At 37.6% G+C, this 57671-nt stretch carries 52 protein-coding genes, 1 tRNA gene and 1 pseudogene (1 of these 54 running past the window's edge); 24 read left to right on the forward strand and 30 right to left on the reverse strand.

Annotated elements, in window-relative coordinates; genetic code table 11:
* Window positions 1–1156 (reverse strand): BapA/Bap/LapF family prefix-like domain-containing protein (locus ACG94X_RS14765; RefSeq protein ID WP_419384468.1); only part of this gene is annotated, 1156 nt, incomplete at its 3' end.
* Between the two features lie 152 nt (window positions 1157–1308).
* Here ACG94X_RS14765 and ACG94X_RS14770 point away from each other — a divergent pair.
* From ACG94X_RS14770 to ACG94X_RS14785, 4 genes are all read left to right on the forward strand, one after another.
* On the forward strand, window positions 1309–1728 hold the full coding sequence (locus ACG94X_RS14770) for a hypothetical protein (RefSeq protein WP_419384469.1): 420 nt from the start codon (window positions 1309–1311) through the stop codon (window positions 1726–1728).
* Window positions 1729–2036: 308 nt separating this feature from the next.
* Complete coding sequence (locus tag ACG94X_RS14775; RefSeq protein WP_419384470.1) at window positions 2037–2630, forward strand: 5-formyltetrahydrofolate cyclo-ligase; 594 nt, start codon at window positions 2037–2039, stop codon at window positions 2628–2630.
* Between the two features lie 979 nt (window positions 2631–3609).
* Window positions 3610–6039: an endopeptidase La gene (gene lon, locus ACG94X_RS14780; RefSeq protein WP_419384471.1), complete on the forward strand. Its 2430-nt coding sequence runs from the start codon at window positions 3610–3612 to the stop codon at window positions 6037–6039.
* 179 nt (window positions 6040–6218) lie between these two features.
* Window positions 6219–6596, forward strand: a complete 378-nt coding sequence (locus tag ACG94X_RS14785; protein ID WP_419384472.1) for a VOC family protein — start codon at window positions 6219–6221, stop codon at window positions 6594–6596.
* A 314-nt stretch (window positions 6597–6910) separates the two neighbouring features.
* Here the strand turns inward: ACG94X_RS14785 and ACG94X_RS14790 are convergent, their stop codons facing one another.
* Window positions 6911–7054 carry a hypothetical protein gene (locus tag ACG94X_RS14790; RefSeq protein ID WP_419384473.1) on the reverse strand — a complete coding sequence of 48 codons (144 nt, stop codon included), beginning with the start codon at window positions 7052–7054 and terminating at the stop codon, window positions 6911–6913.
* A 92-nt stretch (window positions 7055–7146) separates the two neighbouring features.
* Between ACG94X_RS14790 and rlmH the strand changes: the two genes are divergently transcribed.
* From rlmH to ACG94X_RS14810, 4 genes are all read left to right on the forward strand, one after another.
* Window positions 7147–7629, forward strand: coding sequence for a 23S rRNA (pseudouridine(1915)-N(3))-methyltransferase RlmH (gene rlmH, locus ACG94X_RS14795; RefSeq protein WP_419384474.1), 483 nt, complete (start codon window positions 7147–7149; stop codon window positions 7627–7629).
* Window positions 7630–7820: 191 nt separating this feature from the next.
* The gene (locus tag ACG94X_RS14800) at window positions 7821–8597 is read left to right on the forward strand and encodes a dioxygenase family protein (RefSeq protein ID WP_419384475.1); all 777 of its coding nucleotides are present in this window, start codon (window positions 7821–7823) and stop codon (window positions 8595–8597) included.
* Window positions 8598–8763: 166 nt separating this feature from the next.
* On the forward strand, window positions 8764–9534 hold the full coding sequence (locus tag ACG94X_RS14805) for a DUF4377 domain-containing protein (protein ID WP_419384476.1): 771 nt from the start codon (window positions 8764–8766) through the stop codon (window positions 9532–9534).
* Window positions 9535–9812: 278 nt separating this feature from the next.
* Window positions 9813–10232, forward strand: a complete 420-nt coding sequence (locus ACG94X_RS14810) for a DUF4377 domain-containing protein (protein ID WP_105713596.1) — start codon at window positions 9813–9815, stop codon at window positions 10230–10232.
* A 75-nt stretch (window positions 10233–10307) separates the two neighbouring features.
* Here the strand turns inward: ACG94X_RS14810 and gdhA are convergent, their stop codons facing one another.
* Window positions 10308–11654, reverse strand: a complete 1347-nt coding sequence (gene gdhA / locus ACG94X_RS14815) for an NADP-specific glutamate dehydrogenase (protein WP_419384477.1) — start codon at window positions 11652–11654, stop codon at window positions 10308–10310.
* A 333-nt stretch (window positions 11655–11987) separates the two neighbouring features.
* Between gdhA and ACG94X_RS14820 the strand changes: the two genes are divergently transcribed.
* Both ACG94X_RS14820 and nth read left to right on the forward strand, forming a co-directional pair.
* Window positions 11988–12785, forward strand: a complete 798-nt coding sequence (locus ACG94X_RS14820) for an RnfABCDGE type electron transport complex subunit B (protein WP_419384478.1) — start codon at window positions 11988–11990, stop codon at window positions 12783–12785.
* 25 nt (window positions 12786–12810) lie between these two features.
* Window positions 12811–13479 carry an endonuclease III gene (gene nth / locus ACG94X_RS14825; RefSeq protein ID WP_419384520.1) on the forward strand — a complete coding sequence of 223 codons (669 nt, stop codon included), beginning with the start codon at window positions 12811–12813 and terminating at the stop codon, window positions 13477–13479.
* 256 nt (window positions 13480–13735) lie between these two features.
* Here nth and ACG94X_RS14830 read toward each other — a convergent pair whose 3' ends face one another.
* From ACG94X_RS14830 to ACG94X_RS14845, 4 genes are all read right to left on the reverse strand, one after another.
* Complete coding sequence (locus ACG94X_RS14830) at window positions 13736–13963, reverse strand: hypothetical protein (RefSeq protein ID WP_419384479.1); 228 nt, start codon at window positions 13961–13963, stop codon at window positions 13736–13738.
* Window positions 13964–14055: 92 nt separating this feature from the next.
* Window positions 14056–14709 carry an adenylate kinase gene (adk, locus tag ACG94X_RS14835; RefSeq protein ID WP_419384480.1) on the reverse strand — a complete coding sequence of 218 codons (654 nt, stop codon included), beginning with the start codon at window positions 14707–14709 and terminating at the stop codon, window positions 14056–14058.
* A gap of 93 nt (window positions 14710–14802) precedes the next feature.
* On the reverse strand, window positions 14803–16119 hold the full coding sequence (locus tag ACG94X_RS14840) for a DUF445 domain-containing protein (RefSeq protein WP_419384481.1): 1317 nt from the start codon (window positions 16117–16119) through the stop codon (window positions 14803–14805).
* Between the two features lie 63 nt (window positions 16120–16182).
* A complete protein-coding gene (locus ACG94X_RS14845; RefSeq protein WP_419384482.1) occupies window positions 16183–16722 on the reverse strand; it encodes a hypothetical protein in 540 nt (179 codons plus the stop codon).
* Between the two features lie 239 nt (window positions 16723–16961).
* On the opposite strand from ACG94X_RS14845, the gene mrdA reads away from it, so the two are divergent.
* Entirely contained in the window at window positions 16962–19028 is a 2067-nt protein-coding gene (gene mrdA / locus ACG94X_RS14850; RefSeq protein ID WP_419384521.1) for a penicillin-binding protein 2, read from the forward strand.
* Window positions 19021–19581: a 16S rRNA (guanine(966)-N(2))-methyltransferase RsmD gene (gene rsmD, locus ACG94X_RS14855; RefSeq protein ID WP_419384483.1), complete on the forward strand. Its 561-nt coding sequence runs from the start codon at window positions 19021–19023 to the stop codon at window positions 19579–19581. Before mrdA ends, rsmD begins: the two co-directional genes overlap by 8 nt.
* 109 nt (window positions 19582–19690) lie before the next feature.
* Here rsmD and ACG94X_RS14860 read toward each other — a convergent pair whose 3' ends face one another.
* Complete coding sequence (locus tag ACG94X_RS14860) at window positions 19691–19918, reverse strand: hypothetical protein (RefSeq protein WP_419384484.1); 228 nt, start codon at window positions 19916–19918, stop codon at window positions 19691–19693.
* Window positions 19919–20051: 133 nt separating this feature from the next.
* A complete protein-coding gene (locus ACG94X_RS14865; RefSeq protein ID WP_419384485.1) occupies window positions 20052–20621 on the reverse strand; it encodes a hypothetical protein in 570 nt (189 codons plus the stop codon).
* 283 nt (window positions 20622–20904) lie between these two features.
* Between ACG94X_RS14865 and ACG94X_RS14870 the strand changes: the two genes are divergently transcribed.
* Entirely contained in the window at window positions 20905–21666 is a 762-nt protein-coding gene (locus ACG94X_RS14870) for a 3-oxoacyl-ACP reductase (protein ID WP_419384486.1), read from the forward strand.
* A gap of 82 nt (window positions 21667–21748) precedes the next feature.
* On the opposite strand, the gene sucD is transcribed toward ACG94X_RS14870, so the two are convergent.
* From sucD to sdhC, 9 genes are all read right to left on the reverse strand, one after another.
* Window positions 21749–22639: a succinate--CoA ligase subunit alpha gene (sucD, locus tag ACG94X_RS14875; RefSeq protein ID WP_419384487.1), complete on the reverse strand. Its 891-nt coding sequence runs from the start codon at window positions 22637–22639 to the stop codon at window positions 21749–21751.
* Window positions 22640–22651: 12 nt separating this feature from the next.
* Window positions 22652–23818: an ADP-forming succinate--CoA ligase subunit beta gene (gene sucC / locus ACG94X_RS14880; RefSeq protein ID WP_419384488.1), complete on the reverse strand. Its 1167-nt coding sequence runs from the start codon at window positions 23816–23818 to the stop codon at window positions 22652–22654.
* Window positions 23819–23987: 169 nt separating this feature from the next.
* Entirely contained in the window at window positions 23988–25421 is a 1434-nt protein-coding gene (lpdA, locus tag ACG94X_RS14885; RefSeq protein WP_419384489.1) for a dihydrolipoyl dehydrogenase, read from the reverse strand.
* 100 nt (window positions 25422–25521) lie between these two features.
* Entirely contained in the window at window positions 25522–26727 is a 1206-nt protein-coding gene (gene odhB, locus ACG94X_RS14890; protein WP_419384490.1) for a 2-oxoglutarate dehydrogenase complex dihydrolipoyllysine-residue succinyltransferase, read from the reverse strand.
* Window positions 26727–29564, reverse strand: a complete 2838-nt coding sequence (locus ACG94X_RS14895) for a 2-oxoglutarate dehydrogenase E1 component (protein WP_419384491.1) — start codon at window positions 29562–29564, stop codon at window positions 26727–26729. Before ACG94X_RS14895 ends, odhB begins: the two co-directional genes overlap by 1 nt.
* 576 nt (window positions 29565–30140) lie before the next feature.
* Window positions 30141–30851 (reverse strand): succinate dehydrogenase iron-sulfur subunit, encoded by a 711-nt coding sequence (locus ACG94X_RS14900; protein ID WP_419384492.1) that lies wholly within the window; start codon window positions 30849–30851, stop codon window positions 30141–30143.
* Window positions 30852–30865: 14 nt separating this feature from the next.
* Window positions 30866–32764 carry an FAD-binding protein gene (locus ACG94X_RS14905; protein ID WP_419384493.1) on the reverse strand — a complete coding sequence of 633 codons (1899 nt, stop codon included), beginning with the start codon at window positions 32762–32764 and terminating at the stop codon, window positions 30866–30868.
* 12 nt (window positions 32765–32776) lie between these two features.
* Entirely contained in the window at window positions 32777–33142 is a 366-nt protein-coding gene (gene sdhD / locus ACG94X_RS14910) for a succinate dehydrogenase, hydrophobic membrane anchor protein (protein ID WP_419384494.1), read from the reverse strand.
* Window positions 33142–33540 (reverse strand): succinate dehydrogenase, cytochrome b556 subunit, encoded by a 399-nt coding sequence (gene sdhC / locus ACG94X_RS14915; RefSeq protein ID WP_419384495.1) that lies wholly within the window; start codon window positions 33538–33540, stop codon window positions 33142–33144. The genes sdhD and sdhC overlap by 1 nt, the downstream gene beginning before the upstream one ends.
* Before the next feature lie 1066 nt (window positions 33541–34606).
* Here sdhC and gltA point away from each other — a divergent pair.
* Window positions 34607–35884 carry a citrate synthase gene (gltA, locus tag ACG94X_RS14920; RefSeq protein ID WP_419384496.1) on the forward strand — a complete coding sequence of 426 codons (1278 nt, stop codon included), beginning with the start codon at window positions 34607–34609 and terminating at the stop codon, window positions 35882–35884.
* Between the two features lie 223 nt (window positions 35885–36107).
* On the opposite strand, the gene ACG94X_RS14925 is transcribed toward gltA, so the two are convergent.
* Window positions 36108–36776 (reverse strand): YARHG domain-containing protein, encoded by a 669-nt coding sequence (locus ACG94X_RS14925; protein WP_419384497.1) that lies wholly within the window; start codon window positions 36774–36776, stop codon window positions 36108–36110.
* A gap of 353 nt (window positions 36777–37129) precedes the next feature.
* Here ACG94X_RS14925 and ACG94X_RS14930 point away from each other — a divergent pair, with 353 nt between their 5' ends.
* Window positions 37130–37723, forward strand: coding sequence for a DUF2306 domain-containing protein (locus ACG94X_RS14930; protein ID WP_419384498.1), 594 nt, complete (start codon window positions 37130–37132; stop codon window positions 37721–37723).
* A gap of 49 nt (window positions 37724–37772) precedes the next feature.
* Here ACG94X_RS14930 and ACG94X_RS14935 read toward each other — a convergent pair whose 3' ends face one another.
* Genes ACG94X_RS14935 through ACG94X_RS14945 form a run of 3 tightly spaced genes read right to left on the reverse strand, consistent with a single transcriptional unit; the run spans window position 37773 to window position 41318 of the window.
* Complete coding sequence (locus tag ACG94X_RS14935; RefSeq protein WP_419384499.1) at window positions 37773–39476, reverse strand: flavin-containing monooxygenase; 1704 nt, start codon at window positions 39474–39476, stop codon at window positions 37773–37775.
* 14 nt (window positions 39477–39490) lie between these two features.
* Window positions 39491–40333, reverse strand: a complete 843-nt coding sequence (locus ACG94X_RS14940) for an SDR family NAD(P)-dependent oxidoreductase (protein WP_419384500.1) — start codon at window positions 40331–40333, stop codon at window positions 39491–39493.
* 28 nt (window positions 40334–40361) lie between these two features.
* Window positions 40362–41318, reverse strand: coding sequence for a metal-dependent hydrolase (locus ACG94X_RS14945; protein ID WP_419384501.1), 957 nt, complete (start codon window positions 41316–41318; stop codon window positions 40362–40364).
* A 489-nt stretch (window positions 41319–41807) separates the two neighbouring features.
* Here ACG94X_RS14945 and ACG94X_RS14950 point away from each other — a divergent pair.
* Window positions 41808–42137 (forward strand): annotated as a pseudogene (locus ACG94X_RS14950) (alpha/beta fold hydrolase); the annotation flags it as partial.
* Between the two features lie 159 nt (window positions 42138–42296).
* A complete protein-coding gene (locus ACG94X_RS14955) occupies window positions 42297–42446 on the forward strand; it encodes a hypothetical protein (protein WP_419384502.1) in 150 nt (49 codons plus the stop codon).
* A gap of 102 nt (window positions 42447–42548) precedes the next feature.
* Here the strand turns inward: ACG94X_RS14955 and ACG94X_RS14960 are convergent, their stop codons facing one another.
* Window positions 42549–43508, reverse strand: coding sequence for a metal-dependent hydrolase (locus tag ACG94X_RS14960; RefSeq protein WP_419384503.1), 960 nt, complete (start codon window positions 43506–43508; stop codon window positions 42549–42551).
* Between the two features lie 503 nt (window positions 43509–44011).
* Here ACG94X_RS14960 and ACG94X_RS14965 point away from each other — a divergent pair.
* The 3 genes from ACG94X_RS14965 to ACG94X_RS14975 all read left to right on the forward strand — a co-directional run bounded on the left by ACG94X_RS14965 (window position 44012) and on the right by ACG94X_RS14975 (window position 47634).
* Window positions 44012–44518, forward strand: a complete 507-nt coding sequence (locus tag ACG94X_RS14965) for a hypothetical protein (protein WP_419384504.1) — start codon at window positions 44012–44014, stop codon at window positions 44516–44518.
* 435 nt (window positions 44519–44953) lie between these two features.
* A complete protein-coding gene (locus tag ACG94X_RS14970) occupies window positions 44954–46579 on the forward strand; it encodes an NAD+ synthase (protein ID WP_419384505.1) in 1626 nt (541 codons plus the stop codon).
* Window positions 46580–46584: 5 nt separating this feature from the next.
* A complete protein-coding gene (locus ACG94X_RS14975; protein WP_419384506.1) occupies window positions 46585–47634 on the forward strand; it encodes a hypothetical protein in 1050 nt (349 codons plus the stop codon).
* A gap of 108 nt (window positions 47635–47742) precedes the next feature.
* Here ACG94X_RS14975 and ACG94X_RS14980 read toward each other — a convergent pair.
* A tRNA-Met gene (locus ACG94X_RS14980) sits at window positions 47743–47819 on the reverse strand.
* A 161-nt stretch (window positions 47820–47980) separates the two neighbouring features.
* On the opposite strand from ACG94X_RS14980, the gene ACG94X_RS14985 reads away from it, so the two are divergent.
* A complete protein-coding gene (locus ACG94X_RS14985) occupies window positions 47981–48385 on the forward strand; it encodes a hypothetical protein (protein ID WP_419384507.1) in 405 nt (134 codons plus the stop codon).
* Window positions 48386–48467: 82 nt separating this feature from the next.
* Here the strand turns inward: ACG94X_RS14985 and ACG94X_RS14990 are convergent, their stop codons facing one another.
* The 5 genes from ACG94X_RS14990 to rlmE form a co-directional block, all read right to left on the reverse strand.
* Window positions 48468–48782, reverse strand: a complete 315-nt coding sequence (locus tag ACG94X_RS14990) for a DUF5713 family protein (protein ID WP_419384508.1) — start codon at window positions 48780–48782, stop codon at window positions 48468–48470.
* Window positions 48783–48876: 94 nt separating this feature from the next.
* On the reverse strand, window positions 48877–50475 hold the full coding sequence (locus tag ACG94X_RS14995; RefSeq protein WP_419384522.1) for a vWA domain-containing protein: 1599 nt from the start codon (window positions 50473–50475) through the stop codon (window positions 48877–48879).
* 626 nt (window positions 50476–51101) lie between these two features.
* A complete protein-coding gene (gene folP / locus ACG94X_RS15000) occupies window positions 51102–51956 on the reverse strand; it encodes a dihydropteroate synthase (RefSeq protein WP_419384509.1) in 855 nt (284 codons plus the stop codon).
* 161 nt (window positions 51957–52117) lie between these two features.
* Window positions 52118–54007 carry an ATP-dependent zinc metalloprotease FtsH gene (gene ftsH / locus ACG94X_RS15005; protein WP_419384510.1) on the reverse strand — a complete coding sequence of 630 codons (1890 nt, stop codon included), beginning with the start codon at window positions 54005–54007 and terminating at the stop codon, window positions 52118–52120.
* A 179-nt stretch (window positions 54008–54186) separates the two neighbouring features.
* The gene (gene rlmE, locus ACG94X_RS15010; RefSeq protein ID WP_419384511.1) at window positions 54187–54837 is read right to left on the reverse strand and encodes a 23S rRNA (uridine(2552)-2'-O)-methyltransferase RlmE; all 651 of its coding nucleotides are present in this window, start codon (window positions 54835–54837) and stop codon (window positions 54187–54189) included.
* A gap of 198 nt (window positions 54838–55035) precedes the next feature.
* Here rlmE and ACG94X_RS15015 point away from each other — a divergent pair, with 198 nt between their 5' ends.
* On the forward strand, window positions 55036–55359 hold the full coding sequence (locus ACG94X_RS15015) for a YhbY family RNA-binding protein (RefSeq protein ID WP_419384512.1): 324 nt from the start codon (window positions 55036–55038) through the stop codon (window positions 55357–55359).
* A gap of 11 nt (window positions 55360–55370) precedes the next feature.
* Window positions 55371–55910, forward strand: coding sequence for a DOMON-like domain-containing protein (locus ACG94X_RS15020; protein WP_419384513.1), 540 nt, complete (start codon window positions 55371–55373; stop codon window positions 55908–55910).
* Window positions 55911–55990: 80 nt separating this feature from the next.
* Here the strand turns inward: ACG94X_RS15020 and ACG94X_RS15025 are convergent, their stop codons facing one another.
* On the reverse strand, window positions 55991–56455 hold the full coding sequence (locus tag ACG94X_RS15025; protein WP_419384514.1) for a lipocalin/fatty-acid binding family protein: 465 nt from the start codon (window positions 56453–56455) through the stop codon (window positions 55991–55993).
* 318 nt (window positions 56456–56773) lie between these two features.
* On the opposite strand from ACG94X_RS15025, the gene carA reads away from it, so the two are divergent.
* On the forward strand, window positions 56774–57671 hold the 5' portion of the coding sequence (gene carA / locus ACG94X_RS15030; protein WP_419384515.1) for a glutamine-hydrolyzing carbamoyl-phosphate synthase small subunit. Its footprint extends 245 nt past the window's final position; 898 of the gene's 1143 nt are visible here — the first part of the coding sequence; the start codon lies at window positions 56774–56776; its stop codon lies off the right edge, out of view.

Raw genomic sequence — 57671 nt, forward strand, 5'->3', positions numbered from 1 at the left:
TGATCTTATCTTTATCAATCGTGTCTGGATCTACATCATCTGGATAAGTAATCGTGATGTTACCTTCTGGATCAATAGCAACAGTCACTTGTGGCGGATCCATGTTCACTGAACCTTCGCCATTACCCACTAAGCCTGAATTGCCTGAAGTGTCTTGATATGAACCTGCTGGTACATCAACAGTCACTTTGCCTTCTGTATCCGCAGGCACTTTACCTGTAAAGGTTAAGCCATCATCACTTGGGGTCAGTTCGACTTCTATTGGATTTCCAGCTTTGTCGGTAATCGTGATCTTATCTTTATCAATCGTGTCTGGATCTACATCATCTGGATAAGTAATCGTGATGTTACCTTCTGGATCAATAGCAACAGTCACTTGTGGCGGTATGACATCCGCTGTAGCTTGATCACCCCCACCTAAATTACCACTTTTGCCTTCATATGAATCTGCTGGAATATCAACAGTCACATCTTTTAATGAATCTGTAGGTGATCCAGTCACGATGAATTTTGTATTATCGTTAGGATCAACCGTAACAATAATATTGTCTGGATTTAAATTATTTGAAAGATCTTTAGTAATGAGGTCTTTAATCTCATCTGCAGTAAAAGGTTTGCCTGTTTTTGGATTGTACGGCACTTCACTAAAGTCTATTGTGAAGTTACCTGTCGTTGGATCATAGCTCACATCAACTGTTGGTGGTAAATCCACAGTAGCACCACCTGAATGGTCTGAACCACCGCCTCCAGCCGCGCCAATTCCACCGACAACAACACCGCCTACGATCCAAGGTAGAAGATTCATACCACCTGTACCAACACCTGTCACGATCGGAAGTAAAGTTTCAAGACCTGTAACTTCTTTAAAGGCAGCAATACCATTTTCCCAAAATACAGCTTCAAAAGCACAAAGCGTACCTTCAAAAACAAGGTCTGAGATATTGCCTGCTTCATCTTTTACAAAGTAATTTTCTATTGTAATAGTTTCGCCATTTTTCAATTTTATTATTAAATTATCGCCATCTTGAATTAATTCTGCAACGTCTTCTTTATGTAGTTTAGTTTGAATAATAGATGCTTTATCTAGTTTTATTAGACCCGACTTAATATTAACTTTATCTAAAGAAATCTTATCTATTACTGTAAATTCTTGCATAACGAATAACCAATATCTTAGTAACAATTAGTAAACTATATTATCAGAGCGATATTTTTTGTACAATGAAATCCATTAACTATATATTTAATTTTTTACCATACGGTAAAATTTACTAAAACCATCTTTAATTATTGCATAGGAATGTAATCATGATTAAGTATCCTCTTTTAAGCGCGATAATGGTCGTTGGCTTATCTGCTTGCTCAACATTTTCGACACAACAAAAATTCAACCAACCAGACAACTTATTATTTAATAACAAAGAATTAAATACATTCCCAATCAGTGTTCAGCGTGATGGACGTCTCTGTGAAGATGATAAATCTAATGATCAGAAGTGTCCGATCAAGTTTTATATTGATGATTTTAAAGCTGGTGATTTTTACATTAACAACGCCACCACTTATTACTTAAAACCCAATGAATATGAACTTACGGTCAAAAATTGCAAAGAGGAATGCAAAACCAGTCATATTAAAATTAATATTAGTGAGTCATTACAATTAGTTACCCTAGTATTATCTATTGATCATGAAGGCAAACCTTTTATTTTCAATAAAAAATCATAATTAAAAAATTAGCCTAATTCTTAATTGAATTAGGCTAGAATACACACTATTTATCAACATTATTTTGGGTTGAAAGTTTTAGTATAAATGTTCTAAATTTTAAAATATTTAAATACAATAATAATAATAAATTTGATATTAAACGTTCTACATTAGACAAAAATTAATCAGTTTCCACCTTCCGTTTACCCAGTGTTGGGTAAATCTAAAATGACCAAAACCCTACCTATTCAATAGCTATATTATTTATTCTCAATGATTACTTTTTTGTCTACACTACTTGCTATCAATCGTTAGTACATTTTTTCATGACCATCCAAACTGCAAATTTACGCCAATCATTACGTAAGCAAAGAAAAGGCTTGAATCAATTTCAACAGCGTATTTTTGAGAGAACGTCATTACAAAAAATTTACCAGTACCCACATTTTAAATCTGCCCAAAAAATTGGCATATATTTAGATGCTTTTGGTGAAATTAGAACTCAGAAGTTAATTGAGCTGTGTTTTACACTGCATAAAAGTGTCTACTTACCCATGATTTGCAACATGAACCAGCGTTTGGTCTGGGTTAAAATTTCTAAGCAACTTTATCGAAATAATCGTTTTAGCAAACATAGTCTTGGCATGCTTGAACCTATGGCAAGTCGTGGGCTGCATGTTTCTCATTTGGATCTGCTGATCATGCCTTTGCTTGCTTGTGATCGTTATGGTACGCGCATGGGAATGGGTGGTGGTTTTTATGATCGAACACTGGCTTCCTCACCACATAAACCCTATCGTTTAGGTCTGGGTCATAATTTTCAGTATTTGGATCAGCATTTAAAACGCCACGTATGGGATCAAGCTTTAGATGGTTTTATCTGCCCAGCTAAAAGTTATTTTTTTAAACGCAGTCCATAAAAAATAAATAATACTCGTTAATTTTTAATCAATTTTTTTATTTTTGCCTAAAATCCACTCACAAAAAAAGCCAATTTGCACAAACAAACTAGATTTTTTGCATTAATAAGCAATTTTTTATGGCGAATAAATCCATTAAAATTGCTTAATTTGAGCACAAATTGATTACTTTACAACCATTCGTTTAAATATTAAAACTTAGGTTTAATTACCTAAGATTAACAATCCTGATTAAAAATATTCTGTTACTGCATCACCACAGCCAATTGATTAGATTGTTTTTTGTACTAAAAAATCATAGCTCACAATAGTATGATCATTGATACTGGCTTTTGTTATAACAATGGACAACCAAGCTGATACATCAACCCTATCTTGTGTATTGAGATACATCATTACCATTCATAGTCATTAAGATATCTCTATCCAAATTCATGTCACTCGGCTCGCCTAATATAAAAGTAATTGATCAGAATCTTGCAGCGAAAGGGCTTCATCATTTTCATCCATTGATAGAAATGCCATAAATACTTCTATTACCATATCGAGCTCCTTCCAATTGTAGACCGAGATGAAATCTACGGTGATATCATCATTTAAGGTACATCGTAATCTAGGTGCTATCTTCCTTCTATATATCGCTTTTTCTGTCATTTTGAATAAAGCAACATGTTGTAAATCAAAGCTAGATATTACTTAACTTTAGGTAAAAGCCATAAATCACATAATCTCTAATCAGCTGATTCAAATAGTGAGCAGACATATAGCTTTAGATTGCCCTTTTATTCGCTTTAACCTTCTATATGACTTTAATCGGAAAATTGTATTGTCAATTTTGCCAACATCTATCCATTACTCCATATAGCAATCAAATACTTGTGAAATTTTTCATTTTTATTTGCAAAAACCCTTGTAATTTTTTAAATAGCAATCACTATAAAAAACATGGCAACACCGTTGTCACTCATTAGGAGTGCCCATGTCTGAGATTATTATGAATCAAGAAAGCTTAGAGCTACAGGTTCCAAGTGTATTACCACTTTTAGCGTTACGTGATGTCGTGGTTTATCCACACATGCAAATTGCGCTATTTGTCGGTCGTGAAAAATCGATCAATGCAGTTGAGGTGGCTCGTAACAGTGATAATTTAGTATTTGTGGTTGCACAAAAAGATTCGCTTACAGAAGAAATTGATCACGACAATTTATATCAATACGGTACTGTCGCGAAGATTGTGCAAGTTGTGAATCACGAAAATGATGAAAACTGTATAAAAGTATTAATTGAAGGGATACATCGTTCGAAGCTCGTTAAAATCATCGACAATGATGAGTATTTATCAGCTGAGCACGCTTTAAGCCCGATGTCTATCACTGTTGATGAGGAAGCTCAATCAAACCGTGTGGAAGAATTACGTGCATTATTCTCTCAATATGCAGAAGCAAAACTACGTAATGCACGTGAGTTAATTGCTGCCGCAAATAAAATTGATGATTTATTACAATTATTATTTTTTGTCGCGACACGTGTACCTTTAAATATAGATATTAAACAAAAGTTTTTAGAGCATGATGAGTTTGAAGCACATTTAACTGAACTGATGTCTTATCTATTACAACAATCTGAAGAACAACAGATTGAGCAAACATTACATGACTCTGTAAAACGCAACATGGAAAAAAATCAACGCGAATACTTCCTCAATGAAAAGATGAAGGTGATTCAGCGTGAACTTTCTGACATGAATGGCGGTGCAGAAGATGATGTTGCAGAAATTGAAAAACGTTTAGCAGAAGCAGATTTGCCTGAGCATGTCCGTAAAAAGGCTGAAAGTGAATTCCGTAAGCTCAAAGCAATGCAACCAGCGTCAAGTGAAGCTGCTGTTGTTCGCAATTATATCGAGGCTATTTTAGATACGCCTTGGAATAAAGCGAGCAAAGTCAGCATTAACTTAGCGAAAGCTCAGGAAATTTTAGACACAGATCACTATGGTCTGGATGACGTGAAAGACCGTATTGTCGAATATCTTGCAGTGCAGTCACGAGTGAAAAAACTCAAAGGTCCAATTCTTTGTTTAGTCGGCCCTCCAGGTGTTGGTAAAACGTCACTTGGTGAATCAGTTGCTAAAGCAACAGGTCGTGAATTCGTTCGTATGGCACTCGGTGGCGTACGTGATGAAGCAGAAATTCGTGGCCACCGTCGTACCTATATTGGTGCGATGCCAGGTAAAATTGTGCAGTCATTAACAAAAGTAGGCGTAAAGAATCCTTTATTCTTACTCGATGAAATTGACAAAATGGCGCAAGACTACCGTGGTGATCCTGCTTCAGCACTGCTCGAAGTCCTTGATCCATCACAGAATGATAAGTTCAGTGATCACTATTTAGATCTTGATCTTGACCTTTCAGAAGTGATGTTCATTTGTACGGCAAACAGCATGAATATTCCAGAAGCGTTGCTTGACCGTATGGAAGTGATTCGTCTACCGGGTTACACCGAAGATGAAAAAGTCAATATTGCTGAGCGTTATCTTGTTCCGAAAGCAATTAAGAACAATGGTTTACGTGCTAAAGAATTGACAGTTCATGAAGAAGCAATCCGTGACATCGTGCAACGCTATACGCGTGAAGCAGGTGTTCGTAGCCTTGAGCGTGAAGTATCAAAAATTGCACGTAAAGTCGTTAAAGAAGCAGTGAGTAAAAAGACGAAAAATCTTCAACTTGAAGTGACTTCAGCTAATCTTCCAGAGTACCTAGGTCCACATAAGTTTGACTTTGGTATGGCTGAAGAAGAAGCTCAAGTCGGTAGAGTGAATGGTTTGGCTTGGACTTCTGTTGGTGGTGAATTACTCACGATTGAAGTTGCAGCAGTGAAAGGTAAAGGTAAATTCATTACTACTGGTTCACTCGGTGATGTCATGAAAGAATCAATTACTGCAGCAATGACCGTTGTACGTACTCGTGCAGATGAGCTTGGCATTGAAGCTTCTCGTTTTGAAGAAACCGATGTCCATGTGCATTTACCTGAAGGTGCAACACCGAAAGATGGTCCATCTGCAGGTTTGGCACTCACGACTGCCCTTGTTTCAGCATTTACAGGGATTGCAATTCGTCCTGATATTGCCATGACAGGTGAAACCAGTCTTGGTGGTCGTGCAATGCGTATTGGTGGTTTGAAAGAAAAACTACTGGCTGCACATCGTGGTGGTGTGAAACTTGTATTCATTCCACAAGAAAACGTCCGTGATTTAGCTGAAATTCCTGACAATGTTAAGGAAGGTTTGGAAATTAAAGCAGTGAAAAGTATCGATGAGATACTACCACTGGCTCTAGTTGAACAGCCTACACCGTTGGTGAAAGCACCGATTGTAAAATCAGTCGATGATGGTAAAAAAGCAGCACGCCATTAATTGAATGAATATTAAAAAAAGAGCGCCACGGCGCTCTTTTTTTGTTGCAACTTTTATCTCATTTAAGCTTAAATTTTACAAAACACACATAATCCTTCGTTAAATTTACCATAAAATAATAGTATAAAATTTAATCAATTTTAATTACCGACCGTAAAACAACACAAGGAATAACAATTATGTCTAATCCAGTCTGTTGGTTTGAAATCTATGTCAATGATATGGCAAGAGCAAAGCAATTTTATCAAACTGTACTTGGTACAGAACTGAGTCAACTCAGTGATCCCACTGATACATCTATGGAAATGTGGACATTCCCAAGTGATATGAACCAATACGGTTCTACAGGTACTTTGGTGAAGATGAACGGTGCACCTGCTGGGGGTAACAGCACCATTATTTATTTTTCAAGTGAAGATTGTGCAATTGAAGGCGCACGGGTTGCCGCTGCTGGCGGTCAAATTCACCAAGCTAAAATGTCTATTGGTGAGCATGGTCATATTGTTTTAGCTATTGATACTGAAGGTAATATGTTCGGTATACATTCTATGAAATAGAATTTAAATCACTTCATTTGTAGCAAGATGCTTTGGTGACTGTATGATAAATATTGATTTTAAAGACACTCAATATTTTAATATTTCAATCAAGCCTAGCTAAAAACCACGATGAGATTCTAAGCTTAGCCGCTTGAAAAGTATTCAAAAAGCCTCATATTTATATTAAAGGTAACACTATTCATAGCTTCTAGTTGATTAACATTAATCTGAGTCTCCAGACGGATTAGTGTTAAAACACAGTCTAATTTTTTGAGGCTGTGTTTTTTTATGCGAAAGATTCAAATAAATAAGTTCATATTTTAAAATAATTTTTAATCCTTTCTCTCAAGAACAGTTCGTACCACTTCATCCACAACTTCTGCTATTTTTTTAACGGTATCTACTGCAACCATTTCATAAAAAATCTTTAATTTTATGATGTTTTCTTCATTCATTTTGCTTATTAAAGTTGCCATTGTTCGATTTTAAAAAACTGTTGATGTTCTTACCCTGAGCATATTCAATATCGCGTTATAATAGACAGATTGTTACATCAGATATTGTTCATATGAAAATTCGCATCTTGACCATTGGTCAAAAAATGCCTGCTTGGGTATTGACAGGTTTTGAAGATTATTTCAAAAGAATTCAGCCTTTTGTACAAACTCAGATCATTGAGTTACCTATGGCGAAACGTGGAAAAAATGATTCTGAAGCTGATATTTTAAAATATTGCCAAATTGAAGGCGACAGCATTTTAGCACAGCTTAAACAGAGCGAAGTATTGATTGCTCTTGAAGTCGGTGGTCGTGAATTCAGTACCGAAAAACTGGCTGACACCATGAAAAGTTGGATGCTCGAAGGTTATGATATTGCCTTAGCAATTGGTGGGCCAGATGGTCATTCTGAAGCTGTGCGAAAGGCTGCGGCTTGGCATTGGTCACTTTCCAAACTCACCCTACCACATCCACTTGTTCGCGTTATGCTCATAGAACAACTTTATCGAGCGATGAGTATTAATCATAATCATCCTTACCATCGCGCAGGGTAATCACTTTCAAAACCAAGCAATTACAGCGTTGCATCAATGCAACATTATGTTGAAATTAGTGGACTTATGTTGTCCATTAATTTTAGGCATTATCAGCTTTCCACAAAGTATTTTGCGTACACATTTTTTTGAATTTTGATGAATGTGTATTCTATAAATACACATTGTTTTACTGTTTTAGGCGTATCGATATGAATTTACAGACACTTCCCGGTTTATTTATTTCTCATGGCTCACCTATGCTTGCGCTTAATCCAGAACAAGTCGGGCCTGCTCTACAACGCTTAGGTTTAAATTTGCCAAAACCTCAAGCGATTGTGGTGATGTCTGCACATTGGGAAAGTAATGCTTTAGAAGTTAGTACAGCTGTTCGCCCTGAAACATGGCACGATTTTCGTGGCTTCCCACAAGAGCTTTATGCAATTCGTTACCCTGCTGCGGGGAATCCTGAGCTCGCGGAAGAGATTCTTCATCTCTTAGCAGAAGCCAATATTGCTTCACATGCCAACAGCACACGCCCGCGCGATCATGGTGTATGGATGCCTTTATTGCATATGTATCCCGAAGCGGATATTCCTGTCGTTGAAATCTCATTACCCATGCAAATGAATGCAGATGAAATTTATAAAATAGGTCAAATACTTGCACCATTACGTGACAAGCAAATATTGTTAATTGGTTCAGGAAGTATCACGCATAATTTAAGAGAATTATCTTGGGATGCAGATGGCTCTCAAGTTCCAGAATGGGCATCTACCTTTAGAAACCATGTTGTAAGTAAGCTCAGTCATAGCGACTTTGATGCTGTCTTAGACTGGAATAGCATTCCTTACGTCCAAAAAAATCACCCAACCATTGAGCACTTTGCACCGCTATTTTTTGCAATGGGTACTGGGCATCGTTTTAGTATTGTGCACAGTAGTTTTTCAATGGGCGCACTAGGTATGGATATTTATCGTTTTGACTAAAGAACGTGATTGATCACAATTCAGCATAAATGATAACAATTTGTTAATTATTGTTTAACTTTTAGTTATATGGATACATATTGAAACCGAATTAATAAATTGCATCCATATCTTTTAGTGTTTCATAGTTTATCCTATGTATAGTTTTTTAAAACGTGAATAGAATATGAAATTCAAATATTTAGCATTAGCTGTACTTCCTTTAGCCCTAGCGGCTTGCCAATCTGGCGATATTCAAAAATTGGGTGATACCGCGGTGAAAGTATTACAACAACAAGGTAATGCAGAGCAAACATTAAATGCTTATCAATGGTCTTATCAACCAGCAGATAGCAAACAACCGATCGTACTTAATTTTACAGACCAACGTTTAAGTGTTGCGACTGGCTGTAATCGACTAATGACCAGTGCAAAAGTTGAAAGCGGTTTATTGGTTACAGGCAATATTGCATCAACCAATATGATGTGCTCCCCTGAATTAATGAAACAGGAAAGTTTTGCTGCGGCATTGTTCCAATCGAATAAAACAGCATTTGTACTTGATACAGCAAATACTGAAAACCCAACGCTTACCTTGGTAAATGCGACAGGTGGTAAAGTTGTATTCACTGGTAAAATGACACCTGAAACTAAATACCAAAGCCAAGGTGAAACAATTTTCTTAGAAATCAGCCCAGAAACTAAAGAATGTTCTGCTGGTGTAAGAAAAATGCAGTGCTTACAAGTACGCGAAATCAAATATGCTGACAATGGTGTAAAAACTCAAGTAGACAAAGATTGGACATATTTCTATGACGATATCGAAGGCTTTACTCATAGCCCTGCTGAGCGCCAAGTGGTTCGTGTAAAACGTTATGAGATTAAAAACCCAGCTGCTGATCAATCTAAATACGCTTATGTACAAGACATGATTATCGAACGTGAAACTGTAAAATAATTGTATAGAAAAGCTGAAGTTCAACTTCAGCTTTTCTTTGTTTAGCTATTTATAAACATCTAGATTTAAATCAGTTTTATGCTTTTTTAGCCAGATAATCAAAATATTTCTATCTTAAGGTTTGCGTCTCAATTTTAATCGATGCAGAACATTCAGCACTGCATAATAATTAAAAAAAAACAGTGAATATGAACACTCAATAATACAAACTTAAGCAATCAATAATCATTGCATCAAAGCAGTTTTTTTAATAAAGCAAGATCGATAAAGGTAAAATCATGAATCACAAATTAAGCGTTGCATTAATCTTACCGTTGCTCGTCATGGCATGTAGCCAAGAATCTACAACTCAAAAAGTTCCTACAACACCAACGCCTATAGAAACCCAAGTTTCAAATACAGCAGCTCAACCACAAATTATTTTTTTAGAGGTCAGTCCTGAAACTCGACCTTGTACTGGTGTCGCACCACAAACTTGTCTTTTAGTCCGTGAATTAACATTGAGCGAAACTGGTCAAAAAAATTATAGCGAGAAAGAAGCGAGTTATTTTTATGACTCTATTGATGGCTTTACCCATAATTCAAAGTCTACTCAAATTATTAAGGTCAAACGCACAGAAATTGCCAATCCTGCAGCTGATCAGTCTCAATACCAATATGAACTCGACTCAATTGTTGAAACAATTCCGAGCAAATAAGCTTGTCGCTGTTTTTAATTGCTCAAAAAAAACCGATGCAAAAGCATCGGTTTTAAGTTCAAAATCAAACTGAGATTAGAACACGCCTTGCGCTAACATTGCATCGGCAACTTTGACGAAACCAGCAATATTTGCACCATTTACATAGTTCACAGTGCCATCTGCTTGAGTACCGTATTTCACACAGTTACGATGAATTTCTTTCATAATTGCATGTAGGCGCTCATCCACTTCTTCAAATGTCCACCCCAAACGAATCGAGTTTTGTGACATTTCAAGACCAGAAGTGGCAACACCACCTGCATTAGACGCTTTACCTGGTGCATAAAGAACTTTTGCTTCTACAAATTTTTCTACCGCTTCAAGTGTAGAAGGCATATTTGCACCTTCAGCTACACAGATCACGCCATTTGCAAGAAGTTCAACTGCATCTTCTTCATTCAATTCATTTTGTGTCGCACATGGCAATGCGATATCACACTTGATACCCCAAGGACGTTTACCTTCCAAATATTCAAAACCGTGTTTTGAAGCAAATTCAGAAATCCGACCACGTTTAACATTTTTCAGTTCCATCACTTCTGCAAGAAGCTCAGTGGTGAAACCATTTTTCACATATACCGTACCATTCGAGTCAGAAAGTGATACCACTTTCGCACCCAAATACATTGCTTTTTCTGCAGCATATTGAGCAACGTTACCAGAACCTGAAACTGCGACAATCTTGTTATTAAAACTATCACCGCGAGTTTTTAGCATTTCTTCGGCGAAGTATACCGTACCAAAACCTGTTGCTTCTGGGCGAGCCAATGAACCGCCAAAAGACAAACCTTTACCAGTGAATACGCATGAAGTGTCATTGCTGAGCTTCTTCATCATACCTGCCATGTAACCAACTTCACGACCACCGACACCAATATCCCCTGCTGGAATATCTGTGTCTGAACCTAAATGACGATAAAGCTCAATCATTAGCCCTTGGCAAAAGCGCATGATTTCGCCATCAGATTTACCTTTAGGGTCAAAATCTGAACCGCCTTTACCACCACCCATAGGCAATGTCGTTAACGCATTTTTAAAAGTCTGTTCAAAACCTAAAAATTTTAAAATGGATAGATTTACAGACGGATGGAAACGCATACCACCTTTAAACGGTCCAATCGCAGAATTATATTGAACACGGAAAGCACGGTTTACTTGGGTCTGACCTTTGTCATCTACCCACGAAACACGAAATTGTATAGCACGTTCAGGCTCTACAAGACGCTCAAGCAAGCCATGTTCTGCATATTCTGGGTTCTTTTCAATGAATGGCCATAAGCTGGTCATTACTTCTTCCACAGCTTGCAAAAATTCTGGTTGATTTGGATCACGGGCTTTAACGTAATTTAAAAAGTCATTCAGGCTAGTATATTTCAACACTCAATCCTCAGCAAAAGGGTGAATCAAAATTGGTCAAATTTTTCAAAAAAATGATATATTTTGGCGCAAAGTATTAAATATCTTTTGTTAACAATCTACAACACTTTTTCAAATATTTTTTAAATATACATTAAATTCAATATGATAATTTGTAATTGATAACATTTTTTATGACCATTCAGTCGCATTTTTCATCATTATTAAATGGCAATTATGCTCATATTTAGAGCATGTTTGGAACTATTTTAGAGCAACCGCAACCACCATAAAATATGCTAAAATTCTAATCTGTAATGCTTGCACACTTTTCTAGACCCACTAAGTTTTTATCACATGAATTCGCAAATCTCTCTCATTCAACAGATCGACGCACTTCTGCCCCAAACCCAATGTGGCTTGTGTGGTCATCGTGACGGTTGCCTGCCTTATGCTCAATCCATTACAGATGGCGAGGATGCCAATAAATGTGTTCCTGGTGGTCAACCTGTCGCAGATGCTCTAGCAACATTGTTAAATCGAACAAAATTAATTGCTGAAGAAAGTATTTGGCCTATACAAAATGATGGTCGCCCACAACGCATGAAAGCTGTGATTCGTGAAGATGAATGCATTGGTTGTACCAAATGTATCAGTGCCTGCCCTGTAGATGCGATTATTGGTTCAGGCAAACTGATGCATACTGTGCTGACCGATTTATGCACAGGTTGTGAGTTATGTATTCCACCATGCCCTGTAGATTGCATCGATTTAATCGAAGATATTCAAGTCATTCCCACTGAAATTCTGCGTAATACAGAACAAAATGATTTACGTAGTCGCTACTATGCACATATTCAACGGGAAGAAGTACGCCGTATTACACGTAAAGGGCCTGTGGTTCGTGCGGAAATTGATACGCAACTATTTTCACAGTTTTCGGAGCAAATTCAGGAACTCCCTTCAATTGAACTCAGCCAAAAGCCCATTGATAATGTGGTCAGTGCAGATGCAAAAACCACAATTGAATTGGCAAAACTGCGTACTCAAATTAAAAAACTTGAAAAGCAATTGTCAGTTCGAGCTGATGAAAAAAAATTGATGCAATTAAATCAATTACAACAACAATTAACTGCATTGCAAGAACATCACTAAGGAGAATGTTGTGACAGTTAAAAATATGACGAAAAAGCAAATTCAAACTTTTTTTGAAATTTTACGTGAACAACGTCCTCATCCAGAAACTGAATTAAACTATTCAAATGCTTTTGAATTATTGGTTGCTGTAACACTTTCTGCGCAAGCAACAGATGTCAGTGTAAATAAAGCGACAGATAAATTATTTCCAATTGCCAATACACCTGAAAAAATTTATGCACTTGGTGTCGACGGCTTAAAAGAATATATAAAAACCATTGGCTTGTATAATTCTAAAGCTGAAAATGTCATCAAAGCTTGTAAAATACTCATTGAAAAGCATTACAGCATCGTACCTGACAATAGAGCTGATTTAGAGGCTTTACCCGGTGTAGGACGTAAAACTGCCAATGTTGTACTAAACACGGCATTTGGGCAGCCTACGATGGCTGTAGACACCCATATCTTCCGAGTTGGTAACCGTACAGGTTTGGCGGTGGGTAAAAATGTCCTAGAAGTCGAACATCGACTGGTTAAAGTCATTCCTAAAGAATTTATTATCGATTCACATCACTGGCTCATTTTACATGGACGTTACACTTGCATTGCACGTAAACCCAAGTGTGGTCAGTGTCTGGTTTCCCATGTCTGTAATTGGACAGACAAATATGAGTTTGGGGCAGCGAATGAAATAAAGGTAAAAAATGACTAGATGGAACCATTGTTTAAATAAGTGAAATCAACTTACAAATACTTAAATAGATATATCAAAAGACAAAAATTTAATCTCAATACGATCGTGCGATTGAATTGAGATAGTCAAAATAATTTTCAGGCTAAAGAATTAAAATCAATTCTCCAATAAAAAAGAACCGTACATTTTACTCAATAAAATGCGAGCTTCTCAATTCTTCCAGTCATAGAACTTTTATCTTTTTTAAAATAAATTAGCTTCGATCAAAAACTCATTATTTTTGATTCTTTTCCTTCTCTGCCAATGCTTTCTTCAATGTATCTAACCGTTTTAACTCTTCTGCCACTTGTGGATGAACTCGATAATTTCCTGATTTTCGCATTTCACGGCGTTGTTGCAATTCTTCTTTTTGTGAATGGCGTAATAATTTTAAACTCATCAGTATCAAGCCAAATAAAATGATTACGCTTACAATTACCAATGCAATAAGTGCAATTTTCATTATCTACAGCTCGAAAAAAAGAGCCCTAATATGAATGAGGACTCTTTAATTGTCAAAAACTTCACACAACTTTTGAAGTTTTAACTGAAAGCTTATTTATCTAAGATTGCAAATAAATCTTTTTGAACATCTTCAATCGCACGTAAACCATCTAACTTGTCATAAGTCGGTGCATTTTCACCAGAAGCAGCACGCCCTTGATAAAAACCAACAAGTTGTTCAGTTTCAGTATGATAAGAACCTAAACGCTTACGAATTGTTGCTTCTAGATCATCTGGGCGCTGTACAAGGTCTTCACCAGTTTCATCATCTTTACCTTCCACTTTAGGTGGGTTGTAAATAAGATGATAAATACGACCAGAAGCTGGATGCTGACGACGACCAGAAAGGCGTTTTACGATTTCTTCGTCAGGAACTTCAATTTCAATCACATGATCAATCGTAATTCCCTCATTCTCTAGCGCTTCAGCTTGAGGAATGGTGCGTGGGAATCCATCAAAGATGCATCCATTGACACAATCAGGTTGTGCAATACGTTCTTTCACTAAACCAATGATCAGTTCATCTGATACTAAACCACCAGATTCCATCACAGATTGAGCTTTAAGACCTAATTCAGTACCTTCACGAATCGCAGCACGGAGCATATCACCGGTTGAAATTTGTGGGACATTGTAGCGCTTACAGATCAACTGAGCTTGTGTACCTTTGCCTGCCCCAGGTGGTCCAAGTAATATAATGCGCATAAAAAAACATCCTCATTTAAAACAATGTGTATGATACCTTTCGCTATGTCGAATTACTCTATTCTTGAGTATCGGCATCGCCTCAGCATCTAATTATAAGAAAGCCACAAACAAATGTATTAAGCCTGCAAAAAATCCAGTTACACCACCAAGCACAATCAAAATCCATTCGTCTTCCTGAAATGCAGGACGTAATAAGTTTTGAAACTCTTTTGGCGTTAATTCGCGAATTCTATCTCTAAACATTTGAAAAATTTTCTGTGCACGACTCGCATTGAAAGCCGGATCGCATACAGGCACCATCGTAATTTCAATTGAACGATCAATCAAGTCTGTCTTTAATTTAGCATACTCAGTTGGCCCTATTGACAATTGCAATGCTGTACGAATTAATGGGGTTTCCATAATACTATTAACATGACGTTTAATAATACGTCGTGTCTTATCTTTCTTTGGCCCATACATCATTTCAGTCATGATCGATTTTAGCGTAATTAGGTCTTCTGTGACTACACTTGCAAAGACATCAGAGACTTCTTCTTGACGCTTCATGAATGCGCCTTGCACATTATACGTTCCAATACGTGGAATAACAGGCTTAATCCATGGGAATTTTTTATCTGCTGTACGTGCAAAAAATTGTGGATAACGCACATAATGTGGCTCGATTGGATTAAATACCATCCAAATCGCAATCCAGTTGGTCAAAAATCCCCAAATCGCTGCAAAAAATGGCACTGTCCAATGTTGTGGTACAAAGACATACACAAACATTTGTACAATACCAAAGGTCGCACCAATTAAAGCACTGATATGCCAAATAAAGTTAATTTCTTTTTGTCCAACTTTAAGGAACATATGTACCATTAAACGACGGTCACCTTCCATCTGGCGAACAACCATTTCTTTCATGTTCACTAATGACTCGACACTCATGGTCAGTTCAGTCACTAATCCTCTCAGAATTTCTGGCATCTGCTTTTGAGCTTGCCCATAAATTCTTCTTTTCACAGAGTATGGTAAGTTTTCCCATAAAGTTGCATTTCGATCAATCATCACCTCATCGATCAAATGTTCTAACTCAAATCCAACTTGCTCGCCAATAATTCGTGCCATATCCTCAGGATCCATTGCCTGAAGAAACTCCTGAAGCGATCCTAATTTAGATAACGTATTGTCAGTAATAATTCCAGAAATGCGCCCAGCCTTACGTGGCACAATTCCTTGCCAACCTACAGGTAACGGCCCAAGATGGAAACCCCAAAATGTAATCGGGTAAAATACCATTTTCAAAGCCATCCATACGTGTACCCAAGTTACAAAGGCTGTCACAGGGATAATACTTAAAATGGCAAGATGATCAGGTCGAGCTATAAAGGCGTGCCACAAATCAATAACGTATTCCAACATGCAAGACTCTCGTATTTATTTCTATTTGCGGCCGAAGGATATGTATAAAATCATAATCATTTTTTAGTAGCCTACACTTAAAGTGTACGCAAACTGTATTTGTGGACGAGTTTCAACAATCATTTTTCCATTCTTGTCATGCAACTCGCTACCTGCCCCCATGCCCACACTAAAGGTACTTATACGATCTTTATTGAGTAGAACATAAGATAAATCACCACCTGCACCATATTGGATTTCATCTTTTCCATCTACAGGTTTACTTTGGAGTGATCCAGCATATACACCTAAATAGAAGCCATTTCTATCTGTTCCATTTAAAGCAACAGGAATACGAAAACCAACCTGTCCGCCAATCAAATTATCATCATTATAAAATGCACCCAATTTCGCATAGGCGATTCCATAAGGATTGACCCACTCACCATTTACATGTAGTAATCTTTGGGTAACCCCTGCACCAATATTCCATTTAGATGCATCTTCAGGTTTAATTTTTGCTTCTGGCAAAACACCTTTAAGATCAGGCAAATAATCTTTAACATCTGCATGTGCAAAGTTCCCTACTGCTACAAGCAATAATAAGGGAAAGATTTTTCTCATTATTTTCTCCATTGCCCCTAAATGTTGACTTAGGTCGAATTTATTTATCCATAATTTTTTGACTTTAACAGAATTATTTTACGACTCATATACAAATCACTATAATTTTACTGTCTACAAAGTCAAAGTAATATATATTTTCATACGCTAGTTAGGTTTTTTATACTTACCTTCATTTTTGAGGTAAAATGTGCCGCCCCACGCAAACCCACCAATTGAGCAGTTTAAGCCGACAACGTATGAAGCAACAGTTTCCACTTAAAAATGTCCAACAAGAAAAACGTATTTTTCGCAGTCGCGTGTTTTTTGCGATTGGAATCGTATCATTTTTCATGTGTCTACTGATTGCTCGATATGCTTATTTACAAATTTTCCATCATCAAGAATTCATTGAAGCTTCTGATAAAAACCGTATTCGTTTACAACCTATAGCACCTGCTCGTGGCTATATTTATGATCGTAATGGTACCTTACTTGCAGATAATTATCCTGTTTTTACTGCGACCTTAAGTAAGGCTGATATTGAAGATATTGATGGGACTGTTGCTCGTCTCACACCAATTTTAAATCTCACACAAGAAGATATTGACCGTTTTAAAAACCGTATTGAAACATCTAAAAAAACGGAACGTGTGACGTTAAAACTGAATTTAACTGAAACCGATATCGCACGTTTTAGTGAAGTTAAATTTCAATTTCCGGGTGTGGATATTGAAACTCAAATGACACGTTATTACCCTCATGGTGAGTTATTTGCCCATGTAATTGGTTATGTCGGACGTATTAACGATAAAGAACTGAAAGCAATTGATAAAGATAGCTATGCTGGTACCAACCTCATTGGAAAAATTGGGGTTGAAAAGTCCTATGAAGACTTGCTGCATGGTGTACCCGGTTATGAATCTGTTGAGGCAGATGCGCACGGTAATATACTGCGTCATTTAGGTCGTAAAGAGTCAACGCGTGGAAATGACTTATATTTATCACTCGATTATGGCTTACAAACGGTTGCCGCAGAACAACTGAAAGATCGCCGTGGTGCAATTGTTGCAATTGACCCCCGTACGGGTGAAATTCTTGCGCTCGTATCTAGTCCTAGCTTTAACCCCAATTTATTTGTGACGGGTATTGGCCATGATGATTATAGTGCTTTACGTGACAATTTAGACCAGCCGCTTTATAACCGTGCTGTACAGGGTTCTTACCCACCAGGTTCGACCATCAAACCCATGGAAGCAATGGGTGGAATTCACTACAAAACAGTCGATTGGAATACTGCCATTTCTGACCCAGGTTATTTCCATTTACCCGGTGATTCACATAAATTCCGTGACTGGAAAAAAACAGGTCATGGTAGTGTCAATATGCACAAATCGATTGTCATCTCTTGTGATACCTATTTCTATATTCTTTCTTATCAAATGGGTATTGATAAGATGAATACATGGATGCGCCAATTCGGTTTTGGTGAAAAAACGGGAGTGGATTTACCCAGTGAAAGTACCGGTTTATACCCAAGTCCTGAATGGAAAATGCGGACACGTAAAAGTAAATGGCTCAAAGGTGAAACCATTTCTGTGAGTATTGGTCAGGGTGCATTTACTGCCACACCATTACAATTAGCGATGGCGACTGCAATTACAGCCAATCACGGAGCACATGTGATTCCGCATGTGTTACGTGAATCTAAAGGTGCAAAAAAACATCAAGTTTTGAATGCACCAACAGGTAAAATCAATTTCAGTGGCACAGATGAAGATTGGATTAAAATGCGCGATGCGATGGTTGATGTAATTCAATCAGGTACAGGTCGTGGTATCCGCACCCCAATGTATCAAATTGCAGGTAAAACAGGCACAGCACAAGTTAAAAGTATTGCCCAAGGTAAACGCTATAACGAAGCACTATTAACATCACGACAACTCGATCATGGTTTATTCGTAGGTTTTGCACCTGCGGAAAATCCTGAAATTGCTATCTCTGTGATTTGGGAAAATGGTAAACATGGTGGCTCTGCTGCACAGCTTGCGAAACCTGTATTTGATTATTGGATGCTCACCCGTAAGAAGAATCCAATTGCACCATTAAATCATCAAGTGAGTGGTGGATTAATGACTGCTGGTATTAAACCGGGTGAACTACCAAATAACGATATTGGACTTTCAACAGCACAGAAACCTAAGCCAAATGCACAAAACCCTGCATCTGCACCAAGTCACAACAGCCAAAGCAATACTACGCATCAACCCAACACAACTGCGCGTCCTGCTACGCCACCAGAAACACAGGCTGAAATCAGTGAATAATAGAGTAAAAAACCAATTACGTATTATTGGTGGAGAATGGAAACGTCGTGTCCTACCCTTTGCGGATGTTGATGGATTACGCCCTACACCAGATCGTGTTCGTGAAACGCTTTTTAACTGGTTAATGTGGGATATTCAAAATACTAAAGTACTTGACCTTTGTGCTGGATCTGGCGCTTTAGCATTTGAAGCACTTTCACGTGGCGCACAACATGTCACCATGGTTGAACCCAATCCCAAGCAAGCTAAAATTTTAAAAGAGAATATTCAATTACTGAAAGCTGAAAATTGTCTATTACTCCAACAAACTGCGCAACAAACTTTAAGTAATTTAAATGAACAATTTGATGTGGTATTTTTAGACCCACCTTATAGCTTGAATCTTTGGGAAGAATTGGCGATGCAAGTCGATCCATTTTTAGCCAATAATGCCTTTATTTATGTAGAAGCAGATCGTGCTTTACATCAGCTAAATTTACCCACCACATGGCAGCTTCAGAAACAAACCCGAGCTGGCGTAGTGCAAGCAGGTCTATTTAAAAAAACAAGCTGAATAAATTGAAAAATGGGCGAATTAAGCCCATTTTTTTGACTGATTTTTAGGACAATTCTCAATTACTTTTTAATCACAATTGTCCATTTTTAAGTCATGCAAAAAATAATTAACGATTATTCCAGTCTGGTCGATCCGAACGATCTTTATTCCAATCACGGCGATCTTTATCCCGTTTATTATCCCATCGATGCTGATCATTACGACTCCAACGACCGGAATCCTGTTTATGTTCATAGCGTTGATCGTGACGATTTGAATAATCATCATACGGTGCAACAATACATCCTGTGAGAAAAACACCCATTAAACTCAGTACTACCATTTGTTTGATCATGGCTAAATGCTCTTTTGACTTGTATAACTAATTTAGCCAATAAGCATGAAGATTGACGCAATTTCATGTTTCGAGTTGTAGAACTTTCAACATCATTTATTCATAATTAAAGTTAATCGATGTGTGATTAAAACTAATAAGCAGTCAAAGTTCTGACCCAAAATAATCTAAATAGTTGCCCTCGATCATAGGGAAAACTTGAAATATATTCATAACCAATTTTATTTAAATCATTGATTTTAAATTCCACACCATAACCAAAAGACAAAAATAACTCATTTTCACTGATATTTTCATTGCTCGGATTAAGCAAAGTATTTTTAAGCTGTTGAATATTATATGCTGTGTAATTAAAAATTTTGACACGGTCATTTTCATAAAACTTATGACTCAGTATTGAATAATTCGTAGTCTCTTTATCATGTTCTTTGGCTAGATTTTTTTGCAGCGTACTTTGCTCATAAAATAAATCTTGTGCTGTAAAATTAACTTCACTTAGGCTATTTTTATTATTTTCAATTTCAAAGATAGGCTCTACTTTTAACTCAGCGTGTAGGTCGATATTGCTTGAATAATAAGTGTTACCTTCATCCAATTGATTATTTTCTATAAAATTATCATTAATTGACCATAAACTGGCATCTGCGCAGACGTAGCCAATCATGTTAAAAAACAAGATGAAGCTACAAATGATTGTTTTCATTTATATTTCATACTTTAAAAGCCTGTTATACAAAATATATCACGTTTTATCGCCCTACAAATGCTCATTCAGGTGAAAATTCAACTTTAGCTTTAATTGTCATTTGTACAAAATATTCATAATGAATAAAGCAATTTTAAATTCTTTTTTGAGTTAGATCATTTTCACACCATTCATTTTAATTGTATTTTTAGTAATCCACATGAATTGCATCACAACAGTTAAAAACTGTATTTTGATTAATGCTAAGATTATATGATCTCTTTCTCGTTGGATTTTAATCATGGAAATACGTGATCAAATTATTCTTGTGACTGGTGGCGCTCGTGGTTTAGGGCTTGCCATTACCCATGCACTGATTCGTGAAGGTGCAAGAGTGGTTGTGAACTATTTCAATAGTGAGGAATCTGCACAACAACTCGCAAAAAACCATGCTCAACAAGTGTTTATTTGCAAAGCAGATATCACCGATGCAGAACAAGTCAAAAGTATGTTTACTAAAGCAAAAAGCCATTATGGACACGCCATTACATCGGTAATTAACAATGCGCTACTGTCATTTAAATTTGATGGTGATTTACGCCCTAAAGTTGAAACTTTGAGTTGGAATAGCATGCAGCAACAGTTGGATAGTGCTGTAAAAGCGGCACTGTATACTACTCAAGCTGCTTTGGATGATATGAAAAAAGATCATTTCGGACGTATTATCAATATTGGAACAAATTTAGTTCAAAACCCTGTTGTGCCATATCACGACTACACCGCCGCAAAAGCGGCTTTATTGGCTTTTACACGAACAACTTCACATGATTTAGGTCAGTACGGCATCAATGTCAATATGCTTTCTGGCGGATTATTACGTAAGACCGATGCAAGCAGTAGCACACCAGATCAAGTTTTTGATTTTATTGCAGCCTCTACGCCCTTAAAAGAAGTCACCACGCCTGCGCAATTCGCAGATGCTGTTTTGATGTTTTTATCACCGTGGTCACGTGCTGTGACTGGGCAAAATTTAATTGTAGATGGTGGATTGGTAAAAGGTTAGTCAATCCATAACCTTTCTCATTTGTATACAATAAAAAAGGAAGTCTTTAAGACTCCCTTTTTTATTTTGCGAATTTAAAAGATTAAATTAAACCTTTATCTTTCAATACTTGGAACATGGTTGAACCCAATTCCGCAGGGCTACGGGTATACGCCATTCCTGCACGTTCAAATGCAGCAAACTTTTCTTCTGCTGTACCTTGACCACCAGAAATAATCGCACCTGCGTGACCCATACGTTTACCTTTAGGTGCTGTAACACCTGCAATATAACCAACTACAGGCTTAGTCACATTTGATTTGATATATTCTGCTGCTTCTTCTTCCGCAGTACCACCAATTTCGCCAATCATAATAATGGCTTCAGTTTGCGGATCTTCTTGGAATAATTTTAAACAATCAATTTGGTTCATACCTGGAATTGGGTCACCACCAATACCAATACACGTAGATTGCCCTAAACCAAGCTTGGTTGTTTGGGCAACAGCTTCATAAGTCAATGTACCTGAACGAGAAATAATCCCGATTTTACCTGCTTGATGAATGTGACCTGGCATAATCCCGATTTTACATTCACCTGGTGTAATAATACCTGGACAGTTAGGACCGATTAAACGTGCATTATTGCCATATGTTTCCAAATAGCGTTTTGCTTTAAGCATGTCTAAAGTTGGTACACCTTCAGTAATCACCACGATCAACTCAAGTCCTGCATCAATTGCTTCAATCACAGAATCCAGTACAAATGGCGCTGGGACATAAATTGATGTTGCAGTTGCACCCGTTTCTTTTACAGCTTGACGCATAGTATTAAATACAGGCAGACCAATATGCGTTTGACCGCCTTTACCTGGAGTTACACCACCAACAACTTTTGTACCGTAAGCAATCGATTGTTCTGAATGGAAAGTACCATTTTTACCAGTGAAACCTTGCACCAATACTTTGGTGTCTTTATTAACTAATACGCTCATGATTGATACTCCTTACGCTTTCACTGCAGCAACAACTTTTTCTGCGGCATCAGCTAAACCATTCGCAGAAATTAATTTTAAACCTGATTCATCAAGTAATTTTGCACCTAACTCTGCGTTATTCCCTTCTAAACGAACAACCACAGGCACCGTTACATTTACTTCTTGAACCGCTGCAATAATCGCTTCCGCAATCATGTCACAACGTACAATACCACCGAAGATATTGATTAATACGCCTTGAACAGATGTATCTGAAAGAATAATTTTGAAAGCTTCGATAACACGGTCTTTGGTTGCACCACCACCGACATCAAGGAAGTTTGCAGGTAAACCACCATACAACTTGATAATATCCATAGTTGCCATTGCAAGACCTGCACCATTCACCATACAACCAATGTTACCTTCAAGTGCAACATAGTTCAGATCAAATTCAGATGCTTTTAACTCACGCTCATTTTCCTGAGATTTATCACGCATAGCTGAAATTTCAGGTAAACGATACAATGCATTTGAGTCGATACCCACTTTGGCATCAACGCAAAGGATGTCTCCATTTTCACGAACTGACAATGGATTAATTTCAAATAATGCAAAATCATTTTCTACAAATGCTTTATAAGCACCTGTCATAATAGTGACAAATTGGCTGATTTGTTTATCTTTCAGGCCCAACTGGAAACCAACATCACGTGCCTGGAAGGGTTGTAATCCTACAAGCGGATCAACTTCTACTTTAATTATTTTTTCTGGGGTTTCTTCTGCAACTTTCTCAATTTCCACACCACCTTCAGTAGATGCCATAAACGTCACACGACGGCTTGAACGGTCTACAACTGCACCAAGGTACAATTCACGTTCTACTGGATATACATCTTCACATACTAAAATGCTATCGACAGGTTGACCGTTCGCATCTGTCTGATAGGTCACTAAACGTGTGCCTAATAAATTTTTTGCGTATTCAGCAGCCTCTTCTTTTGATTTTACGACTTTTACGCCGCCTGCTTTACCACGACCACCGGCATGAACTTGCGCTTTCATGACAGCAAATTTGCCATCAATTTGATCAAACGCTGCGGATGCTTCTTCTGGAGTTCGGATCAGTAGGCCTTCTTGGACTGGCATACCATATTTTTTCAAAAGCGCTTTGGCTTGATACTCATGTAAATTCATTTTTTACCTTTTACTATTTTTCACGTTGTTATGATCGACCAACAATTAAACTTCCATCGCAATAATTGTTGGCATTTATTCAGTTTTCTATTTATATTTTTAGATGATTATTCAATTAAAAACAACCACCAATATTAAAAAAGAGCGGTCGAAACCGCTCTTTTTTGAATTATTTACGTTTACGCTGAATTGCGTGTATCGCACGTCCATCCACAGCAAGCGCTGCTTCGTGTACAACTTCTGAATACGTTGGATGAGCAAAAGTCATCAATTGTAAATCTTCAACAGAAGATACAAATTCTAATGCAATCATACCTTGGTGAACGATATCTGAAGCACCAGGGCCAATGATATGCATACCGAGTAAACGATCAGTTTTTGCATCTGCAACAAACTTCACGAAACCAGCAGATTCATTTGCAGCTAAAGCACGACCATTCACCGCAAATGGGAATTGGCCTGTTTTAACTTCATGACCTTTCGCAGCAGCTTGTTCCTCAGTTAAACCTACCCACGCCGCTTCCGGATGTGTGTAAATTACGCTGATGATTGTATCGTAATTGATTTGAGCAGCATGACCGTGCATACGTTCAACTGCCATTACGCCTTCTTCCATTGCTTTATGTGCAAGCATTGGACCACGTACTAAGTCACCAATTGCATATACACCTTCAATAGAAGTTGCACACCAATCATTTACTTCAACCAAACCACGTTCAGTCAGTTTAATGCCTGAATCTTCAGCCAATAAACCTTCTGCATATGCTTTACGACCGACGCATACGATTAACTTATCGAATACTTGAGTCTTGTCTTCGCCCGCTTGGTTATATTGTACAGTCACTTCACGACCGTTAATTTCTGTACCAGAAACTTTTGCACCAATACGAATCTCTAAACCTTGTTTAGTCAAAAGCTTTTGATAATCTTTCGCTAAAGCTTTATCTGCCATTGGTAAGAATGCATCTAATGCTTCAAACACAACAACTTCTGAACCTAAACGACGCCATACTGAACCAAGTTCAAGACCAATTACACCCGCACCAATCACGCCTAAACGTTTAGGAATTTCTTGGAATTCAAGTGCGCCAGTAGAATCAACAATTAAGTCTTCATCCACTTTCGCTACAGGAATATTAACTGGTACGGAACCCGTTGCAAGGATTACAAATTTAGGTTCTAAAACTTGAACTTCATTGCCTTCTAAAGGCGTGAATTCAACTTTTTTACCTGCGAGTAATTTGCCCGTACCTTGTAACCATTCAATGCCATTACCTTTCAGTAATTGAGCAACACCGCTAGTCAAGTTATCTACAACTTTATCTTTACGAGCAAGAAGCTTTTGAAGATCAAGTTGAACATTTTCAACTGAGATACCATGCACATCTAAGCCATGAAGTGTATCTTCATAGTGATGAGATGAATCAAGAAGTGCTTTAGAAGGGATACAACCCACATTTAAGCAAGTACCACCTAACGATGGTTTCCCTTTATGAATGCGTTTTTCGATACAAGCAACTTTGAAACCAAGTTGAGCAGCACGAATCGCTGCTTCATAACCACCTGGTCCACCGCCAATTACAACTAAATCAAACTGAGACATGTTATCTCCAAGCAATCTCCCTAAGTCCTCCATGTTCTAAGAAGGACTTTCCCCTGTTTTTAAAATGGGGGGCAGGAGAGATTGTTAATAAATTAAAGTATTAAAGATCAAGAATAAGTCGAGCTGGTTCTTCTAACAATTCTTTGATTGCTACAAGGAAACCTACCGCTTCTTTACCATCGATTAAACGGTGGTCATAAGAAAGCGCTAAGTACATCATTGGCAAGATTTCTACTTGACCATTTACAGCCATAGGACGTTCTTGGATTTTATGCATACCCAGAATTGCCGTTTGCGGTGTATTTAAGATCGGAGTAGATAACAATGAACCGAAAGTACCACCATTAGTAATGGTGAACGTACCGCCAGTCATATCTTCGATACCAAGCTTACCATCACGCGCTTTGCCAGCGTATGCACGGATGCCATTTTCAACTTCAGCATAGTTCATGCGGTCTGTATCACGAAGAACAGGAACCACTAAACCACGTTCAGAAGAAACAGCAACACCGATGTCATAGTAACCATGGTAAACGATGTCTTCGCCATCAATTGAAGCGTTAACAGCAGGATAGCGTTTAAGTGCTTCAGTTGCAGCTTTTACGAAGAATGACATGAAGCCTAGACGAGCACCATGACGTTTTTCAAATGCATCTTTAAATTGTGCACGCATGTCCATGATTGGTTTCATGTTAACTTCATTAAATGTAGTCAACATTGCAGTTTGCTGAGTTGCAGCAAGCAGACGTTCAGCAACACGCTTACGTAAACGAGTCATTGGAACACGTTTTTCGATACGCTCACCCACAGCAACACTTAAAGGTGCAGCAGCAGGTTTAGTTTGATGATTTGCAACATCTTCTTTAGTGATGCGACCACCACGACCAGTACCATCTACATCAGATGCAGCAATACCCGTTTCAGTTAATGCTTTACGAACTGCAGGTGCTTGGTCAGCAACTTGAGCACGCTCAACAACAGGAGAAGCGCCTGCTTCAGTTTGTGCAGCAGCTTGTTCAACTTTCTGTTCAGATTGAACTGCTTGAGTTTGAGCAGCGCCAGAAATAGCACCTTCTTCAAATATTGCAATAACTTCAGATGAAAGAACTGTATCGCCTTCACCTTTGATGATTGCAGAAATAGAACCATCAGCAGGAGCAACAACTTCCAAAACTACTTTATCAGTTTCGATATCACAGATCACTTCATCACGTGAAACTGCTTCACCTGGTTGTTTGTGCCATGTTGCAATTGTTCCATCTGCAACTGACTCTGGGAATACCGGTGCTTTAATTTCGGTTGCCATTATTTAGTTTCTCCTGATTGATCAGCTACAATCGCAAGTGCGTCATTCACGAGCTGAGCTTGTTGTTTTGCATGTAAATAAGGTGAGCCACATGCAGGTGCAGCCGAAGCGTCACGCCCTGCGTAGCTAATTTGAATTTGTTTACTACCTTTCATTACGCCTTCGTATAAACGAGGAGCAATAAACAACCATGCGCCTTGATTCTTCGGTTCTTCTTGACACCAAACAAGTTCTTTCATGTTTGGATACGCTTCAAGAACTTCAGCAAGACGTTGTTCTGGGTATGGATACAACTGTTCAACACGTACAACTGCGATGTTCAAGTTTTGTTCACGACGTTTTTCAAGTAAGTCGTAATAAACTTTACCACCACACAATACAACACGTGTTACATCTTGTTTGTTGATTTGATCCACTTCATCAATCACAGTCTGGAATGTACCAGTTGCAAGCTCTTCTAAGGTTGAAGTTGCAAGTTTGTGACGAAGCAATGACTTCGGTGAAGTCACGATCATCGGTTTACGAATTGGACGAACCGCTTGACGACGCATTGCATGGAAAATCTGTGCAGGAGTCGTTGGCGTAATCACTTGCATATTTTCTTCTGCACAAAGCTGTAAGAAACGCTCTAAACGTGCTGAAGAATGCTCAGGACCTTGACCTTCATAACCATGTGGAAGAAGTAATGTTAAACCACAAACACGTTCCCATTTGGTTTCACCAGATGAGATGAATTGGTCAATAACCACTTGCGCACAGTTAGCGAAATCACCGAACTGAGCTTCCCAAATCACTAAGCTTTTTGGCAATGTAGTTGAATAACCATATTCAAAAGCAAGTACAGCCATTTCAGACAATAAAGAGTCATAAATTGCAGTACGTGGTTGGTTTTCTTTGATATGACAAAGAGGAATATAAACCGAACCATCAACCTGGTTATGCAGTTTTGCATGACGATGTGAGAATGTACCACGACCAACATCTTCACCCGTTAAACGAACCAAATAACCATCATCTAGAATAGTTGCATAAGCTAAAACTTCTGCCGCACCCCAATTAAGTGGCATTTCACCCGTTTGCATTTTCAAGCGATCATCAATCACTTTAGAAACTTGGCGTTGCATGACGAAGCCTTCAGGAAGCTCACGCATTTTTGTACCAAGTTCTTTTAAACGCTCGATTGGGAAAGTGGTATCCCAAACGTCTGTGTAGTCATGACCTAAATAAGGTTTCCAATCTACAAACATTTTTTCGTTTGGTTCCAGAACCAAAGCATTGGCAACGTGATTACCTGCTTCCAAATCTTCACGATATTTTTCAACTAATGCATCTGCAGAAGCACGATCCAATACTTGTTGTTGTACCAGTTGGTCTGCATAAAGCGTACGTGTGGTAGGCTTTTTGCTAATCACTTGATACATCATTGGTTGAGTTGCTGCTGGCTCATCCGCTTCATTATGACCACGACGACGGTAGCAGAACATATCAATCACAACATCTTTACGGAATGTATGACGGAAATCATGTGCCAATTGTGCAATAAATAATACAGACTCAGGATCATCACCATTCACATGGAAGATCGGTGCTTGGATCATTTTTGCAATGTCAGTACAGTATTCTGTAGAACGTGCATCACGTGGATCAGATGTTGTAAAACCAACTTGGTTATTCACAACAATATGAACTGTACCACCAACGGTATAGCCACGAGTTTGCGACATTTGGAAGGTTTCTTGGTTAACACCTTGACCCGCAAATGCAGCATCACCATGAATAATTACTGGTAATACATCATCACCACCAATGTCTTTACGACGTACTTGGCGTGCACGCACAGAACCTTCAACCACAGGTCCAACGATTTCTAAATGCGATGGGTTAAACGCCAATGCCAAGTGAACTTCGCCACCTGGGGTCATTACGTTTGAAGAAAAACCTTGGTGATACTTAACGTCACCAGAACCTTTCTTATGAATTGATTTACCTTCAAACTCACCGAACAAATCAGCTGGGTTTTTACCCATAATGTTCACAAGTAAGTTTAAACGACCACGGTGTGGCATCCCGATAACAACTTCTTTACAACCTACAGAACCTGCACGTTGAATCAGTTCGTTCACCATAGGAATAAAAGATTCACCACCCTCTACACCGAAACGCTTAGCACCTACATATTTATTGCCTAGGAATTTTTCTAAGCCTTCAGCCGCAGTTAAACGCTCAAGTACATGCTTCTTTTGATCCGCAGAAAAACCGAATTGACCACGAGCACCTTCTAGGCGCTGTTGGATCCAACGTTTTTCTTTAGTATCAACAATGTGCATATACTCTGCACCAATAGAAGCGCAATATGTTGCTTCCATTGCGCTGACCATTTCGCCTAAAGTCGCTTCAACTTTACCAATCGCTAGATTACCTGCATTAAATACAGTGTCTAAATCTGATTTGGTTAAACCGTGCGCAGCAAGATCTAAGTCAGGCACGTCTTCACGTTTTGCTAAACCTAGTGGATCAAGTTTTGCTTTTTGGTGACCACGGTTACGATACGCCGCGATAAGTTGTAACACACCAATTTGACGACGTTCGTGATGAGTACTTACTTCACTTTGTACGACAGCTTGAACTCGATTTGAATTACGACCTAATAATAAGAATTGCTCACGAATATTTCCGTGTGGTTGATCACCCTTTGGAAACTTATCGAAATATTGACGCCAATCCTCACCTACTGAGGTTGGAGAAGAAAGGTACTGTTCGTAAAGCTCTTCAATATACGCTGCACTATCAGCGGAAAGTTCAGTGTCAAGACGCAATGCGTCAGCAACTTCTTGCATTTGTGGACCCATTTCCTATTGCAAAAACATTAGAGGGTGCTTTTTAAGCACTCCCATGATTGATAATGCCAAATCGGTAAATTGACATTCACCCATCAGGCACAAAAATACCGTGGGGCGTTATACATCATTAGTTAATAACTAATGTATACAATGAATCATAACACCCGTAATGGCATCATCACTCATTTATACCCAACCGCAGCTGAGCAATTTTTTGCAAATCGACTTAGAAAAAACAAAGCAACGATTTATTTTTTCTAAAGCGATTTTACGATTAACTCATAAAATAGTTATAAACCGACCTTATTCCAGTTTATGTTGAAAATATGTACAAAAATTAAGTACTTTTTCCACATATAGTGATTTGTTAAATCCTAACATGAACTGCCGCTTCAATTGATTTTTTTGACACATACCACCTATAAATTGGCGAAATACATATAAAGAATAATCGAATATCATCCGCCCTTTTACATAAAATTATGATCATCTAGATCGTAATTTCCGATACTTTTCAAAATTCAATAAAAAAGCGCACATCACCAATGATATGCGCTTTTTATAACAACAGTATTAACCAGCTTGGTCGAACAACATGCTACGGATATGACCGATTGCTTTTGTTGGGTTCAAACCTTTAGGACATACAGCGACACAGTTCATAATCCCTTTGCAACGGAATAATGAGAATGGGTCGTCAAGACGTGCTAAACGGTCTTGAGTTGCAGTATCACGAGAGTCAATGATAAAGCGGTATGCATTTAACAATGCAGATGGACCTAAGAATTTATCTGGGTTCCACCAGAATGATGGGCATGAAGTTGAACAACATGCACATAAAATACATTCATATAGACCATCTAAATGATCACGCTCTTCTGGAGACTGTAAACGCTCTTTCGGTGGCGCAGGCTGATTATTGATTAGGAATGGCTGAATTTTGTCATACTGATCGTAGAACTGAGTCATGTCCACAACTAAATCTTTAACCACTGGCAAACCTGGTAATGGACGAATCACGATTTTTTCAGGTAAATCGTTTAAGTTCCATAAACAAGCAAGACCATTTCTACCATTGATGTTTACACCATCAGACCCGCAAATACCTTCACGGCAAGAGCGACGGAATGTTAATGATTCATCTTGTAATTTTAACGCAAGAAGTGCATCAAGCAACATACGGTGCTTGTCTGTCAATTCAAGTTTAAAAGTTTGCATGTACGGCGCTTTATCCTTATCAGGATCGTAGCGGTAGATTTCGAATGTACGAGTGCCTCTACTCATCTTTATTCTCCCGATTAGAATGTACGTGGCTTAGGTTCAATAGCTTCTACAGTCAACGGGCTGTAACGTACTGGTTTGTATTCTAAACGGTTATCGCTCGAATACCACAAAGTATGTTTCATCCATTCATCATCACGGCGACCATATGAATATGTCGGGTGATCCGCTGGTAATTCATAATCAACAACGGTATGCGCACCACGACACTCTTTACGAGCAGCAGCAGAAATCAAGGTTGCTTTTGCTACTTCGTATAAGTTTTCAACTTCCAAAGCTTCAACACGTGCAGTGTTAAATACTTTAGATTTGTCTTTTAAGTGGATATTGCGAACACGTGGTGCAATTGCAAGAATCTGTTTAACACCTTCGTCAAGCAAAGCTTGAGTACGGAATACACCTGCGTGATCCTGTACGATATCACGGATTGCATCTGCAACTTCTTGTGCATTTTCACCAGACGTTGAATTATCAAGATGGTTAATACGAGTCATCGTATTAACAAGTGCATCTGTTGGAACTGGCGTATATTCATCACCGTGATGTTTAGTCACGTAATCGATAATGTGCTCACCCGCAGCTTTACCAAATACAACCAAGTCAAGCAATGAATTTGTACCTAAACGGTTTGCGCCATGTACAGATACGCAAGAACATTCACCAATTGCATAGAATCCTTTTACAGGAACTGTGTAGTTCATTGAACTATTGGTTGTGTACTCTTTAGTTGCTTGATCGTAACCCGCATAAAAACCAGCTTCATTATTCGCAGATTCAGGAATAACAACCTGACCGTGAATATTGGTAGGAATACCACCCATTTGATAATGGATTGTCGGCACAACTGGAATCGCTTCTTTGGTAATATCTACGTTTGCGAATTTTTTACCAATCTCAAATACAGATGGTAAGCGCTTCATAATCGTATCAGCACCCAAATGAGTCATATCGAGAAGGATATAATCACCTTTAGGACCACAACCACGACCTTCTTTGATTTCTTGGTCCATAGAACGTGATACGAAGTCACGTGGAGCCAAATCTTTCAAAGTTGGAGCATAACGTTCCATGAACGGTTCGCCGTCTTTGTTACGAAGGATTGCACCCTCACCACGACAACCTTCAGTTAACAATACGCCTGCGCCTGCAACACCCGTTGGGTGGAACTGCCAGAATTCCATATCTTGCAATGGAATACCTGCACGAGCTGCCATACCAAGACCGTCACCAGTATTGATATAAGCATTTGTAGATGCGCGATAAACACGACCTGCACCACCCGTAGCAAACAAAGTCGCCTTCGCTTGGAATACCGCAATTTTACCCGTTTCTTGGTCAATTGCAGTTACACCAATCACAGTACCTTCATCATTACGGATCAGATCAAGTGCAATCCATTCAACGAAGAACTGAGTACCCATTTTCACGTTGCTTTGATAAAGCGTATGTAAAAGCGCGTGACCTGTACGGTCAGCAGCAGCACATGCACGTGGAACTGGCTTTTCACCATAGTTTGCAGAGTGTCCACCAAATGGACGTTGGTAAATCGTACCATCCGCATTACGGTCAAAAGGCATACCCATGTGTTCTAATTCATAAACAACTTTAGGCGCTTCACGACACATAAACTCGATTGCATCTTGATCACCTAACCAGTCAGAACCTTTTACTGTGTCATAAAAGTGATAGTGCCAGTTATCATCTTGCATATTACCAAGAGATGCACCAATACCACCTTGTGCCGCAACAGTGTGAGAACGTGTTGGGAATACTTTGGTTAGCACTGCAACTTTCAAACCTGCTTGAGCAAGTTGATAAGAAGCACGCATACCTGAACCACCACCACCAACGATGACTGCATCGAAAGCTTGGCTTGGAATATTTGAATAATCTTCTTTAGGGGTTAAAGCGCCCATGACATCTTCCTATCAATTCGCCCAAAAAATCTGGATTGCCCAGATCGCATATGCAATAACAGCAATAATCACTGCTGATGTTAATACAATGCGTAAACCTGAAGCTGAAGGACCCATCTGACGAGTAGTCACATAATCTGTGAATACTTGCCACATACCAATCCAAGCATGTGCAACAAGAGATAAGACCGCCAATAAAGAAAGAATCTTCATTGGTAATGTCATCATAAAGCCGTACCACTGTTCAAATGTAAAACCGCTATTGCACAGGATCCAACCAAATACAACAACAGTATAAACAGCCAGTACAACAGCACTTACGCGCTGGACAAACCAATCACGAGAACCTGAACCCGAAAAACCAGTAGCACTTTTCATTAGAGTACGATCCATACAAATGCTGCAACAATACCGATTGCAGACAAGATTAATGCGATGGTAGATGCAACTCGGCCACTTTGCAGTTCTTCTGCAATGCCTTGGTCAGCAAGCAAATGTTTAATACCCGCAATGAAGTGGAAAATTAAGCCAGCTACAAATACCCATACAACAAAGCGCACAATGAAGCCACCGAGAATTGCCTGAACTTGAGCAAAACCTTCTGGTGAAGACAATGATTTGTCTAAAAGCCACAAAATTACCGGTACGAGTAAAAATACGATGACACCAGAAAGACGGTGTAGAATTGATGCAATAGCCACAGGGGATTTTAAGTTTACGTCTAAAACTTGACCCATGGACAAATTGACAGGTCTGTTGCTTTTCACAGCGGGCATCCTGTAAGTAAAAACTCCATCCGGAGTTTGTTGGAATTAATTCGAAGGAAAGCTAGCATTGTCAGACAAAATTAATTGCCTGAACTTTAAACGACACTGAATTATAAAACGTGAACAATCAAAACACAAACCGTTGAAATTGGCTTTTTCCTTAAAAATCACTCAAATAAGAATCATTTACAACAAGTTTGAAGCCAATCCATTCGATTAGCCCCCCTACTAAAATGCTATCTCATTATTTTTTAACACATTTAGATATTTCATTGATGTACATAATTACCACTTATATTATTTTTATAAATTTAGACTAAAGAACAAGGTACAAAAAAATGTCCTATTCAATTTTTCTATATGATCTATAACTATTTTTATCAGTGGAAACTTCATATTATTTACAATAAATATGCTCATTTTAACCCAAGTACATATTTTCCGAATAAATATGAATCATTTTTTCACTTGATTTAACTGAGCAGTTTATAATAAGAAAGAACTACTTAGCCTGTGAATTACTTATTTTAATACGTCACGAAATAGTCTCATTGTGGAATAAAGCAACAAGTGATTTGTATTTCCACCTTGGTTTTGGTTATTTTTTAAACCAAGAGGGTTCAAATTGAACTATTTTTTAATCAAATAATATTAAAAATGAAAATAAATATTTCATCCAAATCTTCGATTATTTTTCATTCCAATAGCATGGAATAATAAAGGTAAGTCGTGAGATTTAGGTGGTTTTAGACGATTTACAAACTTTCTGTTTTATTCGAATATTTTTGCTCATTTGGCAAAAAATAGTGCTTTTTGTCTGCAATATGAATTATTTTTCTGCACCTAATCTAGAATTTACCTTATTATACTGTGCGGCGCTGAAACACGATGGTCAAGCAAGTTATTTTTTAACTAAGCTACTATGGAAACAACATTTTTTAATCCATAAGTATAATTGACAAAGTTTCAGTACCTACTAAGCTTAATAGCAATTTTTGATCCGTCTGACTTGTGCATTACAAGATGACCAAACAAGTTAGATAAAATATACTCACCAGGACAGGAGATCTATTGAATGTCTGAAGCAACTGGCAAAAAAGCCGTATTACAGCTTGATGGCAAAGCAATTGACTTACCAATTTACAGCGGCACATTGGGCCCAGATGTAATTGACGTTAAAGATGTATTGGCCGCAGGGCACTTTACTTTTGATCCTGGTTTTATGGCTACAGCTGCTTGCGAGTCTAAAATTACTTTCATTGACGGTAACAAAGGTGTTCTTTTACACCGTGGCTACCCAATTGATCAACTTGCAACTAAAGCTGACTATTTAGAAACTTGCTATTTATTATTAAATGGCGAGCTTCCAACTGCTGAACAAAAATCTGAATTTGACGCAAAAGTTCGTAACCATACAATGGTTCATGACCAAGTTAGTCGTTTCTTCAATGGTTTCCGTCGTGATGCTCATCCAATGGCGATCATGGTTGGTGTAGTTGGTGCGCTTTCTGCGTTCTATCACAACAACTTAGATATCGAAAATGTTGATCACCGTGAAATTACAGCGATCCGTTTGATTGCTAAAGTTCCTACGCTTGCAGCGTGGAGCTACAAATATACAGTTGGTCAACCGTTCGTTTACCCACGTAACGATTTGAGCTATGCTGAAAACTTCCTGTACATGATGTTTGCTACACCAGCAGATCGTGATTACAAAGTTAACCCTATTCTTGCTAAAGCAATGGATCGTATCTTTACGCTTCATGCTGACCATGAACAAAATGCGTCTACATCTACTGTACGTTTAGCTGGTTCTACTGGTGCTAACCCTTACGCATGTATCGCTGCGGGTATTTCAGCACTTTGGGGCCCTGCTCACGGCGGCGCAAACGAAGCTGTTCTTAAAATGCTTGATGAAATCGGCACTGTAGAGAACGTTGCTGGCTTCATGGAAAAAGTGAAAACTAAAGAAGTTAAACTGATGGGCTTCGGTCATCGTGTTTACAAAAACTTCGATCCACGCGCAAAAGTAATGAAAGAAACTTGCGACGAAGTGCTTAGCGCGCTTGGTATCAACGATCCTCAACTTGCGCTTGCAATGGAACTTGAACGCATTGCATTGTCTGATGAATACTTCATCAAACGTAACCTATACCCTAACGTAGACTTCTACTCAGGTATCATCCTTAAAGCGATTGGTATCCCAACAGAAATGTTTACTGTTATTTTCGCGCTTGCACGTACTGTTGGTTGGATCAGCCACTGGTTAGAAATGCACAGCGGTCCTTACAAAATCGGCCGTCCTCGTCAGCTTTACACTGGCGAAACTCAGCGCGATATCCAAGGTCGTTAATTCGAAAGAATTGATTGATTTAAAAAAACCACCCTTTTGGGTGGTTTTTTATTGTCTATTACAAACTTAGCTCAAGCATTCTTGAATTTTCTATTCATGCTTAGTAACTTTTTTCTAGTTATTGCTAACGTAAATATAAAAATCCTAAGTATTCAAACTAAGGTTAAAAGTTTAGTATTAGAATATAAACCTAATTTTTATCATAACTTTGAATAAATACTGCTTAGCGACCCCATTCCATTTTTGCCATATAAGGACGAACTTTTATAATACGTTGAATGTTGGTCTTCTCTATTTGTGTTAATTGGCTTTCGACATTGGTACTGCATGGCATATACCAACTATCATTTGCAAATTGGCTAGCGATTTCTTTATTGGCAAATGAATAACCATGACGTGCGTAAATTTCATTACGCATCCAATCTAAATCTTGGGCAGGCATTTGTAAATCATCATCTTTCAATAAGCGTTGTGAAGCCGAAGGATAATCACCTACATCTTTTTGATAACGACATTGTTGTGGTTTTAGATCAAAATATTTAGGTTTTACATTTCCAGCCACAGACTCCCAACTTACATCTAAACGATTAGGTTGGTTTGAATCCACCACAAAAGTAAATATACCACTACTTGCCTTTGCGCCACTTTCAGTCGCAGTCATCTTATAACCTTGTGGAGTAGCTTGAACCTTACCTGTAAAATTTTGTTTGTTTTTCCCTAAAATGCTATAGCCTTTCACCTGATTACGATCTATAGACTGGATAAATACAGCAATTTTTTGATCATCATATTTACCTGACCAAGATTGCTGTAGTTGTTTAATATCAAAAGCATAAAGATTTTGCATCAACAATATATTTATACCCATCACGGCAAACACTACTTTTTTCATTGTTATTCCTTTTTGTTTATAAACAATCATTTTGCTTCACATTATAAAATGTAAGCTGAATGTTTTAACTTAGCCTAATATTTAACTTAGATTGTAAGTTAAACTTTCACTTTTGTGATAACGAAGATCGTAACGTTTTTCAAAGATTAAGTTTTACAATCAGCTCAATTTATTCAAAAAATTAGCTTAGAAGTAAAATAATATTCATAAAGCGATTGGTTTAATCCTTTCTTTCATTATAATTTCTGACAATTACTACATGATATTTGGTCATGAATAAAACAAAAAAGACATATCGCTACATGACGTTAAGTCTTGTTATTTTTATCTTATACACCTATTTGTGTTTTCTCATGGTTAAAATTTGTCTGGCTTATTTTCCATGGCAAACGGATCAAAACTTTTTATTACTCAAACAAGATATTGTCGACACTCAACCTTGGCAATTTGCTTTCAAAGTTCATGTGATCGCCAGTAGCTTTGTTTTAATTGCAGGCTTTACCCAGTTTTTTCGCATATTCAGAAATAAGCATCCAAGGCTACATAGACTCAGTGGATGGCTCTATATACTTACCATTTTAATTTTTGCTTTACCCAGTGGTTTTATTCTAGCGGTATCAGCTTCTGGCGGTATTTCTACGCAAATTAGTTTTATTCTATTGTGTTTTTTTTGGGGAATTAGTACGGTTCTTGCCTTGTATTACGCACTAAAAAAACAATGGTTATTACATCGCGATTGGGTCATTCGAAGTTTTGCTTTAAGTTTATCTGCCCTCAGTTTACGTACTTGGAAAATGGTTCTCTATCCGCTACAACCCTATTTTGAATGGTTGACACCTGTGCATATTTACCAACTTGAATCATGGCTAGGTTGGGTCATTAATTTATTGATTGCTGAAATAATTATCATCAAGCTTCATCAGAAAAAATTTAATAAAAGCACATAAAAAACCCTAAATGAATTTAGGGTTTTTTATAAATAGTAAAAAAAATTACTTATGACGCAACATTATATTTATCTAGATCCAATTCACTCAACTGATTTTTCAGCTCTTGCAAAGACCACGGCCAAGCAGCAAAGTTACGACCATTTTGATCTAAATAGTAAGATTTACATCCTCCAGCATTAAATACTGTGGTTTTTAGATGCTTTTGAACTTTAATATTATGATAACGCACAACATCTTTTTTAATTTCAAAACGAGTGAACTTTTGGTCACGCATTTTTAGCAAACCATTCACGATATAATCAATCTGCGCTTCTGCAATACCAATAAACGAATCGTAAACCAGAATATTAGGTCCAAGTACAAGGAATGCATTTGGTACTTTCTCAATACTCGCCCCAAGATATGCTTCTGGTGATGTATCCTTCCAACGTTCAGACAATAACTGACCCGTTGTATCCGTCACACGTTTACCAATCGGTGGATGTGAAACTTCGAAGCCCGTACCCAGAATAATTACGTCTACTTCATGACGTTCACCATTCGCTGCAACTACAGTATTACCATCAATTTCAACCAAACCATGTGGAACCAAGCTGACATTGTCTTGTTGTAAAGCTGGATAATAATTGTTTGCAAATAATAAACGTTTACAACCAATATCAAAATTTGGCGTTACATTTTTACGCAACTTTTCATCGCTGATTTGTAAACGTAATAATTGACGGCTTAGAAAATTCACAGGTTTCAGAATTTTAGGATTACGCAATCCAAAGTTCACGCCATTTAAAATTTGAACAATGCTTTTACGCCATGTTTCCTGAATCACTGGAAATTTACCAATTACACCTTTTGCTTTTTCGCTCAAATCCATATCTGCTTTTGGGAGTACCCATGGCGCAGTGCGTTGGAACACAATGAGTTCCTTCGCTTTAGGTTGAACTTGTGGAATAAACTGAATTGCAGACGCACCTGTACCAATCACAGCAATACGCTTACCTGTTAAATCAGCCTCATGATTCCAACGTGCAGAATGGAACATTTCACCTTTAAAGGTTTCAATACCTTTAATTTTTGGCATTGATGGCTCGGTAATCGGCCCAGTCGTAAAGACAACAGTTTTTGTCTGATATGTACCTTTAGATGTCTCTAAATTCCAAATATGCTTTGTTTCATCCCACTTTGCACTGATTAATTCATTATTGAATTCAATCTTGCCACCTAAATCAAATTTCTCCACAACCTCTTCCAAATAATCTAGAATTTCAGGTTGCTTAGCGAATAAGTGACTCCACTTATGACTCGGTGAAAAAGAGAATGAATACACCGCAGAAGGTACATCACAACCACAACCTGGATAATTATTATCACGCCAAGTTCCACCCACACGGCTTGCTTTTTCAAGCACCACATAGTCATGATAACCTGCTTGATCCATCTTATACGCAGCTGCAATACCTGAAATACCTGCACCAATCACAATGGTGTCATGCACAGGCACTTGCTTTTTGGTATCCGCAGCTTTTTCAACAGCAGGTTTTACAATTTGAGTGGCCACTTTCGTTTCAGCTTTCTGCGTTGCTTTCACTGCTGTTTTTGGCTTAACTTTAGGTTCCACTTTCACTTCAGCTTTTACAGGTTCATCTACTTGAGGTTGAGTCACTTGCTTAATCTCTTCAACCGTCGTTTGGTTCGACTTTTGCTCTGCTGCATTTTTTTCTAGAATCGTATCTAAATCATTTTCTGTCGTCATTTTTTTTCCAACGCTTATTTTACAAATCTATTAAATAATGGATAACCAATACCAAGCACTTTGGTATAAAGACTTGGCGATGCACGTTTCATCAGCCAGAATAATTTGGCATCAGGCTGCGGAATGGTATAGAGTTTGCCTGCATCTAAATTATTCAACGTTTTAATTGCAACTTTATCACTGGTGGTAAATGCATGATTCATCAATAAATCATCTGCAAGTCCTGAATAATGACCTGGTAAACGGCCATTTTTCATAATATTGGTCGGCACTAAGGTTGGGCATAGTACATTCACACGAATGTTATTTTGACGTAATTCAGCCGATAATGTTTCAGACAAAGCCAATACACTCGATTTGGTGACATTGTATGCTGTCATTTCTGGTGCTGCGGTAAAACCAGCTGCTGAAGCAACATTAATAATTGCGCCATAACCTTGTTTTTTAAATTTAGGCACAAAAAAGTGGCAGCCATGAATCACCCCCCATAAATTGACATGCATACACCATTGCCAATCTTCAAGTGAAACCTCATCAAACTTACCACCCAGCCCCACACCTGCATTGTTAATCACTAAGGTTACAGAATGCCCCATAAGCTTTTCAGCATCATCTGCCAGTGCTTTCACTTGGTCTTTATTGCCTACATCACACTCTACGGCAAAAGCTTTTGCGCCTAAGCCTTCAAGCAATTGAACTGTTTCTTGTGCTGCTTCAAGATTGATATCAGCGCAAACGACAGTTCCACCACGTTTTGCCAACTCTATGGAAAAACTACGACCAATCCCACTACCTGCACCAGTCACAACGGCATAGGCTTTTTGTGTCGGTTTTACTCTTTTTGAAAAAATTCCCATTTACATCATCCATTTCATATTTTTAGTTTTAAGAACGTAATGCTGGCGTAAATTCTTTGGTTAAATAAGGCGTTAAAATTCCTGTTTCAGGGTTTAACAATCTTTCCTTATAATATTCAAGAAACTCACTGGTATCGTGGTCATTGGGGTGAAAATCTGGACGTAAATAGTCAAAAATGTGTTTTAAACTGCTCCCATAAACGCCATCTTTTAAACCAAATATTAATTTAAAGCTGTGAGGTATTTCTTTCCAATAACGTAAGCTAGTTAAATTTTTAGGATTACGATAAAAAGGAACCAACAAAGAGGCTGCTGAAATTAATACAAGAATTGTGATCAATGCGGGGAAAAATCCTGCAATTCTTAATGTATAGTTATTTGATAACTCTTGATAAACATCAAATGCAATATCTTTATGCTCAGACTCTTCAAGCATATGCCACATCCAAATCGCACGTTGCTTTTCATCTTGTGAATGGAAGAAAATTTCTTCATGATTCATCATATATTCAGCCAATACAGCCGTGAAATGTTCAATACCTGCCATCAATGACAATTTCATTGGCTGTGGTAAACGGTCAAGTCCGTAGTCGAACACCCAACCCGCCCAAGTACGGAATAATTTGACAGGTAGATCTATTTCGATAAGTGCATCATTCAATTCTTCATGCATTTTAGAATGAATCGCTTCCTGACCAATCAGTGAAGTTACACGCTGTTTTAACAATGGATCTTTAATAAAATCACGGTGATAACGTGCAGTGTCAATCACCAAATCTTCACCACGGGTTAAAAAAATCGAAAGTGAAGCAAAATAAGCACTCGCAAGCTCTGCATTCAAATAAAATTTGTGATCCAATTTTTTAGGGTCAAAATCAAATTTCATGTGGCGAATTGGAATAATCGGAGTTTGATTTTCCAAACTAAAAGGTGCTGCAGCGAAAATCTTAGCAGCTGCTTTTTTAAGTGGCTTGGTTAATAACATGACATATACTCTTCATTTAATTTTTGGAAATCCGTTTCGTCATAAAAATGAGTCACAGATCGCCTTTTAAGTGAAAAAACTCTATTTTAATAAAAGCAAATTACGTCATGTTTTACCTATTTCCATTAGCAACAACCATCATTCAACTTGCAAATTATGACATCTCAATAGAATTGTTAGACAATATTAAAATGGATTACCTCTATTAACAAAAAATGACCTATATGCACATTTTTCTCTTGGTTAAAAGCTGGAAACTTCAATTTATTATTTCGTATGGCGGTGTTTAAACAGATAGCTTAAATCAGTTAATGAATGAATATTGCAATGGAAAGTATCGCCTTAGCTGAACATTACATCGAATTTATGCACAGCGCATCTGAGATTCGACTTTATGCCAAAATTTGGCCCCCTCGCTCTCATCAGCATCTGACTCCTATCATCCTTTTCCATGACTCCTTAGGTTCTGTGTAACTTTGGCCTGATTTTCCTGCACAATTGGCAGAAAAAACACAGCGCCAAGTAATCGCTTATGACCGTTATGGATTTGGGCAATCGGCTGTAAATCCTCAACCATTAACTGTGAGTTTTGTATCCGATGAAGCAACTTTAGGATTTGCCGCAGTGTTAATACATCTTGATATTCAAGATTTTATTGTCATGGGTCACAGCATCGGTGGCGGTATGACAACATGCTGTGCGGCACTCTACGCTGAACGCTGTAAAGCACTCATAACCATGTCTGCGCAAGTCACGGCAGAAGAATTCACGCTAGCAGTTCTAGGTGAAGCAAAACAAGTGTTTAAGCAAGATGGATAATTGAAACGACTATCCAAATATCATGGTAATAAAGCACAATGGGTGTTAGATGCATGGACTGAAACATGGTTACCTGAAGATTTTAAAGAATGGAAATTAGATGATTATTAAAACCAAATCTACTGCCCTTTATTGGTAGTTCGTGGAGAATTTGATGAATTGTCTCAACCGCAACGCTTTATCGAACATACCGCAGGTACGTCACAAATGAGTATTATTGCCAATACTCGACACATACCACATAAAGAAAAACCAGATGAAGTACTTGAGATTATTTCAACATTTTTAGAATCTGTTGCGATTGCATAAATATGAACTGCAATTAACGAGGATCAAAAATAAAGCTGAAACAGTCAATCACGCACTGTTTCAGCTTTAAATTACAACTTCGTTTATTTTTAATCTAATCCTTTATGAACGCAATGCAGGAATAAACTCTTTCACAAAATACTGTGCCAATAAACCATTTTCAGGATTGAGTAACTTTTCTTTGTAGTATTCTAAGTGCACTGTCGTATCGTGGTCATTCGGATGAAAATCACGGCGTAAATAATCAAAAATATGTCCTAAAGAACTTCCAAAAACACCATTTTCAAGCCCAAATAAAAGATCCCAGCTACCCTTGCCTTCTTTCCAGAAGCTTAGACTAATCACATTTAAAGGACGACGTAAAAAAGGCAGAAATAAAGCCCCTGCGCCAACCCCTACACCCAAAATAATCAATGCAATAAAGAATCCTGTAATACGTAATGGATAATTTGCAGATAAAACCTGATAGGTATCATATGCGATATCTTTATGTTCAGATTCTTCCAACATATGCCATAACCATAATGCACGGGTTTTATCATCAATCGAATGATTGAAAATATTTTCATGGGTCATCGCATATTCAGCAAAGACTGCCGTGAAATGCTCAATACCTGCCATCATGGATAATTTAAGTGGCTGTGGAAATTTCAACAAAGTGTGATTAAAAACTTGCTCTGCAAGAAAGCGATACAGACGCACAGGGATATGATTTGGAATCATAATCTCGTTATATTCATTATGGACTTTAGAATGAATTGCCTCTTGTCCGATCAAACTGGTCAAGCGCTGTTTTAGCACAGGGTCTTTAATTTGATCCCGATGATAACGTGCAGTTTCTATGACCAAATCCTCACCATAGGTTAAGAAAATCGACAATGCCGCAAAGTAAGCTGTACCCCATTCTTTTTGCATAAAAAATTTAACGTCCAATTCTTCTGGAGTGAAATTAAATTTAAAATGACGAATAGGTACAACAGGTGTTTGCTTATCCAGATCTATGGATGCTCCTGCACGAATAACTTTAGATACAAGTGATTTTATTGGCTTCGAAAACAACATAGCAGAATACTCATTTTCAGATAATGAATGAAAAAGTAACTTATCTATGACCACTCAATCAGTGCGGTCAAAATTTATTAGAAATAATTACACTATGCTAATCACAATCCTTGTAGCAAAAAAGATCATTCCATTAGCATCTTATGCCTTTAAACCAATGATGAATGACAATTTCAATTCAGTTTTCACCTATTGATAAATTATGTCCTCTAAGGACTGTATTTTTAATTTATGAGCAAATTTGGAAAAGATTCAAAATACTTAAGCCGATAAGTCAATCATCAATTTTGATATTTTGTTTTAGCTGAATACTTTTTCTTGTGAATTTTATTGTTAATAAAGATTTTCATAAATCCGTCTGAAACACCGTATAATTAAAAAGCTTATTGAGATTGTTTATCTGCAAAGATATGAATGTAAATATAAGTAAATACGACTCTTGAGCCTTGTATCTTAAATAATTAATCAGTCTAAATGCCTTTATTATTATGGTGAATATAAGAATGCTAAAATTCTATTCTTTATTAATAAAATTATTGAACATTGAACATTTTAAATACCGAGGCTTAACCCAAGGTGAAATTAAAATTAGCCAACAAGTTTTTGGTAATTTAATTGATTATCAGCGTGTTAGGATTTTTAATCAGCCTTATCTACCATGGCAACCTAAAGGTGTCGTTATGGCACCAAATGGTTGTATCCATTTCAAAGCTGCTGATTATTGTAGTGACTTCATTGAACAATCACGTTTTTACCAAGCTGTTTTTATTCACGAAATGGCACATATTTATCAATATCAACGCAAAGAAAATGTTTTGTTAAAAGGTGCATTTTTACAAATGGGCTTATACCTCACTTGGGGGAAATACAATCCATATCGATATAAATTAATCAAAAATAAATGTTATTTTGACTATAATTTGGAACAACAAGGCGATATTGCCAAAGACATTTATATGAACCGAATTCCCAATATCATTTTATACCCAGAACTCACTACAACGATTTGAAATATCAGCAATGTCTATATGACAGTCTCAATATTTTCATCAACCAATCTTTATATCTCAAAATTTATAAATAAAACTTGAATCAAGCACTTTCCATCACTTTAAATTCAATAAACACGCATTTCACACATAAATAAATACAACTTAAGTCCATATTTTTTATCAATAAAATTTATAAACAACTCAAATCATTCATCTTATTGATGAATAATCTATTTTTAGCTCTAGTATCTGATGGTTTTTTAGTTAAAATACGTGATATCTGTAATTTTTGCCCTGCAAGAAAATAAAGATTTTAATCATGTCTTTGATGATTTAAAGTTTCGCCATTTGGCAATTACTTAATAATCTAAGCACGCTAAGTTGAACAACTATTCTTATACAAATCAACTTATTGTGTATGCATTATCCCTATAGGAATAGGACTGAGTTTAAATGAAAAGTTTTAAAATTGCTTTAGCGCAATTCTCTCCATTCATTGGCAATATCGAAGCGAACGTTCAACGCATGATTGAACAAGCCAATGAAGCGAAAAAACAAAATGCTGAAATTATTGTATTTCCTGAACTTTCTACGCTTGGCTATCCAGCGGAAGATTTACTTTTACGTCCAAGCCTGACTAAGCGTACCGCACAAGCTTTCGAACAGTTGGCACAAGTAAAAGACATCGTTTTAGTCTTCGGTTTTGTCAATAATACTGAAGATGGTCAACGATTTAACTCTGCGGCTGTCATGAAAGATGGTCAAGTTTTAGGTGTGTACAATAAACAAAACTTACCAAATCACAGCGTATTTGATGAAAAGCGTTATTTTAATGAAGGGCATCAGCACCTAATTTTTGAATATTTGGGACATAAATTCGGTGTCTTGATTTGTGAAGATGTTTGGTCTTTAACCACTGTTCAGCAATTGGCTCAACTAAATGTTGAAACAGCGTTGGTTTTAAATGCTTCTCCTTATGAAGTTGGCAAACCGCAACATCGTATTGCAACATTGAAAGAACTTGCAAAACAATTGCATATTCATTTGGTTTATAACAACCAAGTGGGCGGTCAAGATGATCTTATTTTTGATGGTACAAGCTTCGTTATTAACAATAATGGCGATATCGCTTTACAAGCTCCAAGCTTTAAAGAAGACCTTTATTTTGCCGATTATGAAATTGAAAATAAGAGCTATAAAGTTGTTGAATCTGCACCTGCTTTAGACACGATGGCTGAAATTTATCAAAGTCTTGTTTTAGCAACACGCGATTATATTCAACGCTCAGGCTTCCCGGGTGTCATTTTAGGCTTATCTGGCGGTATCGATTCTGCATTAACTCTTGCGATCGCTGTAGATGCAATTGGTGCAGATAAAGTACAAGCTGTGATGATGCCATATACCTACACTTCACAAATTAGTGTTGAAGATGCAACTGAGCAAGCGAAGCGCATGGGGGTGACATTCGGCATTGCCGAAATTCATCCAATTGTGAATAGCTTTATGCAAACCCTATTCCCATTCTTTGGCAATTCCCCTGCTGATGCAACTGAAGAGAATCTTCAGGCACGTGCACGTGGGACATTATTAATGGGTCTGTCGAATAAATTTGGCAACCTTGTCCTTTCTACAGGCAATAAATCTGAATTGGCTGTCGGTTATTGCACATTATACGGCGACATGGTTGGCGGCTTTGCTGTACTAAAAGATGTTTACAAAACTATCGTATTTGAATTGGCAAAATATCGTAATAGCATCAGCGAAACACCTGTAATCCCTGAACGTGTGATTACTCGTCCACCATCTGCTGAGCTTCGTCCTGACCAAAAAGACCAAGATTCTTTACCAGCTTACGATGTTCTTGATGCAATTCTTTATGCTTACATTGAAGAAGACCAAAGCCAAGACGACATCATTGCCAAAGGCTTTGATAAAGAAGTGGTTGAAAAAGTCATTGGGTTGGTTGACCGCAACGAATATAAACGCCGCCAAGGTTGTATTGGACCACGTATCACTTCTCGCTCTTTCAGTCGTGAACGTCGCTACCCAATCATCAATGGCTGGAAACCGGGTATTTAAGCCGAGTGAGTGATCTCAACCTATCCCATTCGAGCTTTGCTCAAGAATTTGCTCAAGCCTTGTTGCTTGAGCAGGTTCATTTTATTAAAAAACAATTATTAGATCCAAATCATCAACACTATCTGCAAAATTTTATACACCAAGTCTATCAACATGCAGACAAAATTTTATTAAAAGATACGATCCAACTTAAACAACTACAAGACGTTGTTCAGAAGTATGCTTTTGAACTCAATTTAGGCGCAGATATCCTTGAATTTATTGGTGTTGTTGCACACAAAATTCATCATTATGCGGTACATAGTCGAACGATTTTCAATGATTTACTAACCGATGAAACCTTCGAATTATGGCTATTCAAAATATTAGAACTAGAACAACTTCGATATTTTATTCAAGACAATCTTCAACATAATCCACAAATTCAACAAGTCAGCTTACAACTTGCCAATCAGATTGTAGAAAGCAATACACCGTGGCTTAATCAACTTCGTCAATATACCGTTAAACAAGATCGTATCAGCTCTAAAGTGTTGAGTTTTATACAAGATCAACAACAAAATATTGAACTTAAACTTGAGCAACAACTTGCCGCCGCAATCCGTAAACAACTGAGTAATATAATTTTATTACCTAATGATGATTTAGCTGATATTGCATCACACTTATGGGCGGACATTAAACAACGTACATTGAAAGAAACTTTCTCACAATTTCAATCAATTGATTTTGAAGAGTTCTTTATTCTTGTTTATGAAACATGGAAAGAGTTACGTCAAACAGACTATATGCAACAGGTTATTCTAAATGTGGTTGAAGCATTTTATGAATATTTTGGCGACTACAGCTTACAAGAGCTGCTGCTCTCTGTTGGTATTGATGAAAATGACTTATTCATTGAAGCGCAACGCTTTGCGCCACACAGTTTAGCCGCATTAGATCAGCATGATTTATTAGATGATGTGATTAAATCTTTAATCGCACCCTTTTATTTAGATGAAAATACTCAAAAATTTATTGAAAATTTTATCAATCAAAAAAAATTTTCACCCTAAGTTAAATTCTCTTCCCAATCTTATTGTTTTGTCACAGCGAAAATTTAAATCTTATATTTTGATCATGCACAAAAAAAGAGACCATGCGGTGAGCATGGTCTATAAAAATGGTGGCTATGACGGGATTTGAACCTGTGACCCCCGCATTATGAGTGCGGTGCTCTAACCAACTGAGCTACATAGCCTTAAACTGTGCGCGCATTATCTAAAGTTCCACCGCTTGCGTCAAGCCTTCAAACGCACTAATGATCACGCTTTAAACAATTGAAATTTAAATGTATAAAATTAATACATATTTGAAATCATTTATTCGGCACAATAGCTAAAAATGTAACTTGAGTACGTTATGAAATTTAAGCTCTTAATCTTATTGTCTAGTTTTAGCTTACTCACCGCTTGCCAAGTCGTGAGTCCAATCTTTGTAGATTACAATGGTGTACGTATGGACGTTGCTAAATGGATTAACAACCATCAATTACTGACTATGCAACAAAAGCGAAGTTTAGCTCAATTAAGTAAAGCACAACAAAAACTAGTCAATATTGAAAAAATTAAGCCAGATCAAAAACTAGCGATTGCAAAAGAAAATGCAATCGCATTACATTGTGCCAATTTACATGTGTCGCAGCGTAAGATTGAGCAACTACAGGATCATATATTCGAAGCAGATCGTAAAGCGGTTATTTTGAAACAAATGGATGAGCAATTTCCGAAAGTTAAAATAGATGTGAATTCAATTCAATGTGAATGATCGTTTTATTGTATGCGTGATTTGTTATTGTGGGTATTCGTTATTTAAATCGACGACATCAAATATTACAACAGAGAGTGAATTACCACTCTCTGTTTGCAACAAGTTCTTCAATTTCTATATCTAAATAACCCTGATCCTGTACCACCATCATCATTGCTTCTGCAATGTAATCGGCAGCAGTATCATCTAAAGATGAATCAAGGTCTTCAAACTGTGGTTTCATTTCATTAATTTCGATCACAGTCGAACCAGCTATAGAATAAATTTCAGCATCACTAAACTGTGTTTTTGAAACTTTTTTTGCAAATTGTTCGATCAGTTGCTTTACTTCGGCAACCAGAATATCGGGATAATATTCATCATCAAACATGGGGAGGAGTAGATCGTTAAACATAGCAACCTAAAACAGCACATCAATGCCCACGCTTATAACACAAACGCTACAATACGACAAATTGATATGCTGTTTTCATCAACATCTTTACAAATTAGTCTTTACCACTCGCACTTAAACTTTTAGCAATTCCAATTAAATCAATAAATTCTGAACGGATTTGAAATGGATCTGGATGACTAGATTGTTTGGCAAGTTTTTGAATATCACTCCACGTCTGACTTGCATTGTATTTCCCACCTTGCAATTTTTGCCCATAGCTTGCAACGGCAATTGTAAACTGAGTATCTGTATTAGCCGCAGATAAAGGTTTACTTTGAGCTTTAATCGGTTGATTTAATAAAATACTGGTTTTTTCATTGGGCTTTTTATAGCGTAAATTTAAAAATGCATATTCGGTATTTTTATTTGTATCAGCAGATTTTGTAGGTGCTTGATAACGTGATTCATTCAACCATCCAACTTGCCCCGTAGGAATAATCTCATACAATGCTGTCACTGTATGCCCTGCACCAATATCACCTGCATCAATTTGATCATTATTAAAGTCTTCTTGCTTTAAGATACGATTTTCATAGCCTATTAAACGATACTCTTTAACAGTATTTGGATTAAATTCAACTTGAATTTTTACATCCTGCGCTACTGTCGCAAGTGTAGATGACAATTGACGCTGTAAGACTTTTTTGGCTTCTTTTTCATTATCGATATAACTATAGTTGCCATCTCCTGCATCTGCCAGTTGCTCCATAAGCTGTTCATTGTAATTATCTGTTCCAAACCCCAATGTCGTGAATGAAACACCTGATTTACGCTTTTCTGCAACCATGCCTTTTAAGGTTTTAAAATCTGTAATACCTACATTAAAATCACCATCAGTTGCAATTAAAATACGGTTAATTCCATCTTTTATAAATGTTTTCTCTGCTTCGTCATATGCCATACGAATTGCACGCTCACCAGACGTTGCACCCTGCGCTTGTAATTGGTTAATGGCTTTTAAAATCTTATCTTTATTCTGTCCAGACGTTGGCTCGAGGACTAATTTTTCCCCACTTGCATAGGTAATAATAGTGACTTTATCCTGCGGACGAAGCTGTTCCGTAAGCGTTCTTAATGTCTTCTTTACCAATGGTAATTTATTCGGATTATCCATACTGCCAGAAACATCGACCAAGAAGACTAAATTAGCAGCAGGTAAATTTTTAGGATCAATATCTTTGGCTTTAATGCCGATTTTGATAATTTTCGCATTCTTTTTCCACGGTGAATCTACCGTTTCAGTGCTAACCGAAAAAGGATGTAGCCCCACTGGTAATGGATAATCATAATTAAAATAGTTAATCAATTCTTCTATTCGTACGGCATCTACGGGCGGCAACTGCCCATTGGTATTTAAATAACGCCTGACATTTGAATAACTACCTGTATCCACATCAATACTAAAAGTGGAAACAGCCTCTTGAGCAACACTTTTAACAGGATTAATTTCGTTTTCTTGATATTTCTCTGTATTTTGAATTGGCTGAGTTTTTTCTCGGGCAATGATTTCAGCGGGTCTTCCTACAAGACTTGCATAAGCTGACGTTTTTTGTGCAGCACGTTGACTATTCGCAGTATAAACCGCTTGCCTTGCTAAAGCTGAGGATGAAATAGGTGGTGGCGACATGGGCGCTGAAACAGGCTGCGACATCAACGGAGATGGAGCAACTTCTACAACGGATGCAGAATGCTTATTTTGCAATTGTGCGCAACCACTCAGACCAATTATGGATAAAGCTAATATTGTTAATTGTGTTTTCATGTTCAAATTCATTCAGTTTTCCTTGTCGTTTTTTAAGTATTCATCATTAAACTTATTTCATAATGACTTAAAGCTTCATTATTTTCCCTATAATTAAAATTCAAGAAAAATAAGGGATTAATGAAAAAAGTTTATTTAAATCCTTACAAAAATAATCATTAATAGATAATGAGATACTTTCAATAAATAAAGTATTTATGATGAACAATCTGTGTGTTTTTTAGAAAAAATAGCCACTTTATTGCGAATAACTTCTCTTTCAAAGTGAATATCGGTTTAAGAATGATGATTTCCAATCATCACCTGATCATATTTGTTTCGATATTTAGAAAACGCTCTATCTTTCGAATAGTTAATCTATTTTATTTAGAAAGCTTTTTTCAGAAATTATCACTACGATCTAGAAATAAACAGAAATACGACCCTTTTTAATTTTCAGATAACTCCCCAACGCCTCTATATTTCATCCTTGTGCAGAGCCTGTGAGGAATATAAAGCTCTTTAAAATAAGCCTATTACAATACATCAATCGTCGCTTGCCAAACTTTAATTGCATCAGACATGGCTTTTACATCGTGTGCACGTACCATACAAGCTCCTTGCTGAATACTCAATAGATGTGCTGCAACACTCCCTACAGCACGATTTTGTGCATCAGCCCCATTCAAAGCCTCACCAATAAAGCGCTTGCGAGACAGAGCCGATAAAATTGGATATCCCATCTCATTCAGCTTATAAAACTCATTTAAAAGCTGTAGATTCTGTTGTGCATTTTTAGCAAAACCAAACCCAGGATCAATCATAATATTTTCAGGTTTAACCCCTGCTCGCAAGGCATCATCGACACGTTGTTGCAACTCTACAATTACCTCTTTCGTTACATTTTGATATTGATCCAAATTATTCATAGTCGTTGGTTCACCACGCATATGCATGATAATGACTGGAATATTCAGTTCTGCTGCTGTTTGCAAAGCATTTGGACGTGTTAAAGCACGTACATCATTCCATATATGTGCGCCTGCCTGAACAGCAGCGCGAATCACTTCTGGCTGTGAGGTATCAATTGAAATGACCACATCATATTTAGCCAATTCAGCAACCACAGGAACAACACGCCGTATTTCCTCTTCAACCGTAACAGGCGATGCTCCAGGACGTGTTGATTCACCACCAATATCAACCACTGTCGCGCCATCTGCAATCATCTGTAAAGCACAAACAACGGCTTGATCTTTTTGATTATACTTTCCACCATCACTAAAAGAATCTGGAGTGACATTGAGAATACCCATGACATGCGCTTTAGATAAATCCAAATTTAAGTGTCCACATTGCAATATTTTTTTCGGCAATGGCATAAGCTGCATATCAAATCTCACATGATAAATTTATTCTAGTTTACCAACTCCCTCGTTGTACAAGTTAAATTGTTTTCAGAATCAAAGTTTTTTTGCATAAAAAAAGAGCCTCTTTCGAGACTCTTTTTATTGAATGTATTCGCTTAAACAAACGAACTCTTTGCTTTTACTTAAGCCACTGGCAATGGTGGTGGCGTTGCTGGGCCATCTGTCGGTTTTACATCAACAATAGGGTTTTCAGCAATATAAACTTTCGGTGGTTGTGGCTCACGACCTTCCATGATGTCACGGATTTGGTCACGGTCAATGGTTTCCCATTCCATCAAAGCTTTTACCATTGCATGTGCAATATCTTTACTATTTTCAAGGATATCACGAGCAACCTTATATTGTTGATCTAAGATACGGCGAACTTCTTGGTCAACTTGTTGTTGCGTTGCTTCAGAAATAGTACGACTACCTACATTACCGAAGAAACCACTTTGGTTTTCGTCTTCATAGACCATCACACCCATTTTTTCAGACATACCGTACTTGGTCACCATCGCACGTGCAAGTTTCGTAGCACGTTCGAAGTCATTAGAAGCACCTGTCGACATTTGGTTAATGAAGACTTCTTCTGCAATACGACCACCAAATAAGATTGAAAGTTCATTCAACATCTTGTCTTTATAATGGCTTGTTTGGTCATGTTCAGGTAACTGCCAAGTCACACCAAGTGCCCAACCACGCGGCATAATTGTTACTTTATGCACTGGGTCTGTACCTGGTAATGTTTCCGCAACAATCGCATGACCTGCTTCATGATAAGCCGTCGCACGACGTTCTTCTTCACGAATCACCATCGATTTACGTTCAGGCCCCATATACAACTTGTCTTTTGCATCTTCAAAATCATGCATATCGACAGTATTCTTGTTACGACGTGCAGCAAATAAAGCTGCTTCATTCACAAGATTTGCCAATTGCGCACCAGAGAAGCCTGGAGTACCACGTGCAAGGACTTTAACGTCAACACCTGTTACAGAAGGCAATTTCTTCATATGCACATTTAAAATCTGCTCACGACCTTTAATGTCTGGAAGACCAACCATCACTTGACGGTCAAAACGACCTGGACGAAGCAATGCTTTATCAAGTACATCTGCACGGTTTGTTGCAGCAATAACAATAATACCTTCATTGCCTTCAAAACCATCCATCTCTACAAGCATTTGATTCAGTGTCTGCTCACGCTCATCATGACCACCACCTGTGCCTGAACCACGATGACGACCGACTGCATCAATCTCATCGATAAAAATGATACATGGCGCATGACGTTTTGCTTGTTCAAACATGTCACGGACACGTGATGCACCCACACCAACGAACATTTCTACAAAGTCAGAACCCGAAATACTAAAGAACGGAACTTTTGCTTCACCAGCAATGGCTTTAGCAAGTAAAGTTTTACCCGTACCTGGAGGACCAACCATCAATACGCCTCTAGGAATTGTTGCACCTAGACGCTTGAATCTTGAAGGGTCTTTTAAGAAATCTACAATTTCAACAACTTCTTGTTTTGCTTCATCACAGCCGGCAACATCAGCAAATGTCACTTTGATTTGGTCTTCTGAAAGCATTTTTGCTTTCGACTTACCAAAACTCATTGGACCATTTTTACCGCCTGCCCCACCGCCCATGTTACGCATAAAGAACATGAACAATAAAATAATTAATAGCACTGGGAAGCTGGCAATAAGAAGTTGCATCAATAAACCTTGACGCTGCGGAGCAGTACCTTCAACAACTACATTATTTTTAGTCAGACTCGGCATAAGTTCAGTGTCTTCAACTTGAGGACGAACACTTTCGAACTTAGTACCATTGGTTTTTTCACCACTGATTTGTAAGCCATCAATTGTGACTTGTTTAATCTGACCTGCATTCACCGCCGAGATGAATTCAGAATAATTCATCGCAGATGGCTTACTGCGGTCACTGAGATTACTGAAGATCAGGATCAGCACACCCAGTATTACAAGCCACAATACGGCATTTTTGAAGTAATCGCTCAAAGCTTTATTCCCATATATAACTATTTTTGACCAGGCTCAATCTTGCTTGATCGTAACAAAAAGCGAGTAATGAATTTCGCAATAAATTTTAAAAACGTACAAAATGCACAATTTTTAACAACTTGGCAAGCATTTGTTGGCAATTCACCACAATCTATGAACATACCTTAAAACGCTAACTATGGCGAAACTTTTTTACGACCTTGTCCAATTAAAAAGACTTCTTTTGAACGTGTACGAGAAGCAGCGGGTTTTGATGTTTTTAATACAACAAAACTGTCCACAACTTGCTTTCGGAATTCATCAAAACCTGTTCCTTGGAAAACCTTTACCACAAATTGCCCTTTAGGTCCTAAAACCTTATTGGCAAAATCTAGTGCAAGTTCACACAAGTAAATTTGGCGAGGTTGATCGACTGCCTTATTACCAGATGTATTGGGGGCCATATCCGAAATTACAACGTCTACTGTGCGTCCATTTAAAAGATTTAACAATTTTTCGAAAACTTCTTCTTCACGGAAATCACCTTGTAAAAAGGTAACATCAGGTAAAGCGTCCATTTCTAAAATATCCGAAGCAATCAACAACCCTTTAGAACCCACCAGTTTGCCCGCAATTTGCGACCAACTCCCTGGTGCAGCACCTAAGTCGACAACTGTCATACCGGGCTTAATAATCTTATATTTTTCTTGCATTTCAAGCAGTTTATAAGCTGCACGAGCACGATAGCCTTCCTTCTGCGCTTTTTTCACATAAGGATCATCTAAATGCTCTCTCATCCAATCACGACTACTTTTAGATAACTTTTGGTTGGTGATGCGTGTAGCCATAACTCTCTTGATACAAATTAATAATTCACTCTTGATTGTACGTGAAAAACATTCTCATTGCAGTATCCATGTAGATTTATATCATCAGATCGTCATCTATTTTTTTTAATGTACTTCATCGATTATTTATACAGAATTTACAGCGCAGTGATATGGCTTTTGCTATACTAGGCCGTTTTTAAAATTAGGTTATTTTTTATGGCGAATCTCTCTATCCAAGAACGTAAACGTTTACGCCAAATCGGACATGCTTTAAACCCAGTGGTAATGCTTGGTGATAAAGGCTTGACTGAAAGTGTTATTGAAGAATTAAGCCGTGCTTTAAATGATCATGAATTAATTAAAGTTCGTGTTGGCGGTGAAGATCGTGCGGTACGCACAGCGACAATTACTTCAATTGCTGAAGCAACTGGATCTCAAGTTGTCCAAATGATTGGTAAAATTGCTTTGCTTTACAAAAAAGCACCAAAACAGAATCCTAAGTTATCTAATTTAGTTCGCTTTGCTCAACTTTCAAATTAAGAACTACTTTCATGGCAAGTTACGAGCTAAATGCTTTTGATCGTCGTTTTCAAAGTATTTCATTAGTTGCTGCAATTGAGCAAATCACGCCTTATTCTTTGAATGTCGGTTTTTGGTTACGCGATCCAAATCAGTTCATGATTTATCCCGAAATGCTTTCATCGAATCCTCGGATGGATTTTTTGTGGGAAAAGACTTGTTTTGAGATTTTTGTTGGCGTGAAAGGCGAAGATTATTATCGTGAGATTAATCTTTCTCCTTCTGAAGCTTGGCAAGCGTATCAGTTTGAAGAATATCGTTATCCTGAAAATACACCACCCATCGCTGCGTATGATATAGAGCTTAATAAGCTCAATCGTACACATTATGGTTTGAATGTAACTGTAGATTTAACTGAGTTTATACTAGCCAATAAACTTAAGTGGTCTGATTTATATTTAGGTTTAACTGCTGTGTTAGATACCACACAAGGGCAACATTTCTTTGCCATGCAACACAGTGGGCGACAAGCCGATTTCCACAATAAACGAGATTGGTTACATACATTTTAAATAAAAAAAGTGAGGCACTTGACCTCACTTTTTTATTGTCACTTCACACTCAAATGACCAGTGTAAAAGCATTACAAATTTTATTGTTTAGTGGTGACTTTGTGCCAAATTTCTAAAGTATGTTCTTTTGAACGCTTTAAAGTTTCAGTCAATTGCACTTTATGTTTGCTTGAAATTTGCGAAACATCTTCACGAATTTCTTTACCTACTTCAGTCAATTCTTTCACTAAAAGACTCAATTCTGATTTCACAAAGTCAGCCAATTCGACTAAATCGTGTTGAGATGTCGATAATTGCGATTTAATCCCATCCAAACGTTGAACTAAATCTTGTTTAAAGTTTTGTACTTGATCCTGAACTTGTTCATTTAATTGTTCAGCTTCTGCCGTAAGTTTAGTTTTAGTTTCAACGACAGCCTCAGTCACTTTTTGCTGTGTTTCTTTACCTAATTTTTCTAAATTTTCCGCAGTTTCAGTTACAACTTCTTTTAATGCTGCTGTATCTTTTGTCACTTTTTTTGTAACGCTTTCTTTAGCTGTGGTCATATTGGTTCCCCTTCAAATGTGAGTCGCTAAGATAACGCGAAAAGATAAATTTTAGATTTTGATTTGTCTAACAATTATTAAATACTTACAATTTCAATAAGTTCATTTACAAAGCAGAATTTATGATAAATAGCAAGCCATTTATCTTACATATTCACCCTAAATAAAATAGACTTGTCAGATCTTCGTGCGTATAATTCCCTGTTAAGTTATAAGCGAGCAGACATAGGAGGGTAGGATTTAATTAGCCTTCCTTTTTTTTCGTCTTCTCGCTTTTTTTACAGCCCTATTTTGTGGTTTTAGTTCAGGAGCTATGGTTTGAGCACCCCCGCCATTTTAGCCCTTGCTGACGGTACTATTTTTAAAGGTATATCGATCGGCGCTACGGGAAATACGACTGGTGAAGTCGTTTTTAATACTGCCATGACTGGTTATCAAGAAATTTTGACTGACCCGAGTTATGCACAGCAACTTGTAACTTTAACCTATCCACACATCGGCAATACTGGATGTAATGATGAAGACGCTGAATCAGGTCGAATTCATAAAGTATGGGCGAATGGCTTAATCATTCGCGACTTACCGTTATTACACAGCAATTTCCGTTCGACTCAGTCTCTTGGCGAATATTTACAACAACATAATGTCGTTGCCATTGCAGATATTGATACACGTAAGTTGACCCGTATTTTGCGTGATAAAGGTGCGCAAAATGGTTGTATTCTTGCTGGTGAAAACATTACCGAAGAAGAAGCAATTGCAAAAGCACGTGCATTTGGCGGCTTAGACGGTTTAGACCTTGCCAAAGAATGTTGTGACCCTGAAGGTTTTGAATGGACTGAAGGTTCTTGGACATTAGGCAAAGGTTTTTCTCAACCAGAACTTAAATTCCATGTTGTTGCATATGATTATGGTGTTAAAACCAACATCTTACGTATGCTTGCAGACCGCGGTTGTAAATTAACTGTTGTTCCTGCACAAACTTCTGCTTCCGATGTACTCGCACTGAATCCAGATGGCGTATTCTTGTCCAATGGTCCTGGTGATCCAGCTGCATGTGATTATGCCATTGAAGCAGTAAAAACCATTGTTGATGATGCACGTAATATTCCAGTATTCGGAATTTGCTTAGGTCATCAAATTCTTGCTTTGGCAAGTGGTGCAAAGACTGTAAAAATGCCACATGGTCACCATGGTGCAAACCATCCTGTACAAA

Origin of the sequence: Acinetobacter psychrotolerans (assembly GCF_048552595.1) — a bacterium.
GTDB lineage: Bacteria > Pseudomonadota > Gammaproteobacteria > Pseudomonadales > Moraxellaceae > Acinetobacter.

What these genes read in the sequence shown, in the direction of transcription:
- ACG94X_RS14945 (WP_419384501.1), bottom strand. Translation starts at nt 41,318, where the DNA reads ATGTTATTAACCAAGCCACTTAAAAAAGCAGCTGCTAAGATTTTCGCT.
- ACG94X_RS14925 (WP_419384497.1), bottom strand. Translation starts at nt 36,776, where the DNA reads ATGAAAAAAGTAGTGTTTGCCGTGATGGGTATAAATATATTGTTGATG.
- ACG94X_RS15020 (WP_419384513.1), top strand. Translation starts at nt 55,371, where the DNA reads ATGGCAAGTTACGAGCTAAATGCTTTTGATCGTCGTTTTCAAAGTATT.
- ACG94X_RS14905 (WP_419384493.1), bottom strand. Translation starts at nt 32,764, where the DNA reads ATGGGCGCTTTAACCCCTAAAGAAGATTATTCAAATATTCCAAGCCAA.
- sucC (WP_419384488.1), bottom strand. Translation starts at nt 23,818, where the DNA reads ATGAATTTACATGAGTATCAAGCCAAAGCGCTTTTGAAAAAATATGGT.
- ACG94X_RS14960 (WP_419384503.1), bottom strand. Translation starts at nt 43,508, where the DNA reads ATGTTGTTTTCGAAGCCAATAAAATCACTTGTATCTAAAGTTATTCGT.
- ACG94X_RS14830 (WP_419384479.1), bottom strand. Translation starts at nt 13,963, where the DNA reads ATGAAAATTGCACTTATTGCATTGGTAATTGTAAGCGTAATCATTTTA.
- ACG94X_RS14820 (WP_419384478.1), top strand. Translation starts at nt 11,988, where the DNA reads ATGAATTCGCAAATCTCTCTCATTCAACAGATCGACGCACTTCTGCCC.
- mrdA (WP_419384521.1), top strand. Translation starts at nt 16,962, where the DNA reads ATGAAGCAACAGTTTCCACTTAAAAATGTCCAACAAGAAAAACGTATT.
- ACG94X_RS14870 (WP_419384486.1), top strand. Translation starts at nt 20,905, where the DNA reads ATGGAAATACGTGATCAAATTATTCTTGTGACTGGTGGCGCTCGTGGT.
- ACG94X_RS14800 (WP_419384475.1), top strand. Translation starts at nt 7,821, where the DNA reads ATGAATTTACAGACACTTCCCGGTTTATTTATTTCTCATGGCTCACCT.
- ACG94X_RS14840 (WP_419384481.1), bottom strand. Translation starts at nt 16,119, where the DNA reads ATGTTGGAATACGTTATTGATTTGTGGCACGCCTTTATAGCTCGACCT.
- rlmE (WP_419384511.1), bottom strand. Translation starts at nt 54,837, where the DNA reads ATGGCTACACGCATCACCAACCAAAAGTTATCTAAAAGTAGTCGTGAT.
- rlmH (WP_419384474.1), top strand. Translation starts at nt 7,147, where the DNA reads ATGAAAATTCGCATCTTGACCATTGGTCAAAAAATGCCTGCTTGGGTA.
- ACG94X_RS14860 (WP_419384484.1), bottom strand. Translation starts at nt 19,918, where the DNA reads ATGATCAAACAAATGGTAGTACTGAGTTTAATGGGTGTTTTTCTCACA.
- ACG94X_RS14895 (WP_419384491.1), bottom strand. Translation starts at nt 29,564, where the DNA reads ATGCAAGAAGTTGCTGACGCATTGCGTCTTGACACTGAACTTTCCGCT.
- ACG94X_RS14930 (WP_419384498.1), top strand. Translation starts at nt 37,130, where the DNA reads ATGGTTAAAATTTGTCTGGCTTATTTTCCATGGCAAACGGATCAAAAC.
- nth (WP_419384520.1), top strand. Translation starts at nt 12,811, where the DNA reads ATGACGAAAAAGCAAATTCAAACTTTTTTTGAAATTTTACGTGAACAA.
- ACG94X_RS14845 (WP_419384482.1), bottom strand. Translation starts at nt 16,722, where the DNA reads ATGAGAAAAATCTTTCCCTTATTATTGCTTGTAGCAGTAGGGAACTTT.
- ACG94X_RS15015 (WP_419384512.1), top strand. Translation starts at nt 55,036, where the DNA reads ATGGCGAATCTCTCTATCCAAGAACGTAAACGTTTACGCCAAATCGGA.
- ACG94X_RS14790 (WP_419384473.1), bottom strand. Translation starts at nt 7,054, where the DNA reads ATGGCAACTTTAATAAGCAAAATGAATGAAGAAAACATCATAAAATTA.
- ACG94X_RS14990 (WP_419384508.1), bottom strand. Translation starts at nt 48,782, where the DNA reads ATGTTTAACGATCTACTCCTCCCCATGTTTGATGATGAATATTATCCC.
- ACG94X_RS14985 (WP_419384507.1), top strand. Translation starts at nt 47,981, where the DNA reads ATGAAATTTAAGCTCTTAATCTTATTGTCTAGTTTTAGCTTACTCACC.
- odhB (WP_419384490.1), bottom strand. Translation starts at nt 26,727, where the DNA reads ATGGCAACCGAAATTAAAGCACCGGTATTCCCAGAGTCAGTTGCAGAT.
- folP (WP_419384509.1), bottom strand. Translation starts at nt 51,956, where the DNA reads ATGCAGCTTATGCCATTGCCGAAAAAAATATTGCAATGTGGACACTTA.
- sdhD (WP_419384494.1), bottom strand. Translation starts at nt 33,142, where the DNA reads ATGAAAAGTGCTACTGGTTTTTCGGGTTCAGGTTCTCGTGATTGGTTT.
- ACG94X_RS14935 (WP_419384499.1), bottom strand. Translation starts at nt 39,476, where the DNA reads ATGACGACAGAAAATGATTTAGATACGATTCTAGAAAAAAATGCAGCA.
- ACG94X_RS14970 (WP_419384505.1), top strand. Translation starts at nt 44,954, where the DNA reads ATGAAAAGTTTTAAAATTGCTTTAGCGCAATTCTCTCCATTCATTGGC.
- ACG94X_RS15025 (WP_419384514.1), bottom strand. Translation starts at nt 56,455, where the DNA reads ATGACCACAGCTAAAGAAAGCGTTACAAAAAAAGTGACAAAAGATACA.
- ACG94X_RS14785 (WP_419384472.1), top strand. Translation starts at nt 6,219, where the DNA reads ATGTCTAATCCAGTCTGTTGGTTTGAAATCTATGTCAATGATATGGCA.
- adk (WP_419384480.1), bottom strand. Translation starts at nt 14,709, where the DNA reads ATGCGCATTATATTACTTGGACCACCTGGGGCAGGCAAAGGTACACAA.
- sdhC (WP_419384495.1), bottom strand. Translation starts at nt 33,540, where the DNA reads ATGCCCGCTGTGAAAAGCAACAGACCTGTCAATTTGTCCATGGGTCAA.
- ACG94X_RS14940 (WP_419384500.1), bottom strand. Translation starts at nt 40,333, where the DNA reads ATGGGAATTTTTTCAAAAAGAGTAAAACCGACACAAAAAGCCTATGCC.
- ACG94X_RS14775 (WP_419384470.1), top strand. Translation starts at nt 2,037, where the DNA reads ATGACCATCCAAACTGCAAATTTACGCCAATCATTACGTAAGCAAAGA.
- ACG94X_RS14965 (WP_419384504.1), top strand. Translation starts at nt 44,012, where the DNA reads ATGCTAAAATTCTATTCTTTATTAATAAAATTATTGAACATTGAACAT.
- ACG94X_RS14900 (WP_419384492.1), bottom strand. Translation starts at nt 30,851, where the DNA reads ATGAGTAGAGGCACTCGTACATTCGAAATCTACCGCTACGATCCTGAT.
- lpdA (WP_419384489.1), bottom strand. Translation starts at nt 25,421, where the DNA reads ATGTCTCAGTTTGATTTAGTTGTAATTGGCGGTGGACCAGGTGGTTAT.
- gltA (WP_419384496.1), top strand. Translation starts at nt 34,607, where the DNA reads ATGTCTGAAGCAACTGGCAAAAAAGCCGTATTACAGCTTGATGGCAAA.
- ACG94X_RS14995 (WP_419384522.1), bottom strand. Translation starts at nt 50,475, where the DNA reads ATGTCGCAGCCTGTTTCAGCGCCCATGTCGCCACCACCTATTTCATCC.
- ACG94X_RS14865 (WP_419384485.1), bottom strand. Translation starts at nt 20,621, where the DNA reads ATGAAAACAATCATTTGTAGCTTCATCTTGTTTTTTAACATGATTGGC.
- ACG94X_RS14810 (WP_105713596.1), top strand. Translation starts at nt 9,813, where the DNA reads ATGAATCACAAATTAAGCGTTGCATTAATCTTACCGTTGCTCGTCATG.
- sucD (WP_419384487.1), bottom strand. Translation starts at nt 22,639, where the DNA reads ATGAGCGTATTAGTTAATAAAGACACCAAAGTATTGGTGCAAGGTTTC.
- ACG94X_RS14805 (WP_419384476.1), top strand. Translation starts at nt 8,764, where the DNA reads ATGAAATTCAAATATTTAGCATTAGCTGTACTTCCTTTAGCCCTAGCG.
- lon (WP_419384471.1), top strand. Translation starts at nt 3,610, where the DNA reads ATGTCTGAGATTATTATGAATCAAGAAAGCTTAGAGCTACAGGTTCCA.
- ACG94X_RS14770 (WP_419384469.1), top strand. Translation starts at nt 1,309, where the DNA reads ATGATTAAGTATCCTCTTTTAAGCGCGATAATGGTCGTTGGCTTATCT.